Source organism: Chthonobacter albigriseus (genome assembly GCF_013839445.1).
Classification (GTDB): domain Bacteria; phylum Pseudomonadota; class Alphaproteobacteria; order Rhizobiales; family Pleomorphomonadaceae; genus Chthonobacter; species Chthonobacter albigriseus.
Genome location: NZ_JACDIT010000011.1, coordinates 56893 through 105445, shown reverse-complemented (window position 1 = coordinate 105445; position 48553 = coordinate 56893). Strand labels below are relative to the sequence as shown.

At 69.1% G+C, this 48553-nt stretch carries 50 protein-coding genes and 2 pseudogenes (1 of these 52 cut by a window edge); 20 read left to right on the top strand and 32 right to left on the bottom strand.

The genetic code is table 11. The features are described from left to right. Window positions 1-193 precede the first annotated feature (193 nt). The 3 genes from HZ321_RS20355 (at window position 194) to HZ321_RS20345 (ending at window position 2976) form a co-directional block, all read left to right on the top strand. Window positions 194-445, top strand: a complete 252-nt coding sequence (locus HZ321_RS20355) for a hypothetical protein (RefSeq protein WP_181704240.1) — start codon at window positions 194-196, stop codon at window positions 443-445. Window positions 446-534: 89 nt separating this feature from the next. Continuing rightward, on the top strand, window positions 535-1929 hold the full coding sequence (locus tag HZ321_RS20350) for a tetratricopeptide repeat protein (RefSeq protein WP_181704239.1): 1395 nt from the start codon (window positions 535-537) through the stop codon (window positions 1927-1929). 111 nt (window positions 1930-2040) lie between these two features. Continuing rightward, a complete protein-coding gene (locus HZ321_RS20345; protein ID WP_181704238.1) occupies window positions 2041-2976 on the top strand; it encodes an alginate lyase family protein in 936 nt (311 codons plus the stop codon). A 17-nt stretch (window positions 2977-2993) separates the two neighbouring features. On the opposite strand, the gene HZ321_RS20340 is transcribed toward HZ321_RS20345, so the two are convergent. Further along, window positions 2994-4328, bottom strand: a complete 1335-nt coding sequence (locus HZ321_RS20340; RefSeq protein WP_181704237.1) for an NAD(P)/FAD-dependent oxidoreductase — start codon at window positions 4326-4328, stop codon at window positions 2994-2996. A 151-nt stretch (window positions 4329-4479) separates the two neighbouring features. Here HZ321_RS20340 and HZ321_RS20335 point away from each other — a divergent pair, with 151 nt between their 5' ends. Further along, window positions 4480-5289 (top strand): endonuclease/exonuclease/phosphatase family protein, encoded by an 810-nt coding sequence (locus HZ321_RS20335; protein WP_181704251.1) that lies wholly within the window; start codon window positions 4480-4482, stop codon window positions 5287-5289. A gap of 134 nt (window positions 5290-5423) precedes the next feature. Further along, entirely contained in the window at window positions 5424-6413 is a 990-nt protein-coding gene (locus HZ321_RS20330; RefSeq protein WP_181704236.1) for an alpha/beta fold hydrolase, read from the top strand. Here HZ321_RS20330 and HZ321_RS20325 read toward each other — a convergent pair. The 3 genes from HZ321_RS20325 to rocF all read right to left on the bottom strand — a co-directional run bounded on the left by HZ321_RS20325 (window position 6370) and on the right by rocF (window position 10630). Continuing rightward, window positions 6370-8265, bottom strand: a complete 1896-nt coding sequence (locus HZ321_RS20325) for a PAS domain-containing protein (protein WP_181704235.1) — start codon at window positions 8263-8265, stop codon at window positions 6370-6372. The genes HZ321_RS20330 and HZ321_RS20325 overlap by 44 nt on opposite strands. A gap of 125 nt (window positions 8266-8390) precedes the next feature. Beyond that, window positions 8391-9602, bottom strand: a complete 1212-nt coding sequence (gene rocD, locus HZ321_RS20320) for an ornithine--oxo-acid transaminase (RefSeq protein ID WP_181704234.1) — start codon at window positions 9600-9602, stop codon at window positions 8391-8393. A 59-nt stretch (window positions 9603-9661) separates the two neighbouring features. Beyond that, a complete protein-coding gene (rocF, locus tag HZ321_RS20315) occupies window positions 9662-10630 on the bottom strand; it encodes an arginase (protein ID WP_181704233.1) in 969 nt (322 codons plus the stop codon). Window positions 10631-10756: 126 nt separating this feature from the next. Here rocF and HZ321_RS20310 point away from each other — a divergent pair, with 126 nt between their 5' ends. Continuing rightward, window positions 10757-11194, top strand: a complete 438-nt coding sequence (locus HZ321_RS20310) for an Lrp/AsnC family transcriptional regulator (RefSeq protein WP_342343892.1) — start codon at window positions 10757-10759, stop codon at window positions 11192-11194. 53 nt (window positions 11195-11247) lie between these two features. On the opposite strand, the gene copM is transcribed toward HZ321_RS20310, so the two are convergent. Together copM and HZ321_RS20300 are read right to left on the bottom strand one after the other, a co-directional pair. Further along, on the bottom strand, window positions 11248-11691 hold the full coding sequence (copM, locus tag HZ321_RS20305; RefSeq protein WP_181704232.1) for a CopM family metallochaperone: 444 nt from the start codon (window positions 11689-11691) through the stop codon (window positions 11248-11250). Between the two features lie 58 nt (window positions 11692-11749). After that, window positions 11750-12103, bottom strand: coding sequence for a hypothetical protein (locus HZ321_RS20300; protein WP_181704231.1), 354 nt, complete (start codon window positions 12101-12103; stop codon window positions 11750-11752). Between the two features lie 165 nt (window positions 12104-12268). Between HZ321_RS20300 and HZ321_RS20295 the strand changes: the two genes are divergently transcribed. Together HZ321_RS20295 and HZ321_RS20290 are read left to right on the top strand one after the other, a co-directional pair. Next, window positions 12269-13891, top strand: coding sequence for a fumarate hydratase (locus HZ321_RS20295; protein WP_181704230.1), 1623 nt, complete (start codon window positions 12269-12271; stop codon window positions 13889-13891). A gap of 347 nt (window positions 13892-14238) precedes the next feature. After that, a complete protein-coding gene (locus HZ321_RS20290) occupies window positions 14239-14835 on the top strand; it encodes a L,D-transpeptidase (protein ID WP_181704229.1) in 597 nt (198 codons plus the stop codon). Window positions 14836-14933: 98 nt separating this feature from the next. Here HZ321_RS20290 and HZ321_RS20285 read toward each other — a convergent pair whose 3' ends face one another. Continuing rightward, window positions 14934-16460 carry an OmpH/Skp family outer membrane protein gene (locus HZ321_RS20285; RefSeq protein ID WP_181704228.1) on the bottom strand — a complete coding sequence of 509 codons (1527 nt, stop codon included), beginning with the start codon at window positions 16458-16460 and terminating at the stop codon, window positions 14934-14936. Window positions 16461-16693: 233 nt separating this feature from the next. Here HZ321_RS20285 and HZ321_RS20280 point away from each other — a divergent pair, with 233 nt between their 5' ends. After that, window positions 16694-17893 (top strand): TadE/TadG family type IV pilus assembly protein, encoded by a 1200-nt coding sequence (locus tag HZ321_RS20280; protein ID WP_181704227.1) that lies wholly within the window; start codon window positions 16694-16696, stop codon window positions 17891-17893. A 9-nt stretch (window positions 17894-17902) separates the two neighbouring features. Here the strand turns inward: HZ321_RS20280 and HZ321_RS20275 are convergent, their stop codons facing one another. The 3 genes from HZ321_RS20275 to HZ321_RS20265 are packed head-to-tail and all read right to left on the bottom strand — an operon-like array spanning window position 17903 to window position 19872. Continuing rightward, a complete protein-coding gene (locus HZ321_RS20275; protein WP_181704226.1) occupies window positions 17903-18265 on the bottom strand; it encodes a gamma-butyrobetaine hydroxylase family protein in 363 nt (120 codons plus the stop codon). Then, window positions 18262-18987, bottom strand: coding sequence for a DNA alkylation repair protein (locus HZ321_RS20270; RefSeq protein WP_342343891.1), 726 nt, complete (start codon window positions 18985-18987; stop codon window positions 18262-18264). The genes HZ321_RS20275 and HZ321_RS20270 overlap by 4 nt, the downstream gene beginning before the upstream one ends. 3 nt (window positions 18988-18990) lie before the next feature. After that, complete coding sequence (locus HZ321_RS20265) at window positions 18991-19872, bottom strand: NAD(P)-dependent oxidoreductase (RefSeq protein WP_181704225.1); 882 nt, start codon at window positions 19870-19872, stop codon at window positions 18991-18993. Between the two features lie 159 nt (window positions 19873-20031). Between HZ321_RS20265 and HZ321_RS20260 the strand changes: the two genes are divergently transcribed. From HZ321_RS20260 to HZ321_RS20245, 4 genes are all read left to right on the top strand, one after another. Beyond that, window positions 20032-21852 carry an adenine deaminase gene (locus tag HZ321_RS20260; protein ID WP_181704224.1) on the top strand — a complete coding sequence of 607 codons (1821 nt, stop codon included), beginning with the start codon at window positions 20032-20034 and terminating at the stop codon, window positions 21850-21852. A gap of 160 nt (window positions 21853-22012) precedes the next feature. Beyond that, complete coding sequence (locus tag HZ321_RS20255) at window positions 22013-22282, top strand: bacteriocin (RefSeq protein WP_181704223.1); 270 nt, start codon at window positions 22013-22015, stop codon at window positions 22280-22282. Between the two features lie 152 nt (window positions 22283-22434). Next, window positions 22435-22617 carry a hypothetical protein gene (locus HZ321_RS20250; RefSeq protein ID WP_181704222.1) on the top strand — a complete coding sequence of 61 codons (183 nt, stop codon included), beginning with the start codon at window positions 22435-22437 and terminating at the stop codon, window positions 22615-22617. Window positions 22618-22622: 5 nt separating this feature from the next. Continuing rightward, window positions 22623-22886, top strand: coding sequence for a type II toxin-antitoxin system RelE/ParE family toxin (locus tag HZ321_RS20245; RefSeq protein WP_181704221.1), 264 nt, complete (start codon window positions 22623-22625; stop codon window positions 22884-22886). 50 nt (window positions 22887-22936) lie between these two features. On the opposite strand, the gene HZ321_RS20240 is transcribed toward HZ321_RS20245, so the two are convergent. The 7 genes and pseudogenes from HZ321_RS20240 to HZ321_RS20210 all read right to left on the bottom strand — a co-directional run bounded on the left by HZ321_RS20240 (window position 22937) and on the right by HZ321_RS20210 (window position 28918). Next, window positions 22937-23788, bottom strand: a complete 852-nt coding sequence (locus tag HZ321_RS20240; protein WP_181704220.1) for an ABC transporter permease — start codon at window positions 23786-23788, stop codon at window positions 22937-22939. Beyond that, the gene (locus HZ321_RS20235) at window positions 23785-24498 is read right to left on the bottom strand and encodes an ABC transporter permease (protein ID WP_181704219.1); all 714 of its coding nucleotides are present in this window, start codon (window positions 24496-24498) and stop codon (window positions 23785-23787) included. Before HZ321_RS20235 ends, HZ321_RS20240 begins: the two co-directional genes overlap by 4 nt. A gap of 82 nt (window positions 24499-24580) precedes the next feature. Next, window positions 24581-25360: an ABC transporter substrate-binding protein gene (locus HZ321_RS20230; RefSeq protein WP_181704218.1), complete on the bottom strand. Its 780-nt coding sequence runs from the start codon at window positions 25358-25360 to the stop codon at window positions 24581-24583. 217 nt (window positions 25361-25577) lie between these two features. Beyond that, on the bottom strand, window positions 25578-26858 hold the full coding sequence (locus tag HZ321_RS20225; RefSeq protein WP_181704217.1) for a molybdopterin molybdotransferase MoeA: 1281 nt from the start codon (window positions 26856-26858) through the stop codon (window positions 25578-25580). Beyond that, window positions 26859-27401, bottom strand: coding sequence for a molybdopterin-guanine dinucleotide biosynthesis protein B (mobB, locus tag HZ321_RS21775; RefSeq protein WP_181704248.1), 543 nt, complete (start codon window positions 27399-27401; stop codon window positions 26859-26861). A gap of 33 nt (window positions 27402-27434) precedes the next feature. Further along, window positions 27435-28004 (bottom strand): annotated as a pseudogene (gene mobA / locus HZ321_RS20215) (molybdenum cofactor guanylyltransferase MobA); the annotation flags it as partial. A 20-nt stretch (window positions 28005-28024) separates the two neighbouring features. After that, window positions 28025-28918, bottom strand: a complete 894-nt coding sequence (locus HZ321_RS20210) for a formate dehydrogenase accessory sulfurtransferase FdhD (RefSeq protein WP_181704247.1) — start codon at window positions 28916-28918, stop codon at window positions 28025-28027. 409 nt (window positions 28919-29327) lie between these two features. On the opposite strand from HZ321_RS20210, the gene apbC reads away from it, so the two are divergent. Further along, window positions 29328-30497: an iron-sulfur cluster carrier protein ApbC gene (gene apbC / locus HZ321_RS20205; RefSeq protein WP_181704216.1), complete on the top strand. Its 1170-nt coding sequence runs from the start codon at window positions 29328-29330 to the stop codon at window positions 30495-30497. Window positions 30498-30510: 13 nt separating this feature from the next. Here apbC and HZ321_RS20200 read toward each other — a convergent pair whose 3' ends face one another. From HZ321_RS20200 to HZ321_RS20185, 4 genes are all read right to left on the bottom strand, one after another. Further along, on the bottom strand, window positions 30511-31413 hold the full coding sequence (locus HZ321_RS20200) for a DMT family transporter (RefSeq protein WP_181704215.1): 903 nt from the start codon (window positions 31411-31413) through the stop codon (window positions 30511-30513). Between the two features lie 160 nt (window positions 31414-31573). Then, the gene (gene moaA / locus HZ321_RS20195) at window positions 31574-32599 is read right to left on the bottom strand and encodes a GTP 3',8-cyclase MoaA (protein WP_181704214.1); all 1026 of its coding nucleotides are present in this window, start codon (window positions 32597-32599) and stop codon (window positions 31574-31576) included. Window positions 32600-32728: 129 nt separating this feature from the next. Next, window positions 32729-33211: an Lrp/AsnC family transcriptional regulator gene (locus HZ321_RS20190; protein WP_342343893.1), complete on the bottom strand. Its 483-nt coding sequence runs from the start codon at window positions 33209-33211 to the stop codon at window positions 32729-32731. A 106-nt stretch (window positions 33212-33317) separates the two neighbouring features. Continuing rightward, window positions 33318-33956, bottom strand: coding sequence for a uracil-DNA glycosylase family protein (locus HZ321_RS20185; protein WP_181704212.1), 639 nt, complete (start codon window positions 33954-33956; stop codon window positions 33318-33320). 197 nt (window positions 33957-34153) lie between these two features. Between HZ321_RS20185 and HZ321_RS20180 the strand changes: the two genes are divergently transcribed. Beyond that, a complete protein-coding gene (locus HZ321_RS20180) occupies window positions 34154-35665 on the top strand; it encodes a sensor histidine kinase (RefSeq protein ID WP_206682816.1) in 1512 nt (503 codons plus the stop codon). Between the two features lie 8 nt (window positions 35666-35673). On the opposite strand, the gene cobT is transcribed toward HZ321_RS20180, so the two are convergent. Further along, a complete protein-coding gene (gene cobT / locus HZ321_RS20175) occupies window positions 35674-36696 on the bottom strand; it encodes a nicotinate-nucleotide--dimethylbenzimidazole phosphoribosyltransferase (RefSeq protein WP_181704210.1) in 1023 nt (340 codons plus the stop codon). Between the two features lie 149 nt (window positions 36697-36845). Between cobT and HZ321_RS20170 the strand changes: the two genes are divergently transcribed. The 3 genes from HZ321_RS20170 to HZ321_RS20160 are packed head-to-tail and all read left to right on the top strand — an operon-like array spanning window position 36846 to window position 38109. After that, window positions 36846-37589 (top strand): adenosylcobinamide-GDP ribazoletransferase, encoded by a 744-nt coding sequence (locus HZ321_RS20170; protein WP_206682815.1) that lies wholly within the window; start codon window positions 36846-36848, stop codon window positions 37587-37589. A gap of 26 nt (window positions 37590-37615) precedes the next feature. Beyond that, a complete protein-coding gene (locus tag HZ321_RS20165) occupies window positions 37616-37801 on the top strand; it encodes a DUF1289 domain-containing protein (protein ID WP_342343890.1) in 186 nt (61 codons plus the stop codon). Beyond that, entirely contained in the window at window positions 37801-38109 is a 309-nt protein-coding gene (locus tag HZ321_RS20160; RefSeq protein WP_181704207.1) for a hypothetical protein, read from the top strand. Before HZ321_RS20165 ends, HZ321_RS20160 begins: the two co-directional genes overlap by 1 nt. Before the next feature lie 3 nt (window positions 38110-38112). On the opposite strand, the gene HZ321_RS20155 is transcribed toward HZ321_RS20160, so the two are convergent. Beyond that, complete coding sequence (locus HZ321_RS20155) at window positions 38113-38943, bottom strand: sulfite exporter TauE/SafE family protein (RefSeq protein ID WP_181704206.1); 831 nt, start codon at window positions 38941-38943, stop codon at window positions 38113-38115. 61 nt (window positions 38944-39004) lie between these two features. Next, entirely contained in the window at window positions 39005-40327 is a 1323-nt protein-coding gene (locus tag HZ321_RS20150; RefSeq protein WP_181704205.1) for a cobyrinic acid a,c-diamide synthase CobB, read from the bottom strand. A gap of 77 nt (window positions 40328-40404) precedes the next feature. Between HZ321_RS20150 and HZ321_RS20145 the strand changes: the two genes are divergently transcribed. Then, complete coding sequence (locus HZ321_RS20145; RefSeq protein WP_181704204.1) at window positions 40405-41511, top strand: cobalt-precorrin-5B (C(1))-methyltransferase; 1107 nt, start codon at window positions 40405-40407, stop codon at window positions 41509-41511. A gap of 5 nt (window positions 41512-41516) precedes the next feature. Here the strand turns inward: HZ321_RS20145 and cobM are convergent, their stop codons facing one another. Genes cobM through cbiE form a run of 3 tightly spaced genes read right to left on the bottom strand, consistent with a single transcriptional unit; the run spans window position 41517 to window position 43878 of the window. After that, entirely contained in the window at window positions 41517-42293 is a 777-nt protein-coding gene (cobM, locus tag HZ321_RS20140) for a precorrin-4 C(11)-methyltransferase (protein WP_181704203.1), read from the bottom strand. Next, window positions 42290-42676 (bottom strand): cobalamin biosynthesis protein, encoded by a 387-nt coding sequence (locus tag HZ321_RS20135; protein ID WP_342343889.1) that lies wholly within the window; start codon window positions 42674-42676, stop codon window positions 42290-42292. The genes cobM and HZ321_RS20135 overlap by 4 nt, the downstream gene beginning before the upstream one ends. Continuing rightward, window positions 42673-43878, bottom strand: a complete 1206-nt coding sequence (cbiE, locus tag HZ321_RS20130; RefSeq protein WP_181704201.1) for a precorrin-6y C5,15-methyltransferase (decarboxylating) subunit CbiE — start codon at window positions 43876-43878, stop codon at window positions 42673-42675. The genes HZ321_RS20135 and cbiE overlap by 4 nt, the downstream gene beginning before the upstream one ends. A 26-nt stretch (window positions 43879-43904) precedes the next feature. On the opposite strand from cbiE, the gene HZ321_RS20125 reads away from it, so the two are divergent. Then, the gene (locus HZ321_RS20125) at window positions 43905-44663 is read left to right on the top strand and encodes a cobalt-precorrin-6A reductase (protein ID WP_181704200.1); all 759 of its coding nucleotides are present in this window, start codon (window positions 43905-43907) and stop codon (window positions 44661-44663) included. Here the strand turns inward: HZ321_RS20125 and cobJ are convergent. From cobJ to cobN, 5 genes and pseudogenes are all read right to left on the bottom strand, one after another. Continuing rightward, window positions 44630-45388, bottom strand: a complete 759-nt coding sequence (cobJ, locus tag HZ321_RS20120) for a precorrin-3B C(17)-methyltransferase (protein ID WP_181704199.1) — start codon at window positions 45386-45388, stop codon at window positions 44630-44632. The two genes, HZ321_RS20125 and cobJ, sit on opposite strands and share 34 nt — an antisense overlap. After that, the gene (locus HZ321_RS20115; RefSeq protein ID WP_181704198.1) at window positions 45385-46167 is read right to left on the bottom strand and encodes a precorrin-2 C(20)-methyltransferase; all 783 of its coding nucleotides are present in this window, start codon (window positions 46165-46167) and stop codon (window positions 45385-45387) included. Before HZ321_RS20115 ends, cobJ begins: the two co-directional genes overlap by 4 nt. After that, a complete protein-coding gene (locus HZ321_RS21770) occupies window positions 46164-46835 on the bottom strand; it encodes a precorrin-8X methylmutase (RefSeq protein ID WP_244636073.1) in 672 nt (223 codons plus the stop codon). Before HZ321_RS21770 ends, HZ321_RS20115 begins: the two co-directional genes overlap by 4 nt. Window positions 46836-46961: 126 nt before the next feature. Beyond that, a pseudogene (cobG, locus tag HZ321_RS21765) lies at window positions 46962-48098 on the bottom strand (precorrin-3B synthase); the annotation flags it as partial. A 5-nt stretch (window positions 48099-48103) separates the two neighbouring features. Further along, a protein-coding gene (gene cobN / locus HZ321_RS20105) for a cobaltochelatase subunit CobN (RefSeq protein WP_181704196.1) crosses the window boundary here: on the bottom strand, window positions 48104-48553 show its final stretch. Its footprint extends 2937 nt past the window's final position; only the last 450 of its 3387 coding nucleotides appear in the window; the start codon falls outside the window, past its right edge; it ends in the stop codon at window positions 48104-48106.

Here is a 48553-nt window from a genome sequence, read left to right as displayed (position 1 = left end):
AGGCCGTCGACGCCGTGCTCCGGAAGAGCCCGGAAGTCGGCGACTACAACCAGACCATCTGAGGGCGGGACAAAGCTCGACCGTCAGCGGAATGAAAGCGGCCCACCGACCGGTCCCGGTCGGTGGGCGATCACAGGTCAACCGAACCGAAGCGCCCTGCCCCGCCGGGCTGGCGAAGACAGCGGAGCCCCCGATGATCAGCAGCGCACGTGGCCTGACAGCCTCCGAATGGGACGCCCTCCTGGATATTGCCAGCGGGCTCTCGCCCTTCATGCGTGTCGATCGAGAGATCCTGGACCGTCTGGTCGGCATGGGCCTCGTCGACGTGTCCGCAACCGGCGGCGGCCCGAAGCTGACCTGGACGGGCCGTGAATTCGTGGAGCTGAAGACGAGCGGGCTGTTCCCGCTGATCGGCCGCGGGCCGGAGTTGCTTCTGCAGGGCTGACGAACGCCCGGCGATCTCCGCCCGCCGAACCTTTTTTCCCAGTGCCCGACCGCCCCCGATGTGCGGCGGGCCGATCCGGAGATCACACCATGGCCATCCGTCGCACCGCCGCCGCGCGGTTCCTCGCCACGACGCTGCTTGCTCTCGCCGGCGGCCCTGCTTTGGCCGGCGGCAGCGGTTTTCCGGGCCAGGAGAGCCTTGTCCAGGCCTTCTACTACGAACAGCGGGGCGATCTCGCCCGCGCCAAGCAGATCTACCTCACCACGCTGGAGGGCAACTACTCGCCGCGCGCCAACAAGGACGCGCTGGCGCGGCTGGTGGATCTCGCCCGGCAAGCCGGAAATGTCCAGGAGGAGATCGGCTACCTGGAGATCGCCGTCCGCGCGGGATCGCAGGACGCCTTCTCCGGCCTCGCCAAGATCGCGGTCGAGCGCAAGGTGATCCCGCCGACCCTCACCACGATGGGGCCGGCCTACGAGGAGGCAGCGCTCGCCCTGCCCTCCGTCACGCTCGCCATGTTCATGGCGGAACTGTCGGAGCAAGGTACCGCCGCGCGCTACGGCATCCGCGAGACCGACGCGAGCTTCTGGTATCTCGTCGCCGCCCAACGCGGATCGCGCAGCGGGCTCCTGAAGATGATCGAGACTGCCGTCGCCGCCGGACGTGATCCGGAGGCGCTGGAGTTGCTCGGACACCTGCCGGCCGAGGACAAGGCGCAAAAGATCCTCTCCTTCGGCAAGGACCTCGCCCGTGGCGAAGACCGCATGCCGCTCGACCGCAACCGCGCGGCCAAGTGGCTGGCGATGGCGCCAGCGGCTGTTACGCGGGACACCTACGGCTCGCTGGTGCGCGACGCGATCTCCGACGGCGACGCCAAGGGTGCGCTGTTCTGGTACGCCAAGCTCGGCTCGGCCGGCGGCGTCGGCTCCGCGTCGGCGCTCGGGAAGCTCCACGACATCGCGCCCGCCAAGGACCGGAAGGCGATCCTTGCCACGCTGATGGCGAGCGCCAAGCGCGGCGATGCGGAAGCGGCGCGGGTGGCCGTCAAGATCCTCACCGCCGACGGCGGCAAGCCCTCGGCTGAAGTCGTCGCGCTGCTGCTGGCCGCCGCGCGGGCCGGCGATCCCGGCGCGATCGACCAGCTGACGCGGTCGGTTGCCTCGCTGATGCCGGAGGATCCGGAGACGGAGACAACGATGGCCGCCCTCGCCGACGCCGCCGAGAACGGCAGCGTGCCGGCCATGACGGCGCTCGCGCGCTTCTACGGCTCCGGCGGACCGGTCGAGGTCGATGCCGAAACGAGCCTGTCCTGGTACCGCAAGGCCGCCAAGGCGGGCGATCCGGAAGCGCAGTTCCGCGTCGGCCTGCTGGTGGCCTCGAGCGATCCGGCCGAGAGCGAGGCGCTGATGAAGAAGGCGGCGTCGAAGGGCTACGGCCCGGCGAAATCGGCCCTTGCGGCAGCGCAGGATGTGGTGACGAACTGAGCACCCGAAAACGCTGAAAATCAGCGGATCCGCGCAAGTCTCGGCATCTTCGCAAACGCGAATTAACCCGTGGACCGATAGAGTTGGAACCGTCCATCCACGGGAACTTCCATGCTCTCCACAGCAGTCGGTGCCGTCGCGTTCCTTCTGGCCGCGGCACCCGTCGTCACGCTCCCTCCCGGAGCGCCCACCGTGCTCGTCTCCTCCGAGGCGGCCTGCGCCGCGGTGTCCGGCCCCGTCATGATGCCGGCCACCCAGTCCAAGTACATCACGGGCGATGAGACCCGGTCCGTCACCGATCCCACCAAGAGCATGGCGCGCGCCCGGCAGTTGCAGGCCGTCCGCGCCTTCGTGGAGGACATGACGGTGCTCGCCAACCGCTGGCAATCGTCCGGCGGCGGCGATCTATCGGCAGCGTCCTGCGTGCTCACCCGGCTCTCGGAGTGGGCTGACGCCGGTTCCTTTCTCGGCCTGACGACCGAAGACGCCTATCTCACGCGGGACGTTCTGGTCGCCGACCTGGCGGAGGCCTATCGCCGCGTCGCCGACGCGCCGCTGCCGGACGCGGACCGGGCCGGCGTCGAGGCGTGGCTCCGGACCATCGGCCAGGACACCATCGCCTTCTACGAATACTCCGCCGGACCGCGCAGCCGCGCCAACAACCACCGCTACTGGGCCGGCGTCTCGGTCGGCACGATCGGGGTGGCGACCGCCGACAGGAGCCTCACGGCCTGGGCGAGCGAGAGCCTGCGGCTCGGCCTCTGCCAGGTGCGGGAGGACGGTGCGCTGCCACTCGAACTCGACCGCGGTCGGCGCGCGCTGGAGTACCACGTCTATGCGCTCCGGGCGCTGACCCGGCTGGAAGCCGTGCTCGCCCCGGTGCGGGCTGCGGGCGACGGCGGGGCCTGCGTCGACGGCCTCAGGAGGCTGCGGGTGCTGACGGTCGACTGGTATGCCGGCCGGACAACGCCGAGCGGGGTGCGGCAGGAGCCGCTTCCGGCTGCGTCCCGGCGGTTTCTGGCGGAAGCCTCCGCGGTCACGGATTGAAGAGTCGGAACCGCGGTCTACTGCGGTTCCTTCAATCCGTACCAGAGGTAGGCGGCCTTCAGCCCCATCCGCCGGATCCAGGGGTGCAGCAGGTTCGGCGGCAGCCCGCGGAAGGGCACGGGGAGGTCTTCGACGGTCGACCGCCCGGCGATCATCTCGGCCATCCGCCGGCCCGCCCACGGCGCGGCGCTGACGCCGTTGCCGTGCCAGCCGAAGGCGTAGTGTATGCTCGGATCGTCGTCGAGGCGGCCGAGCGCCGGGGTGAGGCGGCCGGTCAGGCAGACCAGGCCGTTCCAGAAGTGGTCGATCACCACGCCCTTCCAGGCCGGGAACACCTCGCCCAGGCGGCGGGTGAGATAGGACTTCATCCGCATGTCCTCCAGCGGGCTGCCGGCGGTCCCACCGCGGCCGCCGAACAGGAAGCGGCCGTCCGGCAGCATGCGATAGTAGAAGAGCAGATTGCGGGCGTTGGAGACCGGGCAGTCGGTTTTCCAGCCTTCCGCCGCACGCTCGTCCTCGGTCAGCGGCCGCGTCACGATGATGTTGGAGAGCGCCGGAAGCGTGCGATTAGCGAAGCGCGGGTCGAGGTCGTCCGGCGTGTAGCCGTTGGTGGCCAGGAGCACGGTCCGGGCGCGCACCGTTCCGCCCGCCGTGCGGAGGTGGTGGACCGCGCCGATCTTCTCCCAACCGACCACGCGCGAGCCGCCGTGCAGCCGCGCGCCCCGCCGTTCGGCGGCCTCCCTCAGTCCGGCGACGAACTTCAGCGGATGGATGCCGAAGAGATCGCGGATGCCGAAAGCGCCGAACTGCTCCGTGCCGCCATGGCCGATCTCGGCGAAGGCGTAGCGGTCGAGATAGAAGGCCGGCACGCCGAGGACCCGATGATAGAACTCGGCGGCTTCCTTCAGTTCGGGCGCGATCTTCGGCGTGTGCGCCACCTCGTAGATGGCATCACCCTGCGGGTCAGCGTCGATGGCCTCGGTGGCGAGGAGTTCCCGCACCAGCCGGGGCCCCTCCTGCATGCAGTCGAACACCCGGCGGGTCTCCGCCTCGCCATAGGTCTTGATCAGGTCCTCCGGCGACTTTTTCACCCAGGGGTAACCGACGAAACCGCCGTTGCGCCCGGACGCGCCCCAGCCGATCGGGCCGGCCTCCAGCACCGTCGCAGAGATGCCGTGGTCGCGCGCGAGGTGCAGGGCGGCGGAGAGCCCGACGTAGCCGCCGCCGATGATGGCCACCTCGGTGTCGACGTCGCCCGTCACCGGCGGCGCTTCCCGGACCGATGCGCTCGCCTCCCACCAGCTCGGCGCCTTGCGGTCGGTGCGGTAGACGTCGGGATGGAAGACGGACAAGGGCTGTTGCCTCCGCGGGGTGCTCGCGGCGAGATTAGACCAGCGGCGGCAGCCGGTTCAATGCGGACGGGCTCTGTCCCTTTCCAGCGCCGCCGTCTTCGACTACCCCTTGCCGCCCGGGGGCGGGTCGGAGGACAGGCTTGAAATGGCGCTGCGCATCCTTTCTCTCAACGCGTGGGGCGGGCGGCTCCACGAGCCCTTGATGGACTACATCGCAGCGGTCGATGCGGACGTCCTCTGCCTCCAGGAGGTCACCCGGACGCACGCATCCGGCTTCGGCTGGCTCGCCTACCGCGACGGCGACCTCGTCCTGCCGCAGCGGGCCAATCTCTTCGCGGAAATCCGCGCGACCCTGCCCGGGCACCAGGCCTTCTTCCACCCGGCCTCGCGCGGGTTCCTGAACGGCGACGACGGGCGATCGCACGCTTCCGAGTTCGGCCTCGCCACCTTCGTGCGCGACAGCCTGCCGGTGATCGGGCAGGTCGCAGGGTTCATCCACGGCCGTTTCTCGGCTGACGGTTGGGGCGATCACCCGCGGCCGCGGAACGCGCACGGGGTCCGTCTCTACGACGAGGCCGCGCGAGCGCCGATCACGGTGGTCCAGCTTCACGGGCTCCGGGATCCGGCCGGCAAGCACGACACGCCGGCCCGGTTGCGGCAGGCGGAGGCGCTCTCCGACCTCGTCGCGCGGACGCGCGGCAGCCCGGACGAGCGGCTTGTCGTCTGCGGCGACTTCAACGTGCTGCCGGACAGCGCGACCTTCCGGGTCCTCGGTGAACTCGGCCTCCGCGATCTCGTCACGGCCGGCGGGCACACGGATACGCGCACCTCTCACTACACCAAGGCCGGGCGTTTCGCCGACTACATGCTGGTGAACGCCGCGGTGGACGTCGAGGCGTTCGAGGTGGTCGCCGATCCCGAGGTGTCGGACCACAGGCCGCTGCTGCTCGCCGCGCGCTGAACGGCGGCCCGAGGCGCGGTCCCTCTGATCGGACCCGGTCTGAGTTTCGGGCGATGCCGTTGCGCCGGAGCGGAACATCCTGGCGGTGGGCCGGTTCAGCTTGGGTTCCGCATCCCGACAGAAAGCGCCCATTCATGGCCGGTCTTCCCCGCTCCCTCCTCTACGGCCTTGCCGCCGGCGCCGCGCTGGCGGCGGGCAACGTCGTGTCGTCGCGGATCGCGGAAGCGCGGCATCCACCTCGCGGGCGATTCGTGGAGATCGACGGAACAGAGCTCCACGTGGTGGAGGTCGGGCGCGGCGATCCGGTGGTGCTCCTCCACGGCAATGGCAGCATGCTGCCCGATTTCCTCGCAAGCGGCCTGGTCGACAAGCTCGCGGCGCGGCACCGGGTCATCCTGTTCGACCGGCCGGGCTATGGGCATTCCACCCGACCGCGCTGGGGTGCCTGGACGCCCGAGGGCCAAGCCCGGATCTTCGCGGAGGCGTTCGGCGTGCTCGGGCTGGAGCAGCCCATCGTGCTCGGGCACTCCTGGGGTGCACTGGTCGCTGCGTCGCTCGCGCTGGATCATCCCTCGCGCGTCGGGGCGCTCGTACTGGCCACCGGCTACTTCTACCCCTCGGCACGGCTCGACGCGGTGGCCTTCTCCGCGCCGGCGGTGCCGCTGATCGGGGACGCGCTGCGCTTCACGATCTCGCCGCTGGTCGGACGCCTCGCGTGGCCGCACCTCCTGGCCAAGATCTTCGCTCCGCTGCCCGTTCCCGACAGTTTCCGTGCTGCCGTGCCAGCCGCGATGGCGCTCCGGCCGGGTGCCCTGCGGGCCGCGGCGGAAGAGGCGTCGACGATGATTCCAGCAGCGGCGGCGCTGCAGCATCGCTGCCCCGACATCACCCAGCCGGTGGTGATCATCGCCGGCACCGAGGATGCCATGGTCGACACGGACGATCAGTCGGTGCGGCTCTACAAGGCGATCCCGGGCGCGCGGCTCCACCTCGTCCCCGGGGCGGGACACATGGTGCACTACGCCGATCCGACGCGCGTGGCCGATGCCGTGGCGGAGGCCGCGTCCCTGATGCGGAGCATCACGCCACGATCGACGCGCCTTCCTGCTGAAGCTGCGTCCTGATCCGGCAGACGACACCCGTCGGATCAAAGCTCAGGTCGACGGAGCCGCCGACGTCGAAGGTGAGACCCTTCTCGATCAGTCGGGTGCCGAACCCGCGGTGCGTCGGCAAGGTGACGACGGGCCCACCCCGTTCAGTCCAGGTCAGGGCGAGGGTCGACCCTCCTCTGTCCTCAGCCACGGTCCAGGTGATGGAAACGCAGCCGGCGTCGGTCGAGAGCGCTCCGTATTTCACTGCATTGGTGCAGAGTTCGTGCAGCGCCATGGCAAGCGTCACGGCGAGTTTCGGCGGCAGGCGCGCTTCCGGTCCTTCCAGGTGGAATCGTTCGCCCTTGCGGGCCTCGAACGGCCCGATCGCTCCGGCGACCACGTCGCGGAGATCCGCTCCCTCCCAGTTCTCCCGCGTGAGGACGTCGTGGGCGCCGGCGAGCGCGACAAGCCGGGCGGCGAAGGCTTCGCGCGCCTCGGCCACTTCGACGCCGGGCCGAAGCGTCTGGGCGGCGATGGACTGGACGGATGCCAGCGTGTTCTTGACGCGGTGGTTCAGCTCGTTGACCAGCAGGCGAAGGTGCCGGTCGGCGCGTTCCAGGTCGGCGATGTGCCGAACGCGCTCGGTGACGTCGATGTTGACGCCGATCAGCTGCACCGGGTGCCCCTCCGCGTCATAGAGGAATCGGCCGGACCCTTCGATCCATCGCACGACCCCATCGGGCCGGATGATCCGGAAGGAGAAATCGATCGCGGATTCGCGGTTCTCCATCGCCGTTGTCAGGCGCTCTTCGGACGGCTTGCGGTCCTCGGGATGAACCCGCCGGGCCCAGTCCCCGATGGTCCCCTCGAAGTCGCCCGGGACCATGCCGAAGATGCGCTGTTCCTCGTCCGACCAGACCACCCGGCCACTTGGGATATGCCAATCGAAGATGCCGATGCGGTGGGTGCGGGTGGCGATCTCCAGCCGCGCCTCGCTTTCCTGCAGGCGGCGTTCGGCGTCCTTGCCCGCCGTGATGTCCTGGACCAGGCCCTGCATGCCGATCGCCGCGCCGACCTCGTCGTAGGTGCCGCGGCCCTTGGCGGCGATCCAGCGGATCGTCCCGTCCGGCAGACGGACGCGGTATTCGGCGGCGTAGCGGCCGCGCGTGGCGATCGCGGTCTCCACCATGGCGCGCGCCTGCTCCGCATCCTCCTGGACCAGGTGGTCCCGCTGCAGGTCGGTCCAGGTGGTCGAGAGATCGTCGAGGCCGAACATTTCGGCGCCGGCCGCGGAGAAGGTCACCACGTCCGTCGCGGCGTCCCAGCTCCAGTCGCCCATCTCGGAGGCGTCGAGGGCGAATCGGAGCCGTTCCTCGTTGGCGCGCAGGGCCTCCATCATGCGACGGTGCTCGGTGATGTCGCGGAAGGCGATGCCGAGACCCTCCGGGATCGGGAAGGCGCGGATGTCGACCCAGACGCCGGGGCGGACAGCCGAAGGCGACGCGAAAGCGTCGGGACGGCGTTCGTCCATGGCACGGCGGTAACGGCGCTCGAAATCGGTGCCGGCGAAGGCCGGGATGACGTTCCACAACACGCGGCCGATCACCTCGGCCCGGGGCCAGCGGAAGTAGAGCTCGGCAGCCGCGTTGAAGGCGGTGATTCGCCAGCCGAAATCGACGGCGAAGTAGCCATCCCCGATGCCGTCCAGCACTGCCGCGTCCGTGCCCATGGAGCGGATGCCGCCGTCCGGAGCCGTCGCGGCGAACTGCCGGAGCGCAGCCCGGATCACCTCCTCGGGTCCGGAAAAACGGCCGGCCGCGACCTCGCCGTCGACGAAGGCCCTGAGGTCCGCCGGCAATGGCACCGAGTACGCGCGATCCCACATCAGGCGACCAGCCCCGTCTCGGCCGGCCGTCCCACGCTGGTCCGGCGGCCGGGTCCAATCGCCCCCCGCGCCCATGATCACATTCATGCCACGGTATGGGAAGGCCGTGTTCCTACGACCGACCGTCACGCCGCGGCGGTGAGCGCCTCCCGGAAGCGCTCCAGCGCCCAGTCCACCTCGTCGCGGGTCACCACCAGCGGCGGCGCGATCCGGATGGTGTGGCCATGGGTGTCCTTGGCGAGGACGCCGCGGGCGCGCAGGTCCTCCACGATCCGGCGGGCGCCGCCGGCCTCCGGGTGCAGTTCGACGGCGAGCATCAGGCCGCGGCCGCGCACCTCCTTGACGAGGTTGGAGCGGATGTCGGCGAGCCCGGCCTTGAAGTAGGCGCCCATGCGCTCGGAGTTGCCGATCATGTCCTCATCCGTCAGCACCTTCAGCGCCGCGCGTGCGACCGCGCAAGCGAGCGGGTTGCCGCCGAAAGTGGAGCCGTGCTGGCCTGGCTTCAACGTCCCGAGCACGTCGGTGTTGGAGAGCACCGCGGAGACCGGATAGAAGCCGCCGGACAGCGCCTTGCCGATCAGGGTGACGTCGGCGACGATGCCCTCGTGCTCCTCCGCCAGCAGCTTGCCGGTGCGGCCGAGGCCGGTCTGGATCTCGTCGAGGATCAGCGTCACCTGGCGGGCCGTGCAGATCTCGCGGACGCGCTTGAAGTAGCCCGCGGGCGGGATCATGACGCCGGCCTCGCCCTGGATCGGCTCCACCAGGAAGGCGACCGTGTTGGGGCCGATCGCCGCCTCCAGCGCGTCGGCATCGCCGAAGGGCACCACCTTGAAGCCCGGCGCGAAGGGGCCGAAGCCGCCACGGGCGTCCGGATCGGTGGAGAAGGAGACGATGCCGAGCGTCCGGCCATGAAAGTTGTCGGAGGCGACGATGATCTCCGCCTGCCCGTCCGGTACGCCCTTCACCTCGTAGCCCCACTTGCGAACGGCCTTGATCGCCGTCTCCACGGCCTCGGCGCCGGAGTTCATCGGCAGCACCTTGTGGCTGTCGGTAAGCGCGGCGAGCTCTTCATAAAGCAGCGCCAGCTGGTCGTTGCGGAAAGCGCGCGAGGTGAGCGTCAGCTTGCCGGCCTGCTCCACCATCGCGGCCAGGATCTTCGGGTGGCAATGGCCCTGGTTCACCGCCGAATAGGCCGACAGGCAGTCCAGGTAGCGGTTGCCGTCGACGTCCCACACCCAGACCCGCTCGCCCCGGGTCAGGACCACGTCGAGCGGTTTGTAGTTGTGCGCGCCGAGCCGGTGCTCGATGTCGATGAAGTCGGTGGTGTGGAGGGTCATGGGCGAGTCCTTGAGCATGAGGTTCGGCTTCTTTGTCGTTGGTCCGCGCGAGTGGCCCGTCACGCTGGCTGGCGGTGGAGCACGGTCAGCCCGAACAGGCTGCCGGCGAGGTCGCAGAGGAGCTTGGCGGTGCGGCCGCGCTCGTCGAGGAAAGGGTTCAGTTCCACGATGTCGAGCGAGCCGAGCAGACCGCAGTCGTGGATCATCTCCATGACCAGGTGCGCCTCGCGGTAGGTCGTTCCGCCCAGCACGGTCGTGCCGGTCCCCGGTGCGAGCGAGGGGTCCAGGAAGTCGGCGTCCAGGCTGACGTGGAGGTGGACGTTTCGCCCCTTCAGCTCGCCGAGGATCCGGCGCAGCAGGACCGGCACGCCCTCCTCGTCGATCAGGCGCATGTCGGTGACGTCGACGCCGGCCTCGTGCAGCGCGCGGCGCTCGTCGCGATCCACCGAGCGTACGCCGAAGATGTGGAGGTTCTCCGGCTTCAGGAGCGGGAAGGCGGTGGCGGCCAGTGGCGCCAGGCTCGCCTCGCCGCAGAGGTAGGCGAGCGACATGCCATGCATGTTGCCGGACGGCGTGGTGGCGGGTGTGTTGTAGTCGGCATGGGCGTCGAGCCAGAGCACGACCAGTTCCTTGCCGGTCTCGGCACAGCGCCGGGCAACGCCGGCGATGGTGCCCATCGACAGCGAATGGTCGCCGCCCAGGAACACCGGCACGCCGCCGTCGCGGGCGAGGCGATAGGCTTCGGCGTCGATGGCGCGGGTCCAGGCGGTGATCTCAGGGAGGTTCAGGCAGCGCGCCGCGGCATCAGCCGCCATCGCGGGCGTCACCGGCGCGGGCTGCAGCATGTCGCCGTGGTCGTCGACGATGTAGCCGAGCTCGGTCAGCAGCGCCGGCAGGCCGGCGGTCCGCATCGCGGCCGGGCCCATCAGCGTGCCCGCCGTGCCCGCGCCCTTCTCGGACGGGATGCCGAGGATCGAGACCCGCGCCGGGCGTACATCCCGCGGAAAGCCGCCGCTTGCAATCGTCATGGAGATCGGTCCCTCGCCTGCCGTGATCAGAGGCCTCAGCGTGCGCGAAATCCGCGCCAACAAAAAGCGAGCGATGTGTTACGATTTGCCCGGTATTCTGGCGAAATGGCATAGGAGACTGACAGAGTGATCGATCCGGCCATTCTCGACGACATCGACCGCGGCCTCATCCAGATGCTGCGGGACGACGCGCGGCTTCCCACCTCTACGCTGGCGAAGCGGCTCTCCGTTTCACGCGGAACGGTTCAGAACCGGATCGACAAGCTGATGTCGTCGGGGATCCTGCGCGGCTTCACCATCCGCCTGCGCGGCGACGCGGAGGCCGGGGCTGTTCGGGCGATCACGTCGCTGGAGGTGCGGTCGGCCGACACCAAGGCGGTCGTCGGTGCCCTGAAACGCATGCCGGACGTCGGCCGGGTGCATTCCACCAACGGTCGCTGGGATCTCGTCGTGGAGATCAACACCGGCGATCTCGCCACGCTCGACAGCGTGCTGCACGAGATCCGCGGCGTGAAGGGCGTCTCCGCGTCGGAGACCAGCATCCTGCTCAGCGAACTGAAGTGAGGCGGGGGAACCGCGCCGCGATCGCCGGCGCGGCTCCCCGAAGTGTCAGGGCGTCACTTGCCCTTGTCGGCGAGCCACTTCTGCATCATGGCGATCTCGCCGCGCTGGGCCTTGATGATGCCCTCGGCGAGCGTGCGGATCTCCGGGTCCTTGCCGTGTTGGAGGACGACTTCAGCCATGTCGATGGCACCCTGGTGGTGGGCAATCATGCCCTTCACGAAGTCGACGTCACTGTCACCGGTGAAGACGATATCCATGGCCTGGTGCATCTTGGCGTTGGCGGCCGCATAGTCCTTGGACGACTGGCTGTCGTCCCCTTTGGGCGCACCCATATTCATCTGGCCCATGCCGTCGCCGTGCATGCCGCCCTGCATCTCGCCCTGGCCCATGTCGTGGCCGGAGTGGTCCATCTCGCCGTGCTTCATCTGGGCGACGACGGGAGCGGCGGCGAACACGAGCGCGAGCGCGACTGCGCCGAGGAGAACCTTGGTTTTCATGATGTCTGTCCTTGCTGATCGAAGATCATGCCGCGGAAATGCGGCGGTATCGGAATGATCAGGCGCGGACCTTGGGGGGCGGCGGCACGGGCTCGGGTGCGATGCCGACCATTTCCGTCGGTGAAACCGGAATGAAGACCGCCAGAACGGGGCGGTGAAGGCCAAAGGTCGGAACCAGGGGCGTCGTCGCCTGCAGGCAGCAGGTGCAGCAGTCGGGCATCGCCTGCGCCGGCGTCTTTCCGCTCTGCGGCTGGGTATCCTGCCCGTGGTGCCCGTCGTGCATCACGGCGTGGTCCATGGCTTGCCCATGCGATTCCCCGCACCCGGCCATCACGGCCGCACCGGCCGGCGCCGGGGCGAGACCCAGCGTCAGGACGATCGAGAGGACGAGAACGCGCAACCAGGCGAACACCGGCACCACTCCACTTGCCCTTATCAAGTGTTGCCTCGGCCCGGCCTTGGCAAGTCCGCAACAACCCGTCCTGCGCCAAAGGTCTGGCTCCCCTGCCCTTGGCCTGCGGGACGTCGGGGGCTAAAACGACGCCACATGCATCCCCGCTTCCCTCCGGAGAGCCCCATGTCCGAGCCCCGCGTCGACACCGGCCTGTTCCCGCTCGCCCCCGACGACACCCCCTACCGCAAGCTGACGTCCGACTTCGTTTCCACGTCCAGCTTCGAGGGCGAGGAGATCCTGAAGGTAGACCCCGAGGCGCTGCGGCTTCTCTCCGAGACGGCCTTCATCGACATCAACCACCTGCTGCGTCCCGGCCACCTCGCCCAGCTCGCCCGGATCCTCGACGATCCGGAGGCGACCTCCAACGACAAGTTCGTCGCCTACGACCTCCTGAAGAACGCCAACATCGCGGCCGGCGGCATCCTGCCGATGTGCCAGGACACTGGAACCGCGATCATCATGGGCAAGAAGGGTCGCCGGGTGTGGACGAAGGGCGGCGACGAGCAGGCGCTTTCGCGTGGCGTGCTCGACGCCTACCTCAAGCGGAACCTGCGCTACAGCCAGCTCGCGCCGATCTCGATGTTCGAGGAGCGCAACACGCGCAACAATCTGCCAGCCCAGATCGACCTCTATGCGGAGGGCGAGGACGCCTACAAGTTCCTGTTCGTCGCCAAGGGCGGCGGGTCGGCCAACAAGACATTCCTGTTTCAGGGGACCCCGTCGCTGCTGACGCCAGACCGGCTGATGGCCTTCATTAAGGAGAAGATCCTTACGCTCGGCACGTCCGCCTGCCCGCCCTATCACCTGGCGATCGTAATCGGCGGCACGTCGGCCGAGATGAACCTGAAGACGGTCAAGCTCGCCTCCACGCGCTATCTCGACGGCCTGCCGACGCAGGGCTCCGAGCAGGGTCACGCGTTCCGCGACCTCGCGATGGAGGAGGAAGTTTTCAAGGCGACCCAGGCGACCGGCGTCGGCGCGCAGTTCGGCGGCAAGTACTTCTGCCACGACGTGCGCGTCATTCGCCTGCCCCGCCACGGCGCCTCGCTGCCGATCGGCATCGGCGTCTCCTGCTCGGCCGACCGGCAGGCGAAGGGCAAGATCACCGCCTCGGGCGTCTATGTGGAGGAGCTGGAGCACAACCCGGCCCGCTTCATGCCCGACGTGGACGAATCCACTCTCGGCGGCGATGTGGTCAGGATCGACCTGACCCGGCCGATGAAGGAGATCCTGGAGACGCTGTCGCGCCACCCGATCAAGACGCGCCTGTCGCTCACCGGGCCGCTGATCGTCGCGCGCGACCTCGCCCACGGCAAGCTGCGCGAGCGGCTGGAGCGCGGCGAACCCCTGCCCGACTATTTCAAGAACCACCCGGTCTACTACGCCGGGCCGGCCAAGACGCCGGAGGGCTATGCCTCCGGCTCCTTCGGACCCACTACGGCGGGCCGGATGGACGCCTATGTCGAGCAGTTTCAGGCGGCCGGCGGCTCGATGGTGATGCTGGCCAAAGGCAACCGCGGCAAGCAGGTGCGGGATGCCTGCGCGCGCTACGGCGGTTTCTACCTCGGATCGATCGGCGGGCCCGCCGCTCGACTTGCGCAGGACTGCATCAAGCATGTCGAGGTGGTCGAGTTCGCCGAACTCGGCATGGAGGCGATCTGGAAGATCGACGTCGTCGATTTTCCCGCCTTCATCGTCATCGACGACAAGGGCAACGACTTTTTCAAGGAGCTCAACTTGGGTTGAGCGATTCGGCCGTGCGGGCGTGGCGCGGTCCACGCCAGCACGGGCCGGACCTGCAAGAATCCGGTTAATCAAGATAAACCCTAACAAAGAGTGTATTTTGAGCCGAAATTCTTAGATTTTCCAAGACTTTGGGCGTTGCAGAGCGGCAACAGCGAGTGTTGTTCGCCGGGTATTAACCGCGACCTGTTAGAACACGCTTGATCCCGCCCGTCGGGGTCGTCATCGTCAACGCGAGCGGCGCAACTTCCAGGCTCCCAGTGGCCACCGAACGGGGAACTCGTTTTCCGGAGAGGTGATCCGCATGGCTCGGCAGCCAGCCGTCGACCCACACATATTGGCTCGGAACGATGCGTAAAACGATCTCTCTGATTTCGGGTGTTCTGATCGCGTCCCTTTTTGCCGGCGCCGCCCTCGCGGAAGACGGCACCGTCCGCTTCTACGATCCCTCGACCGGCAAGTTCGAGGTGATCAAGAAGTCTCCCTCCAAGCGCCTCATGGAGAGCCCGGTCAAGCGGGAACTGATCTCCTACGACGGGCCGCACCGCAAGGGCACCATCGTCGTCAACACGACCGAGCGGCGTCTCTACTACGTGCTCGGCGACGGCAAGGCGCTCAAGTACGGCATCGGCGTCGGCCGTCCGGGCTTCACCTGGTCGGGCACGCACCACATCACCCGCAAGGCCGAATGGCCGGGCTGGACGCCGCCGCCGGCGATGCGCAAGCGGCAGCCCGACCTGCCCTACCACATGCCCGGCGGCCCGGATAACCCGCTCGGCTCGCGCGCCATGTACATCGGCTCGACCATCTACCGCATCCACGGGACCGCTGAGCCCTGGACCATCGGCCAGGCGGTGTCGTCCGGTTGCATCCGCATGACCAACGACGACGTGGCCGACCTCTACGAGCACGTCGGCGTCGGCACCAAGGTCGTCGTCGTCCGCTGATCGGGCGACCCATTAGCAAAACGATGAGCCCCGGCCTGTGGCCGGGGCTCTTTTCGTTTGCAGGGGCGGGAGATGCGGCCGCCCGCGGGTGGCGCGGATCAGCTTTCGCTCGAACCCTCGTTCGACGACGACTCGCTTTCCGATCCGCCGCTCTCCGACGAGGAGCCGCTGTCGCCGCTGTCGGAAGCGGACGAGGAGTCGGTCTCGGACGCGCTGCTCTCGGACGACGTCTCGCTCGCGGCCGGCTCGTTTCCGCCGTCCGACGGAGCCTCGGTGCTTTCCGCGGGCTGTTCGGCGGCCGGAGCCTGGGTGCTTTCCGCGGGCTGTTCCGTGGCCGGGGCCTCGATGCTCTCGGTCGGCTGTTCCGCGGCCGGGGCCTCGGTGCTTTCCGCGGGCTGTTCGGTGGCCGGGGCCTCGGTGCTTTCCGCGGGCTGTTCGGTGGCAGGCACTTCGTCCGCTGCCGCGGTCGGTTCGGCGGCCGGAACCTCCTCGTCCGCAGCCGCATCGCTGTCAGCGGGCGGAGCCGCCGGATCCTCGGCGGGCGTCACGATCTCATCCTCGATCGCAACGGTCGCGAAGGCTGCAACGGCCGGAGCTTCCTCGACAGCCGCGACGGGCTCTTCCTGCTCCTCGAGGCTGGCCAGCTTCTCCTGGATACGCTTCTGCAGGAGCCCGTCCAAATCTTCCGCTGTGCTTGTAACCTTCACATAAAGAGAGGCCAACTCTTCTGTCAGCTGATCAAGTTCTTCCTCACTCCAAAGATTTTCAGGGCTATCTCCTTCGATGATCTCGCGAATCCGTTCCTTTTTTTCCTGCAACTCTTCTTCCGGGAAGTTCCATGTTGCTTCGTCCGCATCGATCTTGCCCTGAGCGTCGAGTTCGGCGACCCGCTGCTTCACACGTTCCTCATAAAGGCGGTCGAGGTCCGGCCCGGTCGTCGTTTCCTCGAGTCCCTTGAAGTATAGTTCGTCGACAATGACCGCGACTTCTTCCATGCTCCAGATACCCGTGGGGGCATAGGTCGTCACGTAGTCTCGCAGCGAGTTCCAGTACCCTGCGAAGTCGAAGGGTTCATCAGGATCTTCAGCTGTCGCCTCGTCGTCGCCGCCGGTCTCGTCGCCGGGGGTCGCCTCGTCGTCGCCGCCGGTCTCTTCGCCCGGGGTCGCCTCGTCGTCGCCGTCGGTCTCGTCGCCCGGGGTCACCTCGTCGTCGCCGCCGGTCTCGTCGCCCGGGGTCACCTCGTCGTCGCCGTCGGTCTCGTCGCCCGGGGTCACCTCGTCGTCGCCGCCGATTTCGTCGCCCGGGGTCACCTCGTCGTCGCCGCCGGTCTCGTCACCGGGGGTGGCGGTTTCCTCATCGGGGACCACGACCACGACCTTGTCGTCCTCGTCTGCCGGTGGCACGGTCTTGACGGACGGGCCGGCAGACGCCTTGTTCTCCGAAGTGGGCTTGGCGGACGTGTCAATCGAGCCTGTCACCTCCTCGTGGCACTGCGGCAGGAAGATTTGGGCCCATGCATTGTCGCAGAGCCGGTCGGTGACGGCGGCGTGCGACGACGTGATGCCAAACGGCATGATTGCACTGGATGCCAGCAAAACAGCGATAAAAGAATTACGGAGCGTCATGGCGTGACCTCTTTGTTAATACCCTGTTATCGATGCCACTCCAAGAAATCTCTCGCAAGTTGTAACAATGTTAGATAAACGTATACCGGCTGTTTACCTTAGAAATTAAAGTTAATTGAGCAGTTTCCACCGGGAGGTTGCAGACGGCTCCAAAGCGGTCTATCCCCTGGCAGTTCATACATATTTAGGGTAGAATTTGCGATACTCCGGCGTCCTGGCCCGGAGGCACCTGCATGCGCCCATTCTCATCGGATCGTTCGGGCGGTACCGCCGTCGTCTTTGCGATCTCGCTGTTCGTCCTGGCAGGTGTGGCCGGGTTCGCGATGGATTTCACGGCCATGAACCGGGCCAAGGGCGTCATCCAGGGTGCGGGAGATTCGGCGGCACTCGCCTACGCGAAGACCTACACAGCCAAGGGAGGCACCGAGAAGAAGGCCGAAGAGGCCGCCACGCACGCCTTCAACGCCAATCTCTCCGCGCATGGCCTCGGCACCGTGACGCTTCTGAAACCGGTGCTGCTGAAGGACAAGAAGGGCAAGGCGTCAGCCGTCCAGGTCACTTTCGAGAGCAGCGTGCCGCTGAGCTTCGGCGGCCTGATCGGGGTTCCCACGAAGACCGTGGGCGGCCTGTCCGCCGTGAATCTCGGCACGAGCGAAGGCTCGGTCGCCATCGTGGTCGACGTCTCCGATTCCATGGGGCTGGCGGCGACCGAAGCGGACCGGGACAAGATGCGCGCGGGCTACTACGGCTGCGAATTCGCCTGCCATACGCCGGACGCCAGCGTCGGTCCGGAGAATCCGCTGACCGTCGCGCGTTCGCTGAACGTCAAGCTTCGCATCGACGTGGCCAGGGACGCCATCGAGACCCTCGTGAACTCGATCGAGAAGGGCGGCCTCGACGACAAGGTCAAGATCGGCCTCTATGCCTTCAACCAGTCGTTCTACAAGGTCCAGGAGATCTCCAACGGCACGCCTGCGCTGGTGCGGAAGGCGGCGAAGGACATCGACCTCGGCTACGGCGTCGGCCCGACCGACCTCACCCAGACGGACCTGGATACTCTCTTTCCGACCCTGGAGACCACCTTCGGACCGTCGAAGAAGGATCAGAACAGCTCGATCATCCTGATCACCGACGGCCTCCACTCGCAGATCCACGGCGCTCCGTTCACCGAGGTCAAACCGGTGGATCCCAAGGCTTGCCAGGGGCTGAAGGACAAAGGCCACACGGTCGCCATCCTCTACACTCGCTACCTGGAAGCCACCGACAGCGCGCCCTTCAACAGCAGCGTCGCGCCGGTCTTCAAGGACATCGAGCCGAACCTGATGGCCTGCGCGTCGCCCGGCTACTTTGCCCACGGCGACACGCCCGAGGAGATCGAGGCGGCGATGCTGCAGATCTTCGGCAAGCTGGAAGCGCTCTACGTCTCCCAGTGATCGTCGCGGTCAGCGGCTGAGGCCCTTTTCCGCCAGCTCGGCGACATACTCCTCGAAGAAGGCGTCGCGGCGCTCGCCCATCTCGCGCAGCAGGCCCCAGGGGAAGATCCCGGTGTCGTGCATGTCGTCGAACCGCAGCCGCACGGCATAGGAGCCGACCGGCTCGACGCCGAGGATCTGAACGTTGCGTTTGCCGCCGATGGTGCGGCGCTGGCCGGCGCCGTGCCCCTGCACTTCGGCGGACGGAGAACGCACGCGCAGCAGCTCGGCGGGAATGTCGAAGCTCCGGCCGTCGTCGAACGCGACGGTCAGCGTCTTCTTGTCCGCCTTGAGGCGGACCTCGGTGGGCCAGGGTGCGGTCGTGGTGCTCATCGGTGCGTTACCTTTCTCGCTCGTACGCGCGCCTGCCGCTCGATGACGGCGCGCGATGTCAGTTCCCGGCGGGCGTCCCGGCCGATCCAGCGGGCGGTTCGGTTGTCGCGCCCGATCAGCCGTTCGGCACAGGCGACTGCGGGCAGACGCAGCGCGGGCGAGCGCTTGCCGATCTGCCGCAGCGCCCAGTTCACCGCCTTGCAGACGAAGTTGCGGTCGTCTTCCGCATGCGCCTCGATCAGGTCCAGATAGGGCAGGAAAGCCTCGTCCGGTATGTCCTTGCCGTGAACCGCGCGGGCCGCGATCATCACGAAGCCGGCGCGGCGGACGAACTCGCGCTCGTCGGCGACCCAGCGGAGCAGCAGGTCCGGCGCTTCCGGGATCCGGTCGAACTGCGGCACCACCTGGTCGCAGACGTCCCAGGAATCCAGGTCCGCCACCCAGGCATCGAGTTGCGCCGGGGTCGCGGCTGCGACGTCCTCCACCATGCCGGCGAGGATCCGTTCCTCATGGCCGCCGGTGGCCCACAGCGCGAGCGCGAGCGCGTGATCGCGCCGGTGATCGCGGGCGATGGCCCGCAGTGCGGGAATACCGGCGCCGGCGGCGTTGTCCGTCCGAATGCCGTAGCGCGCCATGCCGACCCGGTTGGCCTCGCTCCCGGCCGCGGCGATGCGCGACCGGCAGTCGGCCAGCCGCTCGTCGAGACTCGCCGCGGGCTGCACGGGTCATCCCTTCTTCGGCGGCTCGAGGCGGGCGATCAGGCTGGAGGTGTCCCAGCGGTTGCCGCCGATCGCCTGGACGTCGGCATAGAACTGGTCGACCAGCGCCGTCACAGGTAGGCGGGCACCGGTCGCCTTAGCCTGGTCGAGCACGATGCCGAGGTCCTTGCGCATCCAGTCCACCGCGAAGCCGAACTCGAACTTGCCCTCGTCCATGGTCTTCCAGCGGTTCTCCATCTGCCAGGACTGCGCCGCGCCCTTGGAGATGACGCCGATCGCCTTCTCCACATCCAGGCCGGCCGCCTTGGCGAAATGGATCGCCTCGGACAGGCCCTGCACCAGCCCGGCGATGGCGATCTGGTTGACCATCTTGGTGAGCTGGCCGGAGCCGGCCGGGCCCATCAGCCCGATCATCCGTGCGAACGACTGGATCACCGGCTCGGCCGCCGCGTAGGCCGCCTCGTCGCCGCCGACCATGACGGTGAGGACGCCGTTCTCCGCGCCGGCCTGCCCGCCAGACACGGGGGCATCCAGGAAGTGCAGGTCGCGGGCGGCGGCGGCGTCGTGCAGCTCGCGCGCCACCTTGGCCGAGGCCGTGGTGTGGTCGACGAAGATCGCGCCCGGCTTCATGCGCGAGAAGGCGCCGTCCGGACCGACGGTGACCTCGCGCAGGTCGTCGTCGTTGCCGACGCAGGAGAACACGAAGTCGGCGCCCTCGGCCGCCGCCGCCGGCGTCATCGCCCAGCGACCACCGTGTTTGGCGACCCACGCTTCCGCCTTCGCCGTGGTGCGGTTGTAGACTGTGACCGCGTGACCGCCACGCGCGGCGAGATGACCGGCCATCGGAAATCCCATCACGCCCAGTCCGATGAATGCGACGTCGGCCATATCCAAACCCTCTCTCGACACCCCTGGGGACTGGTGATAGCGCCTCGCGTGCGGTTTGTCAGGCCGTCCGAAGGAGGGGCGCGACGATCCGCGTTCCCCCTTCCCCCAGCCGCCCCCGGCGGTTTACCCTGGCTGAAATCACAACGGAGATGGCAGCCGATGACTAGCATCACGCCGAAGACATGGGCCGAATCCGCGCCGCGGCTGATCGACGTCGCGACCGGCCGCACTCCGGCGGACATGGTGGTCAGGAACGGCCGGTGGGTGAACGTCCACACCCGGGAAGTGCTGTCCGGCTATGACATCGCCATCGCGGCCGGCCGGTTCGCGGCCATCGCGCAGGATCTCTCCTATGCCATCGGGCCCGACACGACGGTGATCGACGCCGGCGGCCGCTACATGGTGCCGGGGCTCTGCGACGGCCACATGCACGTGGAAAGCGGCATGGTCACGGTCACGGAGTTCGCCCGGGCGGTGGTTCCGCACGGCACCACGTCGATGTTCATCGATCCGCACGAGATCGCCAACGTGCTCGGCCTGCCCGGCGTGCGGCTGATGCACGATGAGGCGCTCAGCCTGCCGGTCAACGTGTTCGTCCAGATGCCGGCCTGCGTTCCCTCGGCGCCGGGGCTGGAGAACGCCGGCGCGACCATCGGCCCGGCGGAGGTCGCCGAGGCGATGTCGTGGCCGGGCATCGTCGGGCTTGGCGAGATGATGAACTTCCCGGGTGTGGCGATGGGCGACGGGCGGATGCTCGGCGAGATCGCCCACACCATGGCAGCCGGCAAGACGGTCGGCGGCCACTACGCCTCGCCTGACCTCGGCAAGCCTTTCCTCGGCTATGTCGCCGGCGGCCCGTCCGACGACCACGAGGGCACCCGCCTGATCGACTGCGTGACGCGCGCACGGCTCGGCATGCGGCCGATGCTGCGGCTGGGCTCGGCCTGGTACGACGTCGCCACCCAGATCAAGGCGATCACCGAGATGGGGCTCGACCCGCGCAGCTTCATCCTGTGCACCGACGACAGCCATTCCGGCACGCTGGTCCACGACGGCCACATGAACCGCGTGGTTCGGCACGCGATCGCGCAGGGCTGCCCGCCGGTGGTGGCGCTGCAGATGGCGACGATCAACACCGCCAGCCACTTCGGGCTGGAGCGGGAGATCGGCTCGATCACCCCGGGCCGGCGCGCCGACCTGATCCTGACCTCCGACCTCGCCGCGTTGCCGATCGAAACGGTGATCGCCCGCGGCGTGGTGATCGCCGAAGGCGGTGCGCTGACGGCCGAGATCCCGCCCTACCCCTACCCGGCCAGCGCCAAGTCCACCGTGCGGCTCGGCCGTTCGCTCGCTCCGGCCGACTTCGACATCGCCGCACCGGCCGGCGCGGCCGAGGTGACGGCCCGCGTCATCGGGGTGATCGAGAACCAGGCGCCGACGCGGGCGCTGACCGCGCGGGTGTCGGTCGACGGCAACGGCCACGTGATCGGCAACGGAAGGGCGGCGGACGGGTCCGACGTCTGCCAGATCGCGCTGGTGGAGCGCCATCGGGGCACCGGCGGCGTGGTCAACGGGCTCGTCTCCGGCTTCGGCTACGACAAGCCCTGCGCGGTTGCCTCGACCGTGGCGCACGACAGCCACCACATGATCGTGGTTGGAACGTCGAAGGCCGACATGGCTCAGGCGGCGAACCGCCTGGCCGAGGTCGGCGGCGGGATCGTGGTGATCTCTCAGGGGCGCGAACTGGCGCTGGTAGAGCTCTCGATCGCCGGGCTGATGTCGGAAGAGCGGGCGGAGATCGTCGCGGCGAAGGCTGCGACCATGGTTGCAGCCATGGAGTCTTGCGGCTGCCGCCTCAACAATGCCTACATGCAGCACTCTCTTCTCGCCCTGGTCGTCATTCCGGAATTGCGGATATCCGACTTGGGGCTTGTGGACGTAACGCGGCTCGAGAAGGTCGATCTGTTTATCCAGAATTGACCAATTTCAGGGAATTGGGGAGAACTTACTCGGCCTGTTGTACGTTTATGGTCACGACGCGACGAGCGGAACCGGTGCCTTGACCCCTGAGCGGCGTCCTGTGCTCCCGGTCGTCCAGTCGAGAAGTGAAGTGCCGGCGATCGGCGAACGGAGGATAGACATGAAGAAGCTCGCAGTCGTAGCCGCTCTGGCGATGGGCCTTGCGGCCTGCCAGGGCCAGACTCCCACCCAGCAGCGGGTGACCACCGGCGCCGCTGCCGGCGCGCTCGGCGGCGCAGCCGTTGGTGCTCTTGCAGGCGGTGGACGTGGAGCCGCGATCGGCGCCGTGGCCGGCGGTATCGGCGGTGCGGCGATTGCCGGCGCCACCGCTCCGCGCAACTGCGTGGCCTATGACCGCTATGGCCGGGCCTACTCGGTCGCGTGTCCGTGATCTACCCGGACCCTCGTTAATTTTTGCCTTCGCCTTCGCCTTTCTGGCGTGGGCGGAGGCTTACCAGAAGCTGCAACTTGCTTAAAATCCTAGACATTCTCATTCATGCGGATATATTCGTGCCCGGGCGTTGACGAACTGACGGTGGGCACATGGACGTCGGACGAGAGCAGGCCGCCGAAGACGGCGTGCGCAATAGCCGCAATCAGACCTGGTTCCGCAATGAAGTCCGCAAGGCGCTGGTGGAAGCCGAGCGCAATGACCGCATGCCGTTGTCGCATGCCGAAGTCCTGAGGACAGCGCGGGCGCGCTTCGGTTTCGAGTTGCCGGATTGAGCCCGATGGATGTGGTCTGGTCCCAGGGCGCGCGATCTGATTTCGAGTCGATCCTGCACCAACTCATCGACGTTCGACGGCCGGACGCCTACCACCTCTGCGCGGCGATCGACGAACACGTCGCCCGGTTGGGCGAACTCCCCTACACCGGTTCGATCGGCCGGGTCACAGCCACGCGCGAGTTCCCGTTGCCCGATCAGCCCTACGTGGTCGTCTATACGGTCAAGCCCGACCACGTGTACGTCTTGCGGCTGCTGCCACAAGCCTGACGGCCGCGCCGGGGGCAGCTGCGGCTCGCCGGGCCTTCCCGGATCTTCCTTCAGACCGCGTCGCGGCGCAGGTGGCGAGTCAGCCTGAATTCAAAGGCGTCCCACACGCGGCGCAGCACTTCCACCATCAGGAAGTAGAGCACGGCCGCCCAGAGATAGACCTGGAAGTCATAGGTCTTCGAATAGGCGTAGCGGGTCTCGCCCATCAGGTCGAAGACGGTGACGATGCCCGCGATCGCCGAGCCCTTGATCATCAGCACGATCTCGTTGCCGTAGGGGCGCAGGGCCGTGATCATCGCCTGCGGCAGGATCACCTTGCGCAGGGTGGCGTAGCGCCCGAGCCCGAGCGACGCCGCGGCCTGCCACTGGCCGCGCGGCACGGAGCGGATCGCGCCCGCCAGGATCTCGGCCTGGTAGGCGGCCGTGTTCAGCGAAAAGGCGAGCACGGCGCAATAGAAGGCTTCCCGCATGAACCACCAGAGCCCGAGCGACTTCCAGAGGTCGGGGAAGGAGCCGAGGCCGTAATAGAGCAGGAAGGTCTGCGCCAGGAGCGGCGTGCCGCGGAAGAAATAGGAGAAGCCGAAGGCGAGCGGCGCGGCGACCCAGTTGTAGGACAGCCGACCGAGGGTGATCGGGATCGAGAGGATCGCGCCGAACACGACCGACAGCACGACGAGTTGGACGGTCACCCAGACGCCGCCGATGATCCGCGGCAGGTAGCGGGCCACCTTCTCGGCGTCGTAGCCGCCGACGATCAGGAAGGCGAATCCGATGCCGAGGGCTATCCAAATCCCCATCAGCAGGGTGCCGGCGATGCGGCTGCCGGTCCAGTGCTTGCGCGGCGACGGCGGGGGCGCGGCGCTCGGAATGGCCGCGGTGGCAACGAAGGCGGCGTCGCTCATCCGTGACCTCCCTGACCGCGTTCCGCCCACGTCGAAACCCGCGAGAGCCCCAGCGAAGAGACGACCGCCAGGCCGAGGTAGATCAGGCAGGCGAGCAGATAGAAGAAGAACGCGTGCTTGGTGACGCCCACGGCGATCTGCGTCTGGCGCAGGATGCCGGCAAGGCCGATCACCGAGACAAGGGCGGTGTCCTTCAGGAGGATCAGCCACAGGTTGGACAGGCTCGGCAGCGACAGGCGGATCAGCTGCGGCAGGATCACCAACCGCATGGTGGCGCCGCGCGGCAGGCCGAGCGCGTAGCCGCCCTCGTACTGCCCGCGGGGAATGCCGCGAAAGGCCGACAGGAAAGCCTCGCTGGCATAGGAGGAGAAGACGATGGCGAGCGCGACCATGCCGGCGGCAAAGCTGTTGACCTCCACCGGGAAGCCGAACAGAGCGTTGGTCGCAGCCGAGATCGCGAACTGGGCGCCGTAGTAGATCAGGAACAGCGTCAGCAGCTCCGGCAGCCCGCGAAAGATCGTGGTGTAGATGTTGGCCGCCGTCTTCAACGTCGGCTCTTCCGAGGTCTTGGCGAGCGCGATCAGGAAACCGAGCGCAAGCCCGATCGGCAGCGTGCAGACCGCCAGCGCGATGGTCAGCACGGTGCCGCTGAGGAGCTCGTCACCCCACCCGTCGGGGCCGTAGGAAAGAAGACTGAGAAGTTCCATCATCCACGCCGTCCGGTCAGGCACGAGGGGCACTCAGCACGTGGAAAGGGCGGCGCCGAGCACTGGCGCCGCCCGCTGTCCACGGTCAACCGCCGTAGACGTCGAAGTCGAAGTACTTCTTGTTGATCTCTTCGTACTTGCCGTTGGCGCGGATCGCCTGGATCGCGGCGTTGAACTTCTCCTTCAACTCCGTGTCTTCCTTGCGCAGGGCGATGCCGGCACCTTCGCCGTGAATCTCCATCACCGGGGTGATGGTGCCGACGATCTTGCAGCACTTGCCGGCGTCGGACTTGATCCAGTCGGAAAGCACCACGACGTCGTCGACGACCGCGTCGAGGCGGCCGTTCTCAAGGTCGAGCTTGTACTCGTCGGCGGTCGGATAGAGCTTCACGGTGGAATCGGTGAGGACCTTCTCCGCCCAGGTGGAGTGGGTCGTGGAGCCCTGGGCGCCGACATTGAGGCCCTTCAGGTCCTCCGGCGAAACGCCGGCAACGGTGCTGTCCTTGGGCACGGCGACCGCCGGGGGCGTGTTGTAGTACTTGCCCGTGAAGTCGACCGACTTCTTGCGCTCCTCGTTGATCGACATGGACGCGATGATCGCGTCGAACTTGCCGGCGAGAAGGGCCGGGATGATGCCATCCCAATCCTGCGTGACGAACTCGCACTCGACCTTCATCTCGTCGCAGAGCGCCTTGGCGATCTCCACGTCGAAGCCCTGAAGCTGGCCGGCGGAATCCAGGAAGTTGAAGGGAGGATAGGCGCCCTCTGTGCCGATGCGGACCTTGGTGGCATCCTGGGCCGTGGCGGCGCCGAGCGCGAGCGCGAACATGGCGGCGGCAAGCGTTGCAGACTTCAGAAGCTTCATGGATCCCCTCTGTTCTTGTTGGGCCGGACTGGCTGATCGCAGTCGCACCCGGGTTTGGCGTTGTTTTTTCTTTGTGTCGTGATCGCCCGGAGGAAACGGGTTTCCCCGGCAACTCCCGCATCTTCATCGCATCCTGCGCGGCGATGCAACAATGGAAACCGACTACTGCATGCGAAGTTTGCATGCACTCCGAACGATCAATCAGGCTTCCGCAACGTCAGCGGTCGCGCAAACCGAAGGCGGAGAACGGGACGAAGTCCACCAGATCGCCTTCTGCAAGCCCGGTAACCGCCTCGGGGATGTCGATCAGTCCGTCCGCCTCACGCAGACCAGTGATCAGGCCGGAGCCGTCCCGCGCGAACTTGGCGACCGCCAGGTGCCCTTCCTCGCCCGGGACCAGGATGCCGCGCAGGAACTCACGCCGGTCCGCCTTCTTGCGGCCGATCGCAAAGCGCGCCGGCAGGCGGTAGCGCACCGGCTCTCGCCAGTCGGCGCCCTCCAACCCTGCAAAGAGCGGCAGGCCGTAGAGCAGGAAGCAGACGAACACCGCGACCGGATTTCCGGGGAGGCCCAGGAACACGCAGTCGCCGATCTGGCCGAAGGTCATCGGCCGGCCCGGCTTGACCGCGATCTGCCAGAGGTGCCGCCGCCCGATCTCGTCCAGAGCGGTGATCACATGATCCTCCTCGCCGCGCGACGCGCCGCCAGAGGTGAGGATCACGTCGAAGCGGCCCGCCGCGTTCGCCAGCGCGTCGCGGATCACGTCGAAACGGTCGGGCAGCACACCGAGGTCGGTCACGTCGGCCTGCGCCGTTTCGAGCAACGCGCTCAGGAGGGCGTGGTTGCTGTCGTAGACCTGCCCGGGCGCGATCGGCTGGCCGGGGCGTATGATCTCGTCGCCGGTGGAGACGATCGCCACCTTCAGGCGCTGGCGGACCAGCACCTCCGTCCGGCCCAGCGAGGCGAGGCCGGCGACCTCCTGCGGGCGCAGCCTGAGGCCCGGCGACATCACCACCTGCCCTGCCCGGAGGTCCTCGCCCGCCTTGCGGCGGTTGGCGCCCGGCTTCAGCCCAGGCGGGATCACGACGAAGTCGACGCTGTCCTGCTCGTGGGTCTCGCAATCCTCCTGCATGGCGACCGTGTCGACGCCGGCCGGCATCACGGCCCCGGTGAAGATCCGCACGGCGGCACCGACAGGCACCGGTTGGGGGTGCGGATGGCCCGCGGGAATGCGGGCCACGACCGGAAAGAAACCGCCGGTCGCCTCGTACTGGACACTGGCGAAGGCGTAGCCGTCGACGGCGGCATTGTCGGCGAGCGGCACGTCCAGTGGAGCGGCGATCTCCTCGGCCAGCACCCGGCCGAGCGAGGCGGCCAGCGACACCGTCTCGGTGCCCGTCACTGCCGCGACCCGCGCACGGATCAGCGCCAGCGCCTCGGCGTGGGACATCCTTTCCTTGTCGGTCAGGAAGCAGTCGTCGATGAGGCGGCGGGTCATCTAGCGCGTCCGTCGCTGGAGCAGAAAGTCGGCGATGCCGGCGACATCGTCGAGCGGGAACACCGGCACGCCGGCGCCCTCGACCGGGTGGTCGGCGGCGATCGCCACCACCGTCGGGTCGCCGGGATGGAGCGGGTCGTGGCGGTGCGCATCCAGCCGGCGCACCTCCACCTTGGGGATCGGCTCGCCCTTGTAGCCCTCCACGACCACCACGTCGGCCGGCTGGAGCCGTTTCAGGATTTCGGCGAGCGGCGGTTCGTCCTCCGGCCGGGCGAGTTCGCTCATGATCGCGACGCGCGCCGCCGAGACGAGCGCGACCTCGCTCGCCCCCGCTTCCCGGTGGCGCCAGCTGTCGGTGCCTTCGCGGTCGACCTCGAAGCTGTGATGGGCGTGCTTCACGGTCGCCACCTTCAGCCCGCGGGCTACGAAGTTCGCGACGAGGCGCGACGCGAGGGTCGTCTTGCCCGACTTCTTCCATCCCGCCACGCCGACCACCAGAGGTCCGGAAGGAGGCGCGGGCGCGCGGGCCTCGGCGTCGAGCACGGCGGCGATCGCCTCCGCCTCGGCCAACTCCTCGGGCGTGTTGACGTTGAAGAACGGGTCGATCACGAAATCGCCCGCGCGCAGCGGCGGAACGTGCACCTCGGCGTTGTCGTGGCGGCCGACCCAGGCGAGCACCTTGCGCGTCTCACCCTTTTCCAGGAAGTCGCGCAGGTCGTCGCGCAGCGCCACCGGCCAGAGCCCGAACACGGGATGGCGGCCGTCGTCGGAGGCGGCGAGGACGATGGTCAGCGGTGTTTTCGCTGCGTCGAGGAAAGCCTCCACAAGGCCCGCCGGGAAGAACGGCGTATCGGCCGCCGCCGTCGCCACGAACACCGCGTCCGGATGGTTTGCAGCCGCCCAGTCCAAGCCCGCCAGCACGCCGGCGAGCGGACCGGCGAAACCCTCCACGCTGTCGGCGACGACCGGCAGGCCGAGCGCCGTGAAGCGCGCGGGATCGCCGTTGGCGTTCAGCACCAGGCTGGCACAGGCATCGCGCATCCGCTCGATCACGCGCTCGATCATCGGCCGGCCGGCGACGGCCTTCAGCCCCTTGTCGCCGCCGCCCATGCGGCTCGACTGGCCGCCGGCGAGGATGCAGCCCACGACCGGGGTCGGGCCGGCGCTCACAGGTCACCCTCTTCGCGGGCGCCCTTGCGGCGATGGCGGGCGTCCTCGTCGTCGGACTCGGCCGGGTCGAGATCGAAGACGATCCGGTCCGCTCCGGACAGCGCCACGAAGCGGCGGCCGCGCGCCCGGCCGATCAGCGTCAACCCGGCTTGGCGGGCAAGCTCGACACCCCAGGCGGTGAAGCCGGAGCGCGAGACAAGGATGGGCACGCGCATCATCACGGTCTTGATCACCATCTCGGAGGTCAGCCGACCGGTGGTGTAGAAGATCTTGTTGGCCGGATCGACCTTCTCGCGAAACATCCAGCCGGCGATCTTGTCCACCGCGTTGTGCCGGCCGACGTCCTCCATGTAGACCAGCGGGCGGTCCTCCTCGCAGAGCACGCAGCCGTGGATCGCGCCCGCCGTGAGGTAGAGCGAGGGCGCGGTGTTGATCTTCTTGGTGAGCGACGCCAGCCAAGACGTTCTGAGCACGGCATCTCCGCCCAGCGACACGTCCTCGAAGGAGGCCATCACGTCGCCGAACACGGTGCCCTGCGCGCAGCCGGACGTGCGCACGCGCTTCTTCATCTTCTCCTCGTAGTCGGTGCTCCGCTCGGTGCGGACCACGACCACCTCCAGGTCCTCGTCGTAATCCACCGCCGTCACCACGTCGTCCGGGCGGAGCATGTTCTGGTTCAGGAGATAGCCGAGCGCGAGCAGATCGGGATGATCCCCGATCGTCATCATCGTCACCACCTCCTGCGCATTCAGGTAGAGCGTCAGGGGCCGTTCGGTGACGACGCGCGTTTCCACCGGCGCGCCGTTCTGGTCGATGCCGGTCACGGCCGATGACAAACGCGGATCATCCGGATCCGGCGCGACGATGAATTCGGGGCGGGCGTGGGTCATGAACGGAAAGTAGGAGCGCGAGGCGGGTGGGCGCAAGGCGGTAGGATGTCCGGGGGGAAGGTGGGCAGCGGGCGGCAAGCAGTCGGGTATCTCGGTCGATATGGATCGGTCGATGGGCCCGCCTATCCTCTAGTCTTTCCCCGTCATGGTCCGCGCAGGCGGACCAACCACGGATTCGGCCGTTGCCATTCGAAAACCTCCCAGGGAACCGTCTCGGAGAAAGGCGCGGGTGGTCCGCCTTCGCGGACCAGGATGGGATAGGGGCCGAAGACAGCCAACCGACCCGAATCCCTCCCTACTGCCTACCGCCAAATGCCACTGCTACCCCCGCTCCCCCGCCCCATCGCCGCATTGACCCTGACTCCGTCTGCGCATACCTCTGCGGCAGACCCTTCTCCCGGAGATCATGATGGCCGGACCGAGCAAGAACGACGTGCTGGCGGTGCTGGCGGGCATCCGCAACCCCTTGACGGGCAAGGACCTCGCCGCGTCCGGCATGGTGTCGGACATCTTCGTCTCCGACGGGCGGGTGATGTTCTCCATCTCCGTCCCCGCCGACAAGGCGCGCGAGGCCGAGCCGATGCGGGCGGAAGCGGAGCGGCTCGTGAAGGCGATGCCCGGCGTGGAGCGCGCGATGGTGGCGCTGACGGCCGACGTGGCGCCGGGATCGCGCCCGGCCGCCCCGCCGCCCGCAGCCGCCCGGCCCCAGGGCGGCGGCCATTCGCATGCACCCGGTCACACCCATTCGCACGGCCCGGCCGCCACGCCACAGAAGCCCGGCGTCCCGGGCGTTACGTCGATCATCGCGGTGGCGTCCGGCAAGGGCGGCGTCGGCAAGTCCACGACGGCCGTCAACCTGGCGCTGGCGCTGAAGGCCAACGGCCTGAAGGTCGGCATCCTCGACGCCGACATCTACGGGCCGTCCGTGCCGCGCCTGATGCGGCTCTCCGGCAAGCCGGAGGTGGTCGGCGGGCGCACGTTGAAGCCGATGGAGAACTACGGGCTGAAGGTCATGTCGATCGGCTTCCTCGTCGAGGAGGAGACGCCGATGATCTGGCGCGGGCCGATGGTGGTCTCCGCGCTCGGGCAGATGCTGCGCGAGGTCGCCTGGGGTGAGCTCGACGTGCTGGTGGTCGACATGCCGCCCGGCACCGGCGACGCGCAGCTGACCATGGCCCAGCAGGTGCCGCTCGCCGGCGCCGTTATCGTCTCCACGCCGCAGGACCTTGCGCTGATCGACGCCCGGCGCGGCGTCGCCATGTTCAAGAAGGTGGAGGTGCCCGTTCTCGGCATCGTGGAGAACATGAGCTACTTCCTCTGCCCCCACTGCGGCGAACGCTCCGACATCTTCGGCCACGGCGGCGCGCGCCACGAGGCCGAGCGGATCGGCGTGCCCTTCCTCGGCGAGGTGCCGCTGGAGATGGCCATCCGCGAAACGTCCGACGCCGGCCTACCCGTGGTCGCCACAGCCCCCGACGGCCCGCACGCGGCCATCTACCGCGCCATCGCCGAACGCGTCGCCGACAGCCTCGGCAACACCGCCTCCCGCCGCGTCGCACCTCGCATCGTGATCGAGTGACGATCCCGACGCGTCACGCCACCGCGGGCGGCGTCTCCGCCGCCAGCAGTTGGGCGCGCTTGCGTTCGCGGTAGAAGGTGTAGACGCCGGTGCCGATCACGATGGCGATGCCGAGGATGGTGGGGCCGTCGGGCACGTCGCCCCAGACCAGCCAGCCGGTGGCGATGGCGAAGGGGATGAAGGAATAGCGGAACGGGGCCACCATCGACACGTCGCCGTGGCGCATGGCGATGATGATGAAGACGTAGCCGCCGAGCAGGAAGACACCGGAGCCCACCAAGAGCAGCGCCTCCTGCGGCCCGATCGGGCCCCAGTCCTCCATGGCGGCGTAGCCGGCGCCGGTCAGCATCACCGCGAGGGAGGTGAAGGCGGTGATGAAGATGGTTGGCGTGCGGGCCGGGATGGCCCGGGTCGAGAGATCGCGCACCACGACGAGAACGACCGAGAACAGCGCCAGCAGGGCATAGAGGTTGAAGCCCTCCGCCCCCGGCCGCACGATGATCAGGATGCCGACGAAGCCGATGACGACCGCCGTCCAGCGGCGCCAGCCCACCTGCTCACCGAGGAACAGCGCGCCGGCTGCGGTGATCATCAGCGGCGCGGCCTGGGCGATCGCGCTCGCATTGGCGATCGGCATGTGCATCAGCGCGGTCAGGTAGGCGAGCGTCGCGCCCACCTCGCCGAAGGTGCGCCAGCCGAGCGGGCGGGAGATATGGCTCCGCCAGCCGTGGAAGGCGCCCATGCGCCAGGCGACGACGGCGATCACCAGCGTGGAAACGATGCCGCGGAAGAAGATCACCTGCCCGAGCGGCAGGGTCTCCGTCGCGGCCTTGACCATGGTGTCGTTGAGAATGAAGGAGAGGCAGCAGGCGAGCATCGCCAGGATGCCGCGCACGGTTTCACGGTAATCGGACATTTCGCAAACGGCAGGTCGAAAGGGGCGTGGATCGCTCGTCGCGTCCACGGCGCGGCGATCCGGCCGCGATTCGGGCTGCGGCGCCGCCGCAGGGCCGCACCATCGTCGTTTGCCGGATGGCGCGCAAGTGAGCAGTTGCTGCGACAGGCGGCAGAGCCTGTCAGCCGCCGGTCATGCTCATGTGGCGCGACACGGCCGGCGCCTGCCGGTCGCGATCGATAATGAAGTCGTGCCCTTTGGGCTTGCGCGAGATCGCCTCGTCGATCGCCTTGTGGAGCAGGTCGTCGCCTTCGGAGGCGCGCAGCGGCGCGCGCAAGTCGGCGGCGTCCTCCTGACCGAGGCACATGAAGAGCGTGCCGGTGCAGGTGACGCGGACGCGGTTGCAGGTTTCGCAGAAGTTATGGGAAAGCGGGGTGATGAAGCCCAGCCGGCCGCCCGTCTCCCGCACCCGCACGTAACGTGCAGGGCCGCCGGTCTTGTAGGGGATGTCGTCCAGCGTGAAGCGATCCATCAGGTCGGCGCGGACCTGCGACAGCGGCAGATACTGGTCGGTGCGGTCGTCGTCGATCTCGCCGAGCGGCATGGTCTCGATCAGCGTCAGGTCGTAGCCGAGCCCATGCGACCAGCGGATCATGTCGTCGATCTCGTGCTCGTTGACGCCCTTCAGCGCCACGGCGTTGATCTTCACCTGCAGGCCGGCGCGGGCGGCGGCCTCGAGGCCCTTCAGCACCACCGAGAGATCGCCGCGGCGGGTGATCGCGCGGAACTTCTCCGGATCGAGCGTGTCGACGGACACGTTGATGCGCCGGACGCCGCAGTCGGCGAGCTCGTCGGCATAGCGCGAAAGTTGCGAGCCGTTGGTGGTGAGCGTCAACTCCTCCAAGGATCCGGAGACGAGATGGCGCGACAGCCGGCGGATCAGCTGCATGATGTCCCGGCGCACCAGCGGTTCACCGCCGGTCAGCCGCAGCTTCTTCACGCCGCGGCTCACGAAGGCCGAACACAGCCGGTCGAGTTCCTCCAGCGTGAGCACGTCCTTCTTGGGCAGGAACGTCATGTTCTCCGCCATGCAGTAGACGCAGCGGAAATCGCAGCGGTCGGTGACGGACACACGCAGATAGCTGATCTTCCGCATGAACGGATCGATCAGCGGCGCCGCGGTGCGGGCCTTCTCGGCAATGTCCATGGCTCCCGACCTCCCCTGCCCCGGCGTCCCAGGGTCGTCTTCTCAGGGCGTAATGTAGCGCCGGACATAGCGGATTTGAAGAGCGTCCCGGTCACGCCTTTGGGAGGAAGCTCGAATTCCGCTCGGCGATCAGACTGCCTTGTCCTTTTCCAGCAGCACGAAGTTCAGCGGCAAGGCGGTCGTATACTTGATCTGCTCCATGGCAAAGGAACTCGAGACGTCGGCGATGTCGATCTTGCCGATCAGCTTCTTGTAGAAGGCGTCGTAGGATTCGATGTCCGGCACCACCACCCGCAGCAAATAGTCGACCTGGCCGCTCATCCGGTAGAACTCCACCACTTCGGGGAAGTCGCGGATCACCTCGGCGAAGCGCTTCAGCCATTCTTCGGAGTGCTGATTGGTGGTGATCGCCACGAAGACGCAGACCTTGGCGTTGATCTTCTTGGGATCGAGTACGGCGACGCGACGCTGGATGACGCCATCCTCCTCCAGCTTCTGGATCCGGCGCCAGCACGGGGTCGTCGACAGGCCGACGCGCTTGCCGATCTCTGCAACGGGGATGGTGGCGTCTTCCTGGAGAATGGAGAGGATCTTGCGGTCGAGACGGTCGATCACGGGACACCTTCAAGCGAGGAATGAGTTTCTACGAACGGGGTCTCCTTGGCCGCCTTCGTAGTATTTTATTCCTGAGAGGGAATGCCGCAAGTCTGGGCTTCTGTCAATCGTCGTCGAGTGCCTCGTGAACGGCCTTCCGCAGTTCCGGGAGGAGTTCGCGGTCGAACCAGGGATTGCGGCGGAGCCATCCGGTGTTGCGCCAGGACGGGTGCGGCAGCGGCAGAACGCACGGCCGGCCGCCGGCGTCGAGAACCGTCCGCCAGGCGGCGACGGTTTGGTCGACGCTGCCGAGCGCCGCCGGCCCCAGGTGCCAGCGCTGTGCGTGGAGCCCAACGAGGAGCAGCAGGCGGAGGTCCGGCATGGTCGCCATCGCCTCGCTTCGCCAGGCGGGCGCGCATTCGCGCCGCGGCGGCAGGTCGCCGCCCTTGGCATCCTGGCCGGGAAAGCAGAAGCCCATCGGCAGGATGGCGACGCGGGCGGCGTCGTAGAAGGCATCGCGGTCGAGGCCGAGCCAGTCGCGCAGACGGTCGCCGGAGCGGTCGTCGAACGGTAGCCCGCTTGCGTGCACCCGCGTTCCCGGCGCCTGGCCGGCGATCAGCAGGCGCGCCGTCGCGCAGATCCGCACCACCGGGCGCGGCTCGTGCGGCAGCGGCCGGCCGATCGGATCGTCGCGGCAGATCCGGCAGGCGGCGATCCGCCGGGCCAGGTCGGACGCACGATCCTGCGGCTTTTCCTGTTGCACTGGTGAAGGTCCCGTTTCGAAACGTATGGAAAATCCGTGATTTGATCCCCGATTAACCAGTTTCTCACACGGTCGGGTAACGAAACCACCGCTAGGATTTTACGACCCGGATGCCAGCCCCGGCGGCCGGAAACCAGTCGGACGCTCTGCTTCGAATGACCGATACGCCCATTGCACGGACTGCGGACCGTACGGAGATGAACCGGCGCAAAGCCGATCGTCGCCGTGACGTTGCGCGTGCCGTCAAGGATGTGCGCGAGAAGCTGTCGTCGTCCAGCGGTACCCGTCCGGCGTTCGACTATGAGATCCTGCTCGGCTACAGCCGCAACCGGCTCTCCGCCTGGATCGCCGTGCTGATCCTGGTGATCGGCACCAGCGCGTCCGCCGGCTACTGGATCGAATGGCATTTCCTGCTGCCTTGGACCGGGGTGCTGATCGCGGTGATGGTGCTGACTGGCCTGACCCACCGCCGCTTTGTGAATGCGGAGGACGGCCAGAACAACCTGCACTACTGGCAACGGCAGCTGATCATCGGCGAGGCGTTGTTCTCCACCGCCTTTTCCGGCCTCTTCCTGCTGCCGGCGATGGCGCGCGAAGAGCTGTCCGTCTTCCTCTTCGGCGTCACGTTGCTTGTGATCGCGGTCACCGCGATGGTGTGCAGCAACCTGCCGCGCGCAATGCTGGCCGGAACCGTTCCGCTGGCGATCGTCGGCATCATCAGCCTGGCGCTGCACGGGACCTACCTTTCCTACACGATCGCCGGCTTCGTGCTGATCGCGGAGGGCTTCTTCTTTCTTCTCGCCACCCGGATGCAGCAGACCGCGCTCACCATGCTGGAGTACCGGGCGGAGAAGTACGCCCTGATCGCCGAACTGGAGCAGGCCAAGGCGGTGTCGGACGAAAGCCGCCGCCGTGCTGAGGAAGCCAACCTCGCCAAATCGCGGTTCCTGGCCACCATGAGCCACGAGCTTCGCACCCCGCTCAACGCCATCCTCGGCTTCTCCGAGATCATGCAGGGCGAGGTGTTCGGGCCGATCGGCAACGACCACTACCGGGAGTACGCGGCCGATATCCACAATTCCGGAAAGCACCTCCTCAACCTGATCAACGAGATCCTGGACCTGTCGCGCATCGAGGCCGGCCGCTACCAGCTGAACGAGGAGGCGGTGACGCTCAGCCACGTGGTGGAGGACTGCCACCACCTCATCAAGCTGCGCGCCAAGACCAAGTCGATCACCGTCCACGAGCAGTTCGAGCCCAACCTCCCGAAGATCTGGGCCGACGAGCGGGCGGTGCGCCAGATCGTCCTGAACCTGCTCTCCAACGCGGTCAAGTTCACGCCAACCGGCGGCGAGATCTGGATCAAGATGGGCTGGACCTCCGGCGGCGGCCAGTATGTCACCATCCGCGACAACGGGCCCGGCATCCCGGAGGAGGAGATCCCGATCGTGCTCTCCGCCTTCGGCCAGGGATCGCTCGCCATCAAGACCGCCGAGCAGGGAACCGGCCTCGGCCTGCCCATCGTCCAGGCGCTGATGCAGATGCACGGCGGTCGCTTCGACCTGAAGTCCAAGCTGCGCGAGGGCACGGAGGCGACCATCACCTTCCCGTCGAGCCGCGTCATGGAAGTCATGCCGGCGATCGACGACCGCCCGCGGGAGGATGCCGCCGGCAGCATGCAGTCCATCCTTCGCCGCCGGGTGAGCTGACCGACGCGTCAGCCGGAATCCGACACGCCGGCCTGGTCGAAGGTCGCCATCCCCGTATGGGTGAGCGCCGCGGCACGCACCAACGCTGCGGCCAGCGCCGCGCCTGTCCCCTCCCCCAGCCGCATGCCGAGGTCGAGCACCGGCTTCTTGCCGATCTTCTGCAGCACCCGGGCGTGGGCACCTTCCGCCGAGACATGGCCGACCAGCACGTGGTCGATCGCCTGCGGGTCGATGGCGTGGAGGAGCGCCGCGGCGGCGGTCGCCACGAACCCGTCGACGATCACCGGGATGCGCTCGAACCGCGCGGCGAGGATCGCGCCGAACATGGCGGCGATCTCCCGTCCGCCGATGCGGCGGAGGATCTCCATCGGGTCGCGCTGGCCGTCCAGCCTGGCGACCGCGGCTTCCACGGCGGCGCGCTTGCGCTCCAGGCCGGCGTCGTCCACGCCGGTGCCGCGGCCGACCCAGTCGGCGGCGGTGCCGCCGTAGAGGGCGTGGTAGATGGCAGCGGCGACGGTGGTGTTGCCGATGCCCATCTCCCCGGTCACCAGCAGGTCCATCCCCCCGGCGATCGACTCCATACCGAAGGCGATGGTGGCGGCGCAGCCGACCTCGTCGAAGGCGTCTGCCTCGGTGATGTCCGGGGTCGGATGCTCCAGCGCGAGGTCCAGCACCTTCAGGCCCAGATCGAAGGCGAGGCAGATCTGGTTGATCGCCGCGCCCCCGGCGGCGAAGTTCGCCACCATCTGTTCGGTGACGGCGGCTGGGAAGGCGGAGACGCCCTTGGCGGCGATGCCGTGGTTGGCGGCGTAGATGCAGACCACGGGCCTGTTGACGCTCGGCCGCTCGCGGCCCTGCCAGGCGGCGAGCCATTCGACGAAGGTCTCCAGCCGGCCGAGCGAGCCGGCGGGCTTGGTCAGCCGCCGGTCGCGGCTGCGCACCGCGAACACGGCGCCTTCGTCCGGACCGGGCATGCGCGGGATGAGCCCTCGGATGTCGTCGAACGGCAGGCCGGACAGGTTGGCTTGCATGAAGAAGTCTCCGGGAATCGTTTACAGGCGGTGTCGGCCCGTGGCCGGCCGTTCTATACAGGTCGACGCGCAGCGGGAACTAACCTTCAGGCGGATCACCTTTGGCAATGCCCCCATACCTTGCAACGGCGCTAGCCGATCTCGCTGGAATGGTGCGTTTCTTTTCGCGAATCGCCCTGCCGCCGCTTTCCGACCGCGACGATATCTCTCTCCTGCCCGCCTTTTCACGTGCTTCGGGACTCGTTCCGGTGGCCGGGGCGCTGATCGCCATCCCCGCGGCCGTGGTCGCGGCCGGGCTTTCGCTCACCGGCCTGCCTACGCTGATGGCGGGGGGGATCGTGGTCGCGGCCCTGGTGGCGGTCACCGGCGGACTGCACGAGGACGGGTTGGCCGACATGGCCGACGGCCTCGGCGCCGGCGGCGCGCCCGAGCGGCGGCTGACTGTCATGAAGGACAGCCGAATCGGGGCGACCGGCGCGGCGACGCTGGCGCTCGTGCTCCTGATGCGCGCGGCCGGGATCGGCGCGCTGCTTTCAGCGGGTCCCGCGCCGGCCGCCATGGCGCTTCTCGCGGCCGGGGCGGTCAGCCGCACGCCGATGATCTGGGTCTGGCACCTGTTGCCGCCGGCCCGGGCGGACGGCCTTTCCGCGGCGGCCGGCCAGCCATCGCGGCGGGCGGCGCTGATCGGCGCCGGGACCGGCCTGCTCATCGCGCTGTTGGCGCTGCCGGCGGCAGGCGTAGCCGGGGTCGCGGGCGGGCTGCTGCTTGCAGCCGGCGCGGGCGCCGTCGCTGGTTTTTCAGCGCGGCGCACGCTCGGCGGCCAGACCGGCGACGTTCTCGGTGCGACACAGCAATTCGCCGAGGTTGCGTTCCTGGCAGGTCTTCTCATATGACGGCATCAACAGCCGAGAGTTTCACCGTGACCACCGTCTCGACACCCTGCATCAACGTCTGCCAGATCGACCGCCGGTCGGGCCTCTGCATCGGGTGTCTGCGCTCGCTCGACGAGATCGGCGCGTGGGGGCGGCTCGGTGAGCCGGAGCGACGGGCCATCATGGCCCGCCTGCCGGACCGGCGGACCTCGACCGACGGAGCGACGGTATAATGCCCAGAGCCTACGCCTTCGCCTTCGCCATCATCGGGCTTGTGCTCGGCGCCTTGTTCCTGTGGGGCAACGAGCCGGAGATCCTCGGGCTTGATCCGAACTCCTTCGCGCAATTCGGCTACATGACGGCCCTCGCGATCATCGTGGCGTCCGGCTTTATCTCCACGCGCGAGAAGTTCCGCGGGCGCGTCTGGCATATCGCGGTTTGGCTCGCCGTGCTGACGGCGCTGGTGCTCGGCTACACCGCATGGCAGCGCGGCGACCTGCCGCTGTTCGAGCCCGATCCGCAGAACCAGGTCCCGGCCTGACCTTCAGCGCAGCAGCGTGACGAAAAAGTTCGCCGAGACGAGGATCAGGAACACGCCGAAGGCGATCTCCAGCCGCCGCTTCGGCCAGGCGTGCGCCAGCCGGACCCCGTATGGCGCGGTCAGGAGCGTGATCGGCACGACGATCGCGACACCCAGCAGGTTCACGAAGCCGATCGAAAGCGGCGGCAGCCCCGAGACGCCGAGACCGGCGATCATGAAGCCGATCGTCCCGGGCACCGCGATCAGCGCACCGACGCCGGACGACGTCGCCACCGCCTGGTGCATCGGCCGGCCGTAGAGGGCCATGAAGGTGTTGTTGAGCACGCCCCCGCCGATCCCCATCAGCGTGGACAGGAAGCCGATCACCACGCCGACGATCGCCCGCCAGGGCTGCCCTGGCAGATCGTCGCCAAGCCGCCAGGATGCGCGGTTGAACAGCATCCTCAACGCGAACACCAGGGCGATCACCGCGAACACGATCCTGAGGCCCTCGCTCGACAGGGAGGCCGCGGTCGCCGTGGCGGCGATCACGCCGGCCGGAATCGCCAGCACCCAGCCGCGCAGCAGGTCCATGTCCACGACGCCCTTGGCCTTGTGCGCCATGAAGGAGCGGATCGCCGTCGGCAGGATGATGCCGGTGGAGGTCGCGACGGAGACGTGCATGCGCACCGCGTCGTCGATGCCGGCCAGCCCGAAGGCCCAGTAGAACACCGGCACCAGCACCGCGCCGCCGCCGACGCCGAACAGGCCGGCGAGGACCCCGGCGACGAGGCCGGATCCGGCGATGGCGAAGGCAAGTTCGATGAGGTCGAGGAGGGTCGTTCCGGCGGGCATGGGCGGCGACAGATCATGTTTCAGGCAGCGGTGCAATTGTGAGAAGGCGTGACCCGATCGCTCAGCGCCGCCGCGCCACGACGTGGAAGAAGGTCCCGCTCACGTTGCCGGCCCGGTGTCCGGTGCCAGCCTGGACCGCGCCCTCCGCGTCGGTCACCTCGGCGAGTGCCAGCGCCCCCGCAGGCTCCGACAGGACGGTGGCGTAGTGGAACTCGTGACCGACCAGTTCGGCGCCCGCCGGACCGAGCGCGGAGGGTTCGCGCAGCCGGGCGATCCGGTAGCCGAGGTTCATGCGCCGCTGGGCGAAGCTGGTGCGCAGCGGCAAGAGGCCCAGCATCGGCACCTCGACCCCATCGGCGCCGGTCAGCGTCTCGCCAAGCACCATGTAACCGCCGCACTCGCCGTGCACCGGCCGGGTCTCGGCAAAGCGCCGCATGCCCGCCCGGAAGCGTTCGGCCGCCGCTAACCGGCCTGTGTGAAGCTCGGGATAGCCGCCGGGCAGCCAGCAGGCGTCACAACCCTCCGGCGGGGCCTCGTCGGCGAGCGGCGAGAACGGCACCAGCGTCGCCCCGCCCTCCCGCCAAGCGGCTTCCAGGTGGGGGTAGACGAACGAGAACGCCTCGTCGCGGGCGATGGCAATCCGCTCGCCGGGCGGCAGCACGCCCGGGGCCGCCCGCGTTTCGGCCGGCAGCGTCGGCCGCGCGGCCGCCAGTACGGCGTCGAGGTCGACGGAGGCGGTGACCGCATCGGCCAAACGGTCCAGACGACCGTCGAGGTCCGCCGTCTCGCCGGCCTGCACAAGGCCGAGGTGCCGTTCCGGCAGGATCAGCCCCGTCTCCTTGCCGAGCGCCCCGAACACCGGCAGCCCGATCCGGGCCATGCCGTCGCGGACGAGCCGCTCGTGGCGCGCGCTCGCCACCTTGTTGAGGATCACCCCGGCGACGGTGATGCGCGGGTCGAACCGCGCGCATCCGAGCGCCACGGCCGCTGCAGACTGCGCCTGCCCCGACACGTCGATCACCAGCACCACCGGCCAGTCGGTCAGGGCCGCCACGTCGGCGCTCGCGCCGGTTTGCCCCACCTCGGCCCGTACGCCGTCGAAGAGCCCCATAGAACCCTCGGCGATCACCAGGTCCGACGCCCCAGCCGCATAGGCGGCGTATCCGCGGATCAGGTCCGCCGGCATGGCGAAGCTGTCGAGGTTGAAGCTCGGCGCGCCCGTCGCGGCGGCGTGGAATGCGGGGTCAATGTAATCGGGACCGGACTTCAGCCCGCGCACCCGCAGCCCCCGCCGGACGAAAGCGCGCTGCAGGCCGAGCGTCACCGTGGTCTTGCCGGAGCCGGACCGCGGCGCGGCGATCAGAATGCCGGGGGCAAGGGTCATCGCCCTCTCCCTCCCCTTTCGTGGGCGCAGGCACCAGAGGGCTGACGGGCGCACGCCGCCGCGCTATGGATGGCGGCATGGACGACGAGGCTATCCCGAGCGGCGAACTGAAGCGCGGCTGGACCACCGGCACCTGCGCGGCGGCGGGCGCCAAGGCGGCCTATGTCGGCTGGGTCACCGGCGAATTCCCGGACCCGGTCGACGTGCTGCTGCCGGGCGGTCAGCGCCCCGCCTTCGCCCTCGCCCGAACCGAACGGACCGCGGACGGCGCGTCGACCGGCATCGTCAAGGACGCCGGCGACGATCCGGACGTCACCCACGGCGCGCTCATCTGGACCACCGTCGGCCCCGCGCCGCTCGGATCGGGCGTCACCTTCCGCGCCGGCCCCGGCGTCGGCACCGTCACCCGGCCCGGCTTGCCCGTTCCGCCGGGCGAACCGGCGATCAACCCGATGCCGCGCGAGATGATCCGCACGGCCCTTGCCGAGGCCGCCGCCGAGACCGGCGGCCCGCGCGACGTCACCGTCACGGTCTCCATCCCCGGCGGCGAGGAGATCGCCCGGCGCACACTCAACGGACGCCTCGGCATCGTCGGCGGGTTGTCGATCCTCGGCACCACAGGGATCGTGGTGCCGTTCTCCTGCGCCGCCTGGATCCATTCGATCCACCGCGGCATCGACGTGGCGCGCGCCTCCGGCCTCACCCATGTGGCGGGCGCGACCGGCTCCACCTCCGAGGCGGCCGTTCAGAAGCTGCACGCCCTGCCCGAGGTCGCGCTGATCGAGATGGGCGATTTCGTCGGCGGCATGCTGAAGTACCTGCGCCGGCACCCGGTTCCACGCGTCACCGTCGCCGGCGGCTTCGCCAAGATGGTCAAGCTCGGCCAGGGCATGATCGACCTGCATTCCCGTGCCGGCCCGATCGACATGGCCTGGCTCGCCGACCGTGCCGCCGAGGCGGGCGCGGACGAGGCCTTCCGGGCCTGGGTGCCCACCGCCAACGCGGCCAACGAGGTGCTGGTGGAGGCGCTCGCGCGCGGCATCCCGCTCGCCGACGTGGTCGCCCGCCACGCCTTCCGCACCGCCGCCGAGGCGGTCGGGGGCGGCGCCGACGAACTGGAGATCGCGGTGTTCGACCGCCAGGGCGGGCTCGTCTCCCGGGTGCCCTTCACGAAGGTCGGCTGATCGCGTCATTCGGGCGCCGTCCCTCCCCCGCGCGGGCGGAACCGCCGGTCGTAGCCGGCCGAATAGAGAGCGCTCTCGCGGAAGTCGCCGGAGCCGAGCGTCGGGCCGACCAGGATCAGCGCCGTCCGCTCCAGGTCCGCCTCGCGCACAGCCTCGGCGATCGTTCCGAGCGTGCCGCGAATGACGCGCTCGTCGGGCCAGGAGGCGCGGAACACCACGGCGACGGGGCAGTCCGCGCCGTAGTGCGGCACGAGGTCGTCGACCACCTGCCCGATCACGTGGATGGAGAGGTGGATGGCGAGCGTCGCGCCAGTCGCGGCAAAGGCCGGCAGCGTTTCCTTCGGCGGCATCGACGAGGCGCGCCCGGAGGTGCGAGTCAGCACCAGAGACTGCGCCACCTCCGGCAGCGTCAGCTCGCGCTTCAGCGCGGCGGCGGCCGCGGCGAAGGAGGGCACGCCCGGCGTCACGGTGTAAGGGATGCCGAGCCGGTCCAGCCGGCGGATCTGCTCGCCCATGGCGCTCCACACCGAGAGATCGCCGGAATGGAGCCGTGCCACGTCCTCGTCCGCCGCATGCGCCCGGACGAACTCGGCCTCGATCTCGTCGAGCGACAGCGGCGCGGTGTCGACGATGCGGGCGCCCGGCGGGCAGGCCTCCAGCACGCCCTGCGGCACCAGCGAGCCGGCATAGAGGCAGACCGGAGAGCGCGCGACCAGGTCGCGTCCTCGCACCGTGATGAGGTCCGGCGCGCCCGGCCCGGCGCCGATGAAATGGATCGTCATGTCGTCCCGCCCGTTGCCGCGATGGCGCAGGTGACGCCGTCGGCTGAAATCCTCGGCAGCACCAGCCGGCCGTCCGGCCCCGCGCCCGCGAGCGCCGCCGTCTCGGCCACCGAAGGAACGCCGAACAGCGCCACCACCCGCTCCGACCGCGTCACCGCGCGGTCCGCCGCCGCCTCCAGGTCGCGTCGCGGCACGAAGACGAGCGGCAGGCCGAGCACGGCCGCCGCCGCCGTCAGCGCCGGCTCGTTCTCCTTCTCCGCCGCGGTGAAGAGCGCCAGCGGCCGGCCCTCGGTGCGCGACAACGCCGTCTTCACCAGCGCCAGCACCGCCTCCACGGCGACGCCGGAGCGGCAGCCGAGTCCGATGGCAAGCGTCGCGCTCACGGCTTCACCCATACCCATTGGAGCACCGCCATCGCCCGGCGGAGGCCACGGAAGCCGCCGATCGCGTCCGCGCGCGCGATGGCGATCTCGACGAGGTCGCCGCCGAGCGCGCCATGCCGCTCGATCAGGATCGCCTGCGTCTCCAGCGTCACCGCATTGACGACCAGCCGCCCGCCCGGCTTCAGCGCTGCCATGACAGCGTCGAGCACGCCGGTGTCCCCCGCGCCACCGCCGACGAAAACCGCGTCGGGCAACGGCAATCCGGCCAGCGCGTCCGGCGCCTCCCCTTCCACCACGGCAAGATCCGGTACGCCGAGCGCCGCCGCGTTTCGCCGGACCCGTTCAGCCCGATCGGCGCGCGGCTCGACAGCCACGGCCCGGCACGAGGGGTCCGCCAGCATCCACTCGATGCCGACCGACCCGGATCCCGCGCCGACGTCCCAGAGCATCTGCCCCCGCAGCGGGCGCAGGCTCGACAGCGTCACCGCCCGCACCTCGCGCTTGGTGATCTGACCGTCGCTTTCGAACCAGTCGTCCGGCAGCCCCGGCGTGAACGGCAGCGGCCGCGCGCCCGGTTCAGCGATCACCTCGGCGGCGACGGTGTTCAGCGGATCGGCCGGGCCTAGGTCGAACGCCGCGGCGGTGGCCGACCGGATCCGCTCGGCCGGCCCGCCCATCCGCTCCAATACCGTCAGCCGCGACGGCCCGAAGCCGGTCGCCGCCAGTCGCCGCGCGATCCAGCCCGGCGTCTGGCCGTCCCACGACAGCACGAGGAGACGCGCGCCGGGGTGGAGATGCGGCTGGATCCGCTCCAGCGCCCGCCCGTGCAGCGACAGGCGCACACAGTCCTGCCCGGCCCAGCCCATCCGCGCCGCCGCCAGCGTGAAGGCCGACGGCGCCGGCAGCACGGCGATCTCGTTCGGATCCACATGTCCCGCGATCATCGAGCCGACGCCGTAGAAGAAGGGGTCGCCCGTCGCCAGCACCACCGTCGGGCGCCCGCGACGCGCCAGGATCGCCGGAAACGCGCCTTCCAGCGGCGACGGCCAAGCCATCGCCTCGCCCCGGAACGGACCGGCGAGGTCCAGGTGACGCCGCCCGCCCACGACGAGTTCCGCTTGCGCGATCGCCTCCCGCGCGGCAGGACTGAGGCCGGCGGGCGCATCCTCGCCCAGGCCGACGATGGTGAGCCATCGGGTCATCGCGCCCACCGTTTCAGGAGTGGACCATGCGCGTACTCGTTCTCGGCGGCACCACGGAGGCGATCCGCCTCGCCCAACTGCTGGCCGAGCGGCGCGACATGGAGGCGACGCTCTCGCTCGCCGGCCGCACGCGCGATCCGGCGCCGCAGCCGATCCCGATGAGGGTCGGCGGCTTCGGCGGGCCGGAGGGCCTCGCCACGTACCTCACCGAAAACGGCATCGGCGCGCTGGTCGATGCCACGCATCCGTTCGCCGCCCGGATGAGCTTCAACGCGGCGGAAGCCGCCGCCACCGCCGGCGTCCCGCTCGCCGCCCTCACCCGGGCACCCTGGACGCCAGTTCCCGGCGACGTCTGGACGGAGGTTGACGACCTTGCCGCCGCCGCCGCTGCGCTCGGCAAGAAGCCGCGCCGCGTGCTCCTCACCGTCGGCCGCCTCGGCCTCGGCGACTTCGAGTCCGCTCCGCAACACGCCTATCTTGTCCGTTCCATCGACCCGCCCGGCGAGGTTCCCCTGCCCCACGCCCGCGTCATCCTGGAGCGCCCGCCCTTCGACGAGGGATCGGAGCGCGCGCTGATGCAGGCGGAGCGCATCGACGTGCTCGTCACCAAGAACTCCGGCGGCAAGGCCACCGCCGGCAAGCTCGCCGCCGCCCGCGCGCTCGGCCTGCCTGTGATCCTCGTCCGCCGCCCGCCGCGTCCCGACGTCACGACGTTCCACGATCCCGCGGCGGTGATGACATGGCTGATCCGTCATGCCCGCGCTCCGGCCGCCCGGGGCGTATAGAGCCAGGGTTCGCCGATCGGCCTTGCCACGAACCGGCTCTCCGACGAGCCGATGATCACGCAGGTCGCCATGTCCACCACTGCGGGATCGGCTGCGCCCAGCGTCGTCAGGATCACCCGCTCGTCCGGCCGGCCCACCGCCCGCGCGAAGGCGACCGGCGCCTCGGCCGCCTTCAGGCTGCGGAGCAGATCGAAGGCTTCAAAGATGCGGTCGGGCCGCGCCTTGGACGCCGGATTGTAGAGCGCGATCACGAAGTCGCCCTCGGCCGCCGCCGTCAGGCGTCGGCGGATCAGGTCCCAGGGCTTCAGGTTGTCCGACAGCGAGATCGCGCAGAAATCATGGCCAAGCGGCGCACCGATCCGCGCGGCCGCCGCCATCATGGCGGAGATGCCGGGCATCACGGTCACGGCCACCGTTCGGCTCGCGGGGTCCTTCTCGAGCGCCTCGAACACCGCCGCCGCCATCGCGAACACGCCGGGGTCGCCGCCGGAGACCACCGCCACCGTCCGGCCGGCGCGCGCGAGGTCGATCGCCAGCCGCGCGCGGTCCAGCTCCACGCGGTTGTCGCTTCCATGCCGGACCTGCCCGTCCCGCGTCGGGCAGCGGTCGACGTAGGGCTGGTAGCCGACGAGGTCGGTCGCCCGGGCGATCGCGTCGGCGGCTTCCGGCGTCAGCCAGCGCTCCGGCCCCGGGCCGAGGCCCACGACCATGAGTTCGCCGGTCATGGCCTCCGGCCCTCGCCGGGGATCAGGATCAGCGAGAAGTAGGGCGCCTTGTCGTCGGTCTTGTCGGCGAGCGGCATCACCGCCTCGCCCTCCATGGTGCCGCGCTCCACGTAGACCGCGCGGCCCGTCAGGCCTGCCGCCTCGATTGCCGCGCGCACTTTCGCGAAGTTGGTGCCGAGCTTCATGATCACCGCGGCGTCGGTGCCTTTCAGCCGCGCCGTCAGCGCGTCCTCAGGCAGCGTGCCCGGCAGTACGGTCATCACGTCGTCGCCCCAGGTGATCGGCAGGCCCGCCGCCGCCCAGCAGCCGGCCATGCCCGTCACGCCCGCCGTCACGGACACCTTGAAGCGGTCCTTCAGGCGCACGAAGAGGTGCATGAACGAGCCGTAGAACATCGGATCGCCTTCGCAGACCAGCGCTACGTCGCGGCCGGCGGAAAGCTCCAGGGCGATCGCCTCCGCGGCCTCCTCGTAGAAGCCGGCGAGCGCGCTGACGTAGCCCTCGTCGGCGAAGTGGATCTCCGTCGTCACGGGATAGAGCAGCGGCATCTCGCAGACGCCCGGCGCCAGCCAGCGGTCGACGATGGTGCGGGCATTGCCGCGGCGGCCCTTCTTGGCGAAGTAGGCGACCACCGGCGAGGCCTGGATCAGCCGCACGGCCTTGACGGTCAGCAGTTCGGGATCACCCGGACCGAGCCCGATGCCGTGGAAGGTGCCGACCTCCACGGGCTGGGCGTCGTCGCGGCCGACGAGGTCGGCTGTGGTGTCGATGATGTTCATTCGCGTTCACTCGCCAAGGCGTTCACGGCCGCCGCCGCCATGGCGCTGCCGCCCTTGCGGCCGCGCACCACGAGATAGGGAAGGCGCCCGTCCGCGATCAGCGCCTCCTTGGATTCCATCGCGCCGACGAAGCCGACGGGCATGCCGATCACCGCAGCCGGCATCGGGGCGCCCGCGTCGATCATCTCGATCAGGCGGAACAGTGCGGTCGGCGCGTTGCCGATGGCGATGACGGCGCCGGCCATGTGGTCGCGCCAGAGCTCCATCGCTGCCGCCGAGCGGGTGTTGCCGAGCTTTTCGGCCAGCGCCGGCACGGACGCGTCGTCGAGGGTGCAGATCACCGCGTTGGCGGCCGGCAGGCGGGCCCGGGTCACGCCGTTCGCCACCATCTTGGCGTCGCAGAGCACCGGCGCGCCGGCCTTCAGTGCAGCCTTCGCGGCTTCCACGGCGCCCGGCGCGAAGGCGATGTCGGCGGCCACCTCCACCATCCCGCAGGCGTGGATGATGCGCACCGCCACCTTCTCCTCGGCCGGCGAAAAGCGCTTCAGGTCGGCCTCGGAGCGGATGATGGCGAAGGACCGGCGGTAAATCTCCGCGCCGTCGCGGACGTAGTCCAGGGGCTCGGCCCCGGCCGTCCGCGCGGCGTCGATGTGCAGTTTACCGGCCATATCGGCGTCCTTCCCTCGCTGCCGAAGTGCCTCGGCGGCGGCGTTCCTGTCCAGCCCGCACAAGTGCGGATCGTCGTTCGCCCGGCCCGACAGCACCAGATCATAGCGCCCATCGCGACCGACGAGCACCAGCGGTGCGACCGCCGGCCGGGCGCAGCCCTTGGCGCAGCCGGAGACGTGGAGCGCGATGCCGTCCGGACCCGCCAGACCGCGGACGAGCGGCGCCAGGTCCGTCGCGATAGCGCGCGTCTCCACTTGCCCCGAGGGGCAGCCCGGCGCCCCCGCGCAGGCCACCACCGCCCGTAGCGGATCCGAGTCGTCGAGGATCAGCCCGGCTGCCTCCAGCACGGCCAGAGCCGATGCCGGGGCGTTCGGCAGGAGCAGAGCGCGAAACGGCGTCAGGCGGATCTCGTCGCCCGCCACGTCCGCGATCGCTTCCATCTGCGCCGCGGTGAGCCGGCCGAAGGGCGCCCCGCAGGCGATGAACCCTGCCCCGAGCCCCAGCGACAGCGGCGCCCTCCCCGGGGCTGCATCCTGCACGACCGCGCGATCCAGCGACGCGCCGAAATGCGCCCCGATCGTGGCGATCAGCGCCGCGCGTCCAGCGGGGCCGATCAGGTCCTTCATCCGCCGTGCCGCCGGCACGACCGACCCGCGGAGGTCCAGGAAGGCCAGCGCCGCCGCCACGGCCGCGTCGACTGCCCGCTCCGGCGAAACCCGGCCGACTACCAGCGCCGATGCCTCCGTCCCGCCGAGGACCAACACCACGCCTCCGGCTGTCCCCAGCAGCCGCACGTCGCAGGAAACGTCCGACAGCGGAACCGCCCCGCCGTCGTCCACCAGGAAGCCGAACTTGTCCGGCAGCGCGTGCAGCCGGGCATCCCCGACGATCCGCGCCTCCAGGCCCGCCACCAGCGCCCTCCCGTCAACCGGCGCCGAAGGGTCGAGTCCGGCGAACGGCGGGCCGATCACGTTGCGGACAGCCTCCGCGTCCGGGTCCGCGTCGAGTACGCCGAGTGCCGCGAGTTCGTCCTGCAGCGCGGCGAGATCCGCCTCGTTCACGCCGCGCAGTTGAAGATTGGCGCGTTGGCTGAGATCCACCAGCCCGTTACCGTAGCGCCGCGCAAGGCCCGCCACCGCCCGGAAGCGCTCGCGGCTGACGATGCCGCCGGTCACGCGCAGGCGCACCAGCAGGCCGTCGCCGCTCTCCATCGGGCGGAGGGCGCCCGGGCACCAGCCCTTGACCGTGGGGGGAAGCGGCATGGTCGTCATGCGGCGCGCTCCAGCGTCTCGGCGATGCGGCCGGCTACCGAATTGCGCCGGGTGGTCCAGAGGCCCCGGCGCAGCGCCTCGTCGAAGGCCTTGGCGCAGGCCGCCGCCGCGCGCGGGTTGGCGCCGACCATGAAATCGCGGACGGCGTCGTCGCCGAGCGTCGCGTCGAACACCAGGTCGAACTGGCGGTTCTCCACCACGTCGGCGGCCGCGGCGAAGGTCAGGAGGTTGCCGACCGTCTCGGCGATCTCGGCGGCGCCGCGGTGGCCGTGGCGCATCTGGCCGCTGATCCAGCGCGGGTTGGTCGCCCGCGCCCGCACCACGCGGACGATCTCCTCCGACAGCGTGCGGACCACCGCCTGATCCTCGCCGTGCGTCGCGTCCACATGGTAGAGCGCCGGCGCTCCACCGGTCATCCGAGCCGCCGCCGCGAAGCCGCCCTCGTG

Excerpts from the sequence above, each read along its gene's own strand:
- HZ321_RS20355 (WP_181704240.1), top strand. The coding sequence starts at position 194 with ATGATCAGCAGCGCACGTGGCCTGACAGCCTCCGAATGGGACGCCCTC.
- HZ321_RS20350 (WP_181704239.1), top strand. The coding sequence starts at position 535 with ATGGCCATCCGTCGCACCGCCGCCGCGCGGTTCCTCGCCACGACGCTG.
- HZ321_RS20345 (WP_181704238.1), top strand. The coding sequence starts at position 2,041 with ATGCTCTCCACAGCAGTCGGTGCCGTCGCGTTCCTTCTGGCCGCGGCA.
- HZ321_RS20330 (WP_181704236.1), top strand. The coding sequence starts at position 5,424 with ATGGCCGGTCTTCCCCGCTCCCTCCTCTACGGCCTTGCCGCCGGCGCC.
- HZ321_RS20325 (WP_181704235.1), bottom strand. The coding sequence starts at position 8,265 with ATGTGGGATCGCGCGTACTCGGTGCCATTGCCGGCGGACCTCAGGGCC.
- rocD (WP_181704234.1), bottom strand. The coding sequence starts at position 9,602 with ATGACCCTCCACACCACCGACTTCATCGACATCGAGCACCGGCTCGGC.
- rocF (WP_181704233.1), bottom strand. The coding sequence starts at position 10,630 with ATGACGATTGCAAGCGGCGGCTTTCCGCGGGATGTACGCCCGGCGCGG.
- copM (WP_181704232.1), bottom strand. The coding sequence starts at position 11,691 with ATGAAAACCAAGGTTCTCCTCGGCGCAGTCGCGCTCGCGCTCGTGTTC.
- HZ321_RS20295 (WP_181704230.1), top strand. The coding sequence starts at position 12,269 with ATGTCCGAGCCCCGCGTCGACACCGGCCTGTTCCCGCTCGCCCCCGAC.
- HZ321_RS20290 (WP_181704229.1), top strand. The coding sequence starts at position 14,239 with ATGCGTAAAACGATCTCTCTGATTTCGGGTGTTCTGATCGCGTCCCTT.
- HZ321_RS20285 (WP_181704228.1), bottom strand. The coding sequence starts at position 16,460 with ATGACGCTCCGTAATTCTTTTATCGCTGTTTTGCTGGCATCCAGTGCA.
- HZ321_RS20280 (WP_181704227.1), top strand. The coding sequence starts at position 16,694 with ATGCGCCCATTCTCATCGGATCGTTCGGGCGGTACCGCCGTCGTCTTT.
- HZ321_RS20275 (WP_181704226.1), bottom strand. The coding sequence starts at position 18,265 with ATGAGCACCACGACCGCACCCTGGCCCACCGAGGTCCGCCTCAAGGCG.
- HZ321_RS20265 (WP_181704225.1), bottom strand. The coding sequence starts at position 19,872 with ATGGCCGACGTCGCATTCATCGGACTGGGCGTGATGGGATTTCCGATG.
- HZ321_RS20260 (WP_181704224.1), top strand. The coding sequence starts at position 20,032 with ATGACTAGCATCACGCCGAAGACATGGGCCGAATCCGCGCCGCGGCTG.
- HZ321_RS20255 (WP_181704223.1), top strand. The coding sequence starts at position 22,013 with ATGAAGAAGCTCGCAGTCGTAGCCGCTCTGGCGATGGGCCTTGCGGCC.
- HZ321_RS20250 (WP_181704222.1), top strand. The coding sequence starts at position 22,435 with ATGGACGTCGGACGAGAGCAGGCCGCCGAAGACGGCGTGCGCAATAGC.
- HZ321_RS20245 (WP_181704221.1), top strand. The coding sequence starts at position 22,623 with ATGGATGTGGTCTGGTCCCAGGGCGCGCGATCTGATTTCGAGTCGATC.
- HZ321_RS20240 (WP_181704220.1), bottom strand. The coding sequence starts at position 23,788 with ATGAGCGACGCCGCCTTCGTTGCCACCGCGGCCATTCCGAGCGCCGCG.
- HZ321_RS20235 (WP_181704219.1), bottom strand. The coding sequence starts at position 24,498 with ATGATGGAACTTCTCAGTCTTCTTTCCTACGGCCCCGACGGGTGGGGT.
- HZ321_RS20230 (WP_181704218.1), bottom strand. The coding sequence starts at position 25,360 with ATGAAGCTTCTGAAGTCTGCAACGCTTGCCGCCGCCATGTTCGCGCTC.
- HZ321_RS20225 (WP_181704217.1), bottom strand. The coding sequence starts at position 26,858 with ATGACCCGCCGCCTCATCGACGACTGCTTCCTGACCGACAAGGAAAGG.
- HZ321_RS20210 (WP_181704247.1), bottom strand. The coding sequence starts at position 28,918 with ATGACCCACGCCCGCCCCGAATTCATCGTCGCGCCGGATCCGGATGAT.
- apbC (WP_181704216.1), top strand. The coding sequence starts at position 29,328 with ATGGCCGGACCGAGCAAGAACGACGTGCTGGCGGTGCTGGCGGGCATC.
- HZ321_RS20200 (WP_181704215.1), bottom strand. The coding sequence starts at position 31,413 with ATGTCCGATTACCGTGAAACCGTGCGCGGCATCCTGGCGATGCTCGCC.
- moaA (WP_181704214.1), bottom strand. The coding sequence starts at position 32,599 with ATGGACATTGCCGAGAAGGCCCGCACCGCGGCGCCGCTGATCGATCCG.
- HZ321_RS20180 (WP_206682816.1), top strand. The coding sequence starts at position 34,154 with ATGAACCGGCGCAAAGCCGATCGTCGCCGTGACGTTGCGCGTGCCGTC.
- cobT (WP_181704210.1), bottom strand. The coding sequence starts at position 36,696 with ATGCAAGCCAACCTGTCCGGCCTGCCGTTCGACGACATCCGAGGGCTC.
- HZ321_RS20170 (WP_206682815.1), top strand. The coding sequence starts at position 36,846 with ATGGTGCGTTTCTTTTCGCGAATCGCCCTGCCGCCGCTTTCCGACCGC.
- HZ321_RS20160 (WP_181704207.1), top strand. The coding sequence starts at position 37,801 with ATGCCCAGAGCCTACGCCTTCGCCTTCGCCATCATCGGGCTTGTGCTC.
- HZ321_RS20155 (WP_181704206.1), bottom strand. The coding sequence starts at position 38,943 with ATGCCCGCCGGAACGACCCTCCTCGACCTCATCGAACTTGCCTTCGCC.
- HZ321_RS20150 (WP_181704205.1), bottom strand. The coding sequence starts at position 40,327 with ATGACCCTTGCCCCCGGCATTCTGATCGCCGCGCCGCGGTCCGGCTCC.
- HZ321_RS20145 (WP_181704204.1), top strand. The coding sequence starts at position 40,405 with ATGGACGACGAGGCTATCCCGAGCGGCGAACTGAAGCGCGGCTGGACC.
- cobM (WP_181704203.1), bottom strand. The coding sequence starts at position 42,293 with ATGACGATCCATTTCATCGGCGCCGGGCCGGGCGCGCCGGACCTCATC.
- cbiE (WP_181704201.1), bottom strand. The coding sequence starts at position 43,878 with ATGACCCGATGGCTCACCATCGTCGGCCTGGGCGAGGATGCGCCCGCC.
- HZ321_RS20125 (WP_181704200.1), top strand. The coding sequence starts at position 43,905 with ATGCGCGTACTCGTTCTCGGCGGCACCACGGAGGCGATCCGCCTCGCC.
- cobJ (WP_181704199.1), bottom strand. The coding sequence starts at position 45,388 with ATGACCGGCGAACTCATGGTCGTGGGCCTCGGCCCGGGGCCGGAGCGC.
- HZ321_RS20115 (WP_181704198.1), bottom strand. The coding sequence starts at position 46,167 with ATGAACATCATCGACACCACAGCCGACCTCGTCGGCCGCGACGACGCC.
- HZ321_RS21770 (WP_244636073.1), bottom strand. The coding sequence starts at position 46,835 with ATGGCCGGTAAACTGCACATCGACGCCGCGCGGACGGCCGGGGCCGAG.